The following is a 57,671-nucleotide window of genomic DNA, read 5'->3' on the forward strand; positions in this document are numbered from 1 at the left end:
CTGCACCAATGGAGGCGGCCACCTCAGCAATCGTTACAGGACCCGGGAATTCGCGTTTGGAGCCATCAGGCAACTGAATAGAGATCATTGTTTCAACCTTGGGATCTTGATGCGCCCACCACCAGAAGCGACAGGCAACAAAAAAAGCGCGGGGTTCGCCGCGCTTTCTTGTCAGATGAGAGAAATGCGAAAGCAGCGGCCCGCCGACTAAACCTCGACAAAACTGGAGGTGACTTTCGTCGTTCGCGGTGTCATAACCGTCTGCGCCTTTCTACTTTTCTTACTGGCAAGTAAAGGTACGCACCCGTCTAAGTGCTGGGGCACTATTGTAGCGCTGCCAACATCACACCCGCCAATGACCGCTTCAGGGGTATGCTGACACACAAACCATTCTTCACCCCGTTTTGCCAGGCATGCCCGCATACCACCCCACATCCACGCACCAACTGACTGCCATTTGCGCCGCATTGTTCGTCGCATTCAGCCAGCCCGCGGCAGCGCAAGAGGCGACATATACAAGCGAATCAGGCAGCACTGAAAGCACAACCGACACCGTACTGACCACCACACAGCAACACGTTCGATCATCCGTTGAATGGCTGGCCAGCGGTGTGGACAGTTGGTTCGGCGAAAAACCATTCTCAGAGGGCGGCAAGGTGAGCAACGGGGAATTGGGCTGGACGGTCTACAAGCGTGAAGACCAACCCTCCACAACCGGCATCAGATTCAAAGCTCGGTTCAAGCTACCCAACCTCGAATCACACTCTTACCTTTTCATCGGAAACGATGACCGACGAGAGATCGTGACCGACCAACCTGACACCTTCTCACGTCAGCAACAACTATTGAGAAACGACAACCGAGACAACACCTTCTTTGCCGGAATTGGCACGACCATCAGAGAGTCAGTCGATTTGCGATTGGGTTTCAGAGGCGGACTCAAGCCGTATGGTCAAGCGCGCTATCGACACCCCTGGCAACTATCACCGGACGACCGCGTGGAGTTCAGGGAAACCGTGTTTTACAGCGTAGCTGATCGGATTGGCTCGACCACAGCCATCTCGTACGATCATGCGTTATCCAACACTTTGAACTTCCGGTGGCTGAACGCCATCACTGTCACACAAAGCAGCAAAGACGCGGCCTGGTCGAGCAGCGTAGGCACCTACAAGTCATTTGGCGAGCAACGCGTCCTGTCCCTCGAAGCACTGATGGGCGGCGTGATTGGCAACGATGTCACAGTTGCCGACTACGGACTACAAACCAAATGGTCGCAACCCGTTCACAAAGACTTTGTGATCGGTGAGGTCGTCGTCGGCCACTTCTGGCCACGTTCATCCCCCCTCGAACCCCGCCGACAGGCATGGGCAATTGGCACGGGAGTCAAACTCAAGTTCTGAACTGGAGTCACAGAGTTTCGCCAGACAAAGAAAAAGGCCACCCGAGGGTGGCCTTGCTGAGTGGACGGGAGATCCGCCAGAGCGGACCTCACATCGCAGATCAGTGGAATTGTTCTTCTTCGGTCGAGCCGGTCAGGGCCTTCACGGAAGAGGAACCACCTTGGATCACGGTGGTCACGTCGTCGAAGTAGCCAGCACCCACTTCTTGTTGGTGCGACACGAAGGTGTAACCCTTGTCGCGAGCCGCGAATTCGGGCTCTTGCACCATGTTGACGTAGTGCTTCATGCCTTCGCCGCGAGCGTAAGCGTGGGCGAATTGGAAGGTGTTGTACCAGTTGACGTGGATACCAGCCAGGGTGATGAACTGGTACTTGTAGCCCAGAGCCGACAGCTCTTCCTGGAACGAAGCGATTTGAGCGTCGTTCAGGTTCTTCTTCCAGTTGAAGGAAGGCGAGCAGTTGTACGACAGCAGCTTGCCAGGGCAAGCGGCGTGAACGGCTTGAGCGAATTCACGAGCGAAGCCGATGTCAGGCACGCCAGTTTCACACCACACCAAGTCAGCGTAAGGAGCGTAAGCAACGCCACGGCTGATGGCTTGTTCCAGACCGTTCTTGACGCGGTAGAAACCTTCTTGAGTGCGTTCGCCAGTGACGAAAGGCTTGTCGTTGTCGTCGCAGTCAGAAGTCAGCAGGTTAGCAGCTTCAGCATCGGTACGAGCCAGAACGATGGTGGGCACGCCCATCACGTCAGCAGCGAAACGAGCAGCGATCAGCTTTTCAACGGCTTCACGGGTAGGAACCAGAACCTTGCCGCCCATGTGGCCGCACTTCTTCACGGCAGCCAGCTGGTCTTCGAAGTGAACGCCAGCTGCACCAGCGGCGATCATGTTCTTCATCAGTTCGAAAGCGTTCAGAACGCCACCGAAACCGGCTTCAGCGTCAGCGACGATAGGCAGGAAGTAGTCGATGAAGTTTTCATCGCCAGGGTTCACGCCACGCGACCATTGGATTTCGTCAGCACGCTTGAACGTGTTGTTGATACGACGAACCATCGTGGGGACGGAGTCGTAAGCGTACAGCGACTGGTCGGGGTACATGGTTTCGGAAGTGTTGCCGTCGGCAGCAACTTGCCAGCCAGACAGGTACACAGCTTCCAGACCAGCCTTGGCCTGTTGCATGGCTTGACCAGCAGTGATCGCGCCGAAAGCGTTCACGTAGCCCTTCTTGGCACCGCCGTTGACCTTTTCCCACAGCTTTTCAGCGCCGCGCTGGGCCAGGGTGTACTCGGGCTGCAGGCTGCCGCGCAGGCGCACAACGTCAGCAGCGGAATAGCCGCGCTTGACAAGCTTCCAGCGGGGGTTTTCGGCCCAGTCTTTTTCCAGGGCAGCGATTTGCTGTTCACGGGTGAGGTTCGTCATGACGAGATCTCCGGGTTGGTGGGAAGTACTTGAAAACCCGAAGTCTACCTTGTTTTCACCTCAGACGTAAAGACTTATGTCTTATATAAGACTTGGCAAATCACCCGATGCACGGATAAGCCCCTCTGAGAGTGACGTTAATTGACAACACGAACAAGAAACAGTCGGCACAAAAAAACCGCCTGACCTTTTCAGGTCGGCGGCTTGATCGGCGCTGAACAGCGATCAGTGCTGTTTCTTGAAGGCTTCCAGACCGGTCACCACTTCAGCCTTGGCGGCATCAATGCCTTCCCAGCCCACGACCTTCACCCACTTGCCGGGCTCCAAGTCCTTGTAGTGCTCGAAGAAGTGCTTGATTTGCTGAACCAGCAACTCAGGCAGGTCTTCCAGTTTCTGGATGCCCTTGTACATGGCGCAGATCTTTTCGGTCGGCACGGCCACGAGTTTGGAGTCGCCACCGGCCTCGTCTTCCATCTTCAGGATGCCCAGAGGACGGCAAGGGATCACCACGCCAGGCTGCAGAGGGAACGGGGTCACGACCAACACGTCCACCGGGTCACCGTCGGCCGCGATGGTTTGAGGCACATAACCATAGTTGCAAGGGTAGTGCATGGACGTACCCATGAAACGGTCGACGAACACGGCGCCGGTTTCGTGGTCGATCTCGTACTTGATCGGATCAGCGTTGGCGGGGATCTCGATGATGACGTTGAAGACGTCCGGCGCCTTGGCACCTGCAGGAACGTTGAGCAGACTCATGATGGATTGATCACAAGGTTGGAAAACTGAGGATGCGCAAGTGTAGGCGAAGCGCTTGAACGGCACACATGAATCGCTCACGAAGACCAACAACATCCGTTAACAACTTGGCGCCAACTTTTTTGCTGCAGCGCACAAAAAACACTTGCAATCATTCGGAAGATCCCTATACTTCGAACCATGTTGCAACGCAGCAAAACCCGAAAGGCGCTGCAGGCAATCCACCCAATCAAATGACGGAGAAACGACATGCTGACCGCTGAACAACTGCTGGCCGCTCAAAAAGCCAACCTGACCACCCTGTTCGACCTGGGCCAAAAGGCTTTCGAAGGCGTCGAAAAGATGGTTGAACTGAATCTGCAAGTCGCCAAGACTTCGATGGACGAAGTGGCCGAGCACGCCAAGGCTGTCATGGCTGTCAAGGATGCTCAAGAGCTGCTGGCACTGCAAACTGCTCTGCTGCAACCCTCCGCCGAGAAGGCCGCCGCTTACGGCCGTCATCTGTACGACATCGCCTCTTCCACCGGCTCCGAAGTGAGCAAGCTGGCTGAAGCACAACTGGCCGAAGCCCAGAAGAAGTTTGTGTCGGTGGTCGATAACGCCGTGAAGAACGCGCCTGCTGGCACCGAAAACGCTGTTGTGCTGGTGAAGTCGGCTGTGGCCGCCGCCAACAACGCTTTTGACACCGTTCAAAAGGCTGCCAAGCAAGCTGCTGACGTCGCTGAAGCCAACTTTCAAGCCATCACCAGCACCGCTGTGAAGGCTACTCAAGCAGCTTCCAAGACACCTCGCAAGGCTGCTTAAGCGGACGGCGCAGTAAGGCAAATGTCCCGCCTTACAAAACTTTGCATGGAGCAAGCGCACAAAATTTGAACTTTGCGCGCTTGTTCGACTCGGAGAATCACCGCCCTGGACAAGCGGTACTCCCTGAAAGGTTGTCTCCTCGGTACCTCGTGAACTGTTTTCCTGGTACCTTTCAAGCCCGGTGGTGTTTGCCATCGGGCTTTTTTTATCATTGGGCCCATGATTCAATGGATTGAACCGGACGCCCCGCTCCCCCCCACCAGTCAAGCGCTGGGCCCCGAGTCCGAGGCGCCTGGCCTGCTGGCGGCTGGCCGCGACCTGAGCCCCGACAGACTCATCGAGGCTTACCGTCAGGGCATCTTTCCCTGGTTCAGCCCCGGCCAGCCCGTGCTGTGGTGGTCGACCGACCCGCGCATGGTGCTGCCTGTCGATGCGTTCAAGCTCTCCCGTTCGTTGCGGAAGACCATTCAGCGGTTCCGAAGGACACCGGGTTGCGAAATCCGAATTGACTCGGCATGCCAGGACGTGATGCGAGCCTGCGCTCAGACCCCCAGAGTGGGCCAGCAAGGCACCTGGATCGTGCCCGAGATGCAAGAGGTCTACGCAATGTGGCACCAACGCGGCTTCGTCCATTCCGTGGAAACCTGGATGGATGGCGAGCTGGTGGGCGGCCTGTACGGTGTCAACATTGGCCGCATGTTCTATGGCGAATCCATGTTTGCGCATCGGACCGATGCATCCAAGATCGCCCTTTCAGCCTTGATCTGCTTTTGCCGAGAGGCCCACATCGAGGTCATCGACTGCCAGCAAGAAACGCGGCACCTTGCTTCGCTGGGTGCGCGGCCCTGGCCTCGTGAACAGTTTGAGCGGCATCTCGACAAGGTACGAGATCTGCTTGCACCGCCACAGTGGTTCTATGATGACAAACTCTGGGAACACCTCGGCCTCGACAAACCTGAAGCAGACATTGGCGTGTGACGCACCTGAAAGAACTCCCTCTCGCAGCGCTGCAGTTTTACGCAACCGCACCCTACCCGTGCAGCTACCTGGATGGCCGCACAGCGAGGTCACAGGTTGCAACGCCAAGTCATTTGATCAACGCTGATGTTTATTCGGATTTGGTCGCCACGGGGTTTCGTCGCAGCGGGCTGTTCACGTACCGGCCTCATTGCGACGGGTGTCGTGATTGCACCCCGATTCGCGTACCGGTCAACATCTTCCAGCCCACACGCAGCCAGCGCCGAGCCTGGTCCCAGCATGAGCATCTGGAGGCCAGGGTCAGCAGCCTGTCATTCAGCGCAGAGCACTACGACCTCTACCTGCGTTACCAGTCGTCACGCCACCACGGCGGCGGCATGGATCAGGACTCCATCGAGCAATATGCGCAGTTTCTACTGCAGAGTCGCGTGAATTCGCGCCTGATCGAGTTCCGCGATCCACCCGCGACAGGGCAACTGATTGGGACACTGCGTATGGTGTCGATTGTCGACATCCTGAACGATGGTTTGTCTGCGGTTTACACGTTCTACGATCCAGACCCCAAGGCCAGTTACGGCACGTTTGGCGTACTGTGGCAGATCAAGCAGACGCAGAAACTGGGGCTGACGCACCTGTACCTCGGTTACTGGATCGAACAATCCCGCAAGATGTCTTACAAGGCCAAGTTCACGCCCAACGAGGTTTACGTGGATGGCACCTGGCGCAGCATGCTGCCCTCGCCGGACGCCCCCCAGATGGGTGTTACGGCGTCAGAATCACCTGACCGCTGACGGTTACCGACAACTGGCCTTTGCCGGGCTCGACAGGCAAGGCTGCGTCGGCAAACTCCATGGTCTTGGCACGCATGGCCATGAGCACAGGGGGGCGCGATTCAAAACCCGGTTCGGTCGATGACACACTGATTTCCCCCAGTGAATAGCCCTTCAGCCCAAACGCCACGGCCATCTGCGAAGCACGTGCACGGAAGCGTGAAATTGCCTGTTCGGTCAATGCGGATTCATGCTGCTCGCGCAAGGCACGCGACAGGCCGTACTGAACATTCACGATGTTCAGTTGCGCAAGTTTCCCTGCCGTTTGGGAGATACGCGTGGTGTCCGTCCCCTCCAAGAGCAACTGCGCACTCCCCTGCCAGCCATTGATTCGCCCACCATTGGTGTAGCGAGGCTGGATGGAGAACTGCCCCGTGCGAACCGACATCCCCCCTTGAGAGGCCGAGGCCGCCGATTTCGCTTCGCTCAACGCAGCGTCCAGCACTTGCTTGACGGCGGACTGCACCTCGGTGGCTTGTGCCCCTTCTTTGGTGATTTGAAGGGTGACCGTCATCAAGTCTTGCGTGACCTCCTGCGTCGCACTGGTGCTGAACTGAACGACATTGCGGGGAGAGGTGTCTGCCATGCTCGGCGCCGCGGCGGCAGCCAGCAGCATCCATGCAGCGGTACGCACCGCCATCCGTCGTGGGTGTTGAAATGCCATGCAACCTTCCTTTTGTTGGGCAAGAGCTTACTTGAACGCAGCAGGCACGCGCCCGGAGGACCGGATCAGGCACTTGACGTGAATTTCATCCAGCCGCAAGATTTGTAACAGGTGGTCAGCGGTTCGGATTTGCAGTCCCGAAACTACGCACAATCTTGTTTGTTACAAATTCCGAGGAATGCAGATGACGCCCACTCAAACCAACCAGCGACCCGACCGTGTGCTCGTGGTGGACGACGATGCTCGCATCCGGGATTTGCTGCGCCGCTACCTGAGCCAAGAAGGCTTCGAGGTGCTGTTGGCCGAAGACTCCAAGGCACTGAACCGTCTGCTGACGCGAGAAACCGTCGATCTGATTGTCCTGGACTTGATGTTGCCTGGCGAGGATGGCCTGTCCATCTGCCGCCGTCTGCGTGCAGCCAATGACCTGACTCCGATCATCATGCTGACTGCCAAGGTGGAAGATGTGGATCGCATCGTTGGTCTGGAGGTGGGCGCAGATGACTACCTGCCCAAGCCGTTCAATCCCCGCGAATTGCTGGCCCGCATCCATGCCGTGCTGCGCCGCCGCCCCGCTCAAGAGGCACCAGGCGCGCCCGCCAAGGACGCCCAGACTGTTCACTTCGGTCCGTTCGAGTTTGATCTGGCGCTTCGCCGCCTGAGCAAGGATGGTGAACCCATCGCACTGACCACAGGCGAGTTCTCGATGCTGAAGGCGCTGGTGCGCCACCCACGCCAACCGTTGTCTCGCGACAAGCTGGCGCAATTGGCGCGCGGCCGGGAGTTCGAGCCGTTTGATCGCAGCTTGGACGTACAAATCTCTCGCTTGCGCAAGATGATTGAACCTGATCCCGCTCAGCCACGCTATATCCAGACGGTATGGGGTGTGGGCTACGTGTTCGTGCCGGACGGCGGGAACTGACCCATGCCCCGCAAATTATTTGGGCTGAGTCTTTTTTGGCGCACGTTCATCCTGCTGGGCCTGCTGTTGATTGCAGGCATCGCGGCATGGGTGCAAACCTTTCGTGCGCTGGAATTCGAGCCCCGCGCCGTGCAAGCCGCACAGCAGATCGCCAGTCTGGTCAATCTGTCTCGTGCAGGCCTGCGGTATGCCGACGCCATCAACCGCGTCACCCTGATCAAGACCCTGTCGGATCAGGAGGCCATCACACTCAAGCCGCGCGAGCCATCTGACAAGTTCGAGCCTTATGAAGTCAGCCGCTTCACCCAGGCCATCGGCAACGAGCTGAAGTCACGTTTGGGCCCTACCACGGTGGTCGCCAGCAGCGTCAATGGCACGCCTGGCTTGTGGGTGGGCTTTCAAATCGAAAAGGACAACTACTGGCTTCAGGCCGACAGCAGTCGCATTGAACCGATGACCGGTCGCACATGGTTCGTGTGGGTTGGGATTGCCTTGATCGCCACGATGCTGGGCTCGGTCATCATCGCCCGACTGATCAACCAGCCGCTGAAAGAGTTGTCGTTTGCCGCCAGCCGGATTCGCGAGGGCGAATACGACTCGGTGCTGGACGAATCGATGATCACGCGCGAAATCCGTGAGGTGAACCAAGGCTTCAATCGCATGGCCCGCGAATTGGCCAAGGTGGAAGAAGACCGTGCAGTGATGCTCGCAGGCATTTCTCATGATCTGCGCACCCCACTGGCGCGTTTGCGCTTGGAAGCGGAAATGAGCGTGGTCGATGAGGAGGCCAAGCGCAACATCGCCTCGGACATTGATCAGCTCGACGCCATCATTGACAAGTTCATGGACTACGCCCGCCCCGGTGAGGTGGAGTTGGTGCCGGTGAACGTTTCGTCTGTGGTGGACAAGGCCATCAGCCAGTTCCGTGACACGAAGCGTATCCGCATCGCTGCCAAGCTCCCGATTGACACTAAGGTGATGGCGGATGAAACCGAACTGAGCCGTGTGCTGACCAACCTTTTTGAGAACGCTCGCCGCTATGGTCGCAACACCTACACCGGCGTGACCAATGTGGAAGTCAGCTACACCCGCTCAGGGTCTTGGGTGATTTTGAGTGTGCGGGACCATGGGCCCGGCGTGGCCCCGGAAAAGCTGCCGCAACTGACCACCCCCTTCTTCCGCGGGGATGCGGCGCGAACCGCCGCGACCGGTGCCGGCTTGGGGCTGGCCATTGTGGACAAGGCCCTGCACCGCATGGGCGGCGAACTGGAACTCGGCAACGCCCAAGGCGGCGGCCTGGTGGCTCACATCAAGCTGAAGCGGGCACCTTGAACAGCAGGCAGACGGCGCGTGTCTCGATGGCTCGCCCCTCGCCAACGGGCCCCATTTTTTCTGCGGTCTTGGCTTTGACGTTGACCACATCGACCGACACATTGAGGGTGTGAGCGATGCGCTCACGCATGGCCCCGATGTGCGGTGCCATCTTGGGGGCCTGGGCCACGATCGTGCTGTCGACATTCACGATGCCCCAGCCCGCCTCACGCACCCGCCGACACGCTTCTTTGAGCAACACCACGGAGTCAGCACCCTTGAACTGCGGATCGGTGTCTGGGAAGTGACGCCCGATGTCGCCCAGTCCGGCCGCACCCAAGAGCGCATCGGTGATGGCATGCAGCAAGGCATCGGCATCTGAGTGACCGAGCAAGCCATGGGTGTGAGGAATGACCACGCCACCCAAAACCAGAGGGCGACAGGTGACCAACGCATGGGTATCCCAACCCTCGCCCACGCGCATCTGTGGCATTTGCATGAGATGAATTTCCGATTCAAGTGACCAGCCGATATTGTCGCTTGACTCGTTGTGCTGGGCAGTGACGCGCCCCGCACCAAGCGCGCACCACGATGGTGCACACAGTCAATGTACCGACCCTATTGCACCAAATCGACGCGGTGACAGGTTTGTTTTTTGCACAAAACAAAAACATTGCGCACCCATAGCGGGCACGAGAATTGCTTACCATTAGTGCACGCGGACCCATAAAGGCGCAAACGACTCAGATCGGTGCGTCTTTGTTCTTTTGGATGACAACAATGGATCAACTCAAACAAGGCGCTGACACGCTTTTCATTCTTCTTGGCGCCGTCATGGTGCTGGCCATGCACGCAGGCTTTGCTTTTCTGGAGCTCGGCACGGTGCGCGGCAAAAACCAGGTGAATGCTCTGGTGAAAATCCTGGTGGACTTTTGTGTGTCCACCATCGTGTACTTCTTTGCGGGCTACACGATTGCCTATGGCGTGGACTTCTACGCAGGCGCCGGCACGTTGGCACAAAACAATGGCTATGCGCTGGTGAAGTTCTTCTTCCTGCTGACCTTTGCGGCGGCCATTCCCGCCATCATCTCGGGCGGCATTGCAGAGCGTGCCAAGTTTGGTCCCCAGTTAGCCGCCACGGCCGTGATCGTGGGTGTGGCGTATCCGCTGTGCGAAGGTGCGATCTGGAACAACAAGTTTGGCTTTGAAGACTGGCTGCAGGCCTTGACCGGTGCGCAGTTGCATGACTTTGCCGGGTCGGTCGTGGTGCATGCCTTCGGTGGCTGGATTGCCTTGCCCGCCGTGCTGATTCTGGGTGCACGTCGTAACCGTTATCGCAAGGATGGCGCAATGTCAGCCCACCCACCGTCCAGCATTCCCTTCTTGGCGCTGGGTTCGTGGATTCTGGCCGTGGGCTGGTTTGGCTTCAACGTGATGAGCGCCCAGACCATCGACAAGATTTCTGGTCTGGTGGCGGTGAATTCGTTGATGGCCTTGGTGGGTGGCACGCTGGTCGCCGTCTTGATGGGCAAGAACGACCCGGGCTTTGCGTACAACGGCCCTCTCGCAGGCTTGGTGGCCGTGTGTGCCGGCTCCGACATCATGCACCCCGCTGGTGCGCTGGTGGTTGGCGCCATCGCAGGCGCCATCTTTGTGGTGATGTTCACCCTGGTTCAAAACAAGTGGAAGATTGATGACGTGTTGGGCGTCTGGCCGCTGCATGGCATGTGTGGCGCCTGGGGCGGCATCGCAGCCGGTATCTTCGGCCAGACGGCGCTGGGTGGTGCGGGTGGCATCAACTTGCTGACCCAAGTCGTGGGTACCCTGTGTGTGGTGGCCTTTGCGCTGGTCACAGGCGGCCTGGTGTACGGCATCCTCAACAAGATCGCGGGCCTGCGCCTGACACACGAGGAAGAGTTTGAAGGTGCCGATTTGTCTCTGCACCGCATCAAGGCCTCGCCCGAGCAGGAAGTGTCCTGGTAAGACGAAAGTCGGCCCCAAACAAAAGCCCGCCAATGGCGGGCTTTTTTCATGCGCAAAAGCAACGCGCGATCAGGGGCGCGTGGTCAGCAAACGCTCGGCCAGCGCAAAGTCGCCGGGCCAGGTGACTTTGAAATTGTCATAGGCGCCGGGCACCAGGCGTGGCTGATGCCCCAGCATCTCGATGGCACTGGCTTCATCGGTGACGGCGGCTGCGGTGTCAGGATCAGACAGCGCGCTAACCAGCGCTGGACGCAACAATCCCAACCGGAACATTTGTGGGGTCTGTGCGGCCCACTTGCCGGCCCGATCCACGGTGGACTCGGCACGCATGGCGCCACTCTCGGTTTTGACGGCCGCCTTGAGGGTGTCCGCCAAAGGCAAGGCGAGCAAGCCGCCGACTTCATCGTCTTCACAGGCGTCGAGCAGGCGCTCCACCCAGTCAGGCTGGATCAGGCATCGGGCCGCGTCGTGCACCAGCACCCAGTCTTGGGGCTTCGCCCCTCGGGCGAGCAATTCGTGAAGGCCATTGGCGACGCTCTCTGCCCGCGTCGCCCCCCCCACGCGGGCCACCCAGGCGCGTGAACATTGGAAGTGCGGGGCGTGTTGCTCGAACTGAGTGTCTTCGGGGGAGAGCACCACCAGCGTAGCGTCGAGTCGAGGTACGGCCAACAGGGCATCCAGCGTGTGCGCGACCACGGCCTTGCCGGCCACGGGGTGGTATTGCTTGGGGCCGCCCACGCCGGCGCGTTCCCCGACGCCCGCGCAGGGCACCAAGGCAAAGGCGCGGGGCTTGTATTCGTGTGAAGCAATCGAGAGAGCCATGGGGAGATTGTCCCCCACCTAAAATGGCTGTTTTCAGGTTTCTCACGCCCGCACAGCGCTTGTCCGGGCGCTTTGTCATTTCTGAACGCCATGCTGCCTGCTCTGCCCTTGCCTTCCATCACCCCCGGCAAACGCTACACCGTCCCACGCCCGACGGGCTCGGGCGATGCGCTGCTGCTGGCTCGTTTTGCCGAGGCCCGCAAAAGCCAGGGGCAGATCACGGCCATCCTGACGGCAGATGCGGCGGATGCGCAGCGCCTGCTGGACGAAATGGCTTTCTTCCAGCCGATGTTGCGCTGCGCGGTGTTCCCGGACTGGGAGACGCTGCCCTACGACACGTTCTCGCCTCACCAGGATCTGATCTCCGAGCGGCTGGCCACGCTGTGGCGGATCCAGCAAGGCGTGGCGGCAGACACTGGAGTGGACGTGGTGCTGTTGCCCGCCACCACGGCCCTGACGCGTCTGGCACCCCCCTCTTTTCTGGCGGCGTACACATTTCACTTCAAGCAGAAGCAGAAGCTCGATGAAGCGGCGCTGAAGTCCCAGCTCACCTTGGCGGGCTACAACCACGTGAGCCAGGTGGTGTCACCGGGTGAATATGCAGTGCGTGGCGGATTGATCGACCTGTACCCCATGGGCTCGCCTGTGCCCTACCGGGTGGACCTGTTCGACAACGAGGTGGACTCCATCCGCACGTTCGACCCGGACACCCAGCGCAGCCTGTACCCCGTTCCTGAAGTGCGTTTGCTGCCGGGGCGCGAGTTTCCGATGGACGAAGCGTCGCGCGCGGAGTTCCGCAACCGCTGGCGTGAGCGCATCGAAGGGGATCCGACCAAATCCCGCATCTACAAGGACATTGGCACCGGCGTGGCTACGGCAGGCATCGAGTACTACCTGCCCTTGTTCTTCGATGAAACGGCCACGTTCTTCCAGCATCTGGGTGAGCAAGCCGCGGTGGTACTGCACGGTGACATCAACGAGTCCATCGAACGCTTCTGGACCGAGACGCGTGAACGCCATCGCTTCTTGCAGCATGACCCTGAGCGGCCCTTGCTGCCGCCGGAAGACATCTTCCTGAAGACGGACGAGTTTTTCACGGCCATGGGCAACCATGCGCAGTTGGCGGTGCGCGGTGCCGAGCCCACGGAATGGGCGCGGCCTCTGCCCAGCCTGGCTGTGGAACGCGGGGGACAAGACCCGCTGCGCAAGCTGGAACAGCACATCGACAAGACAGACCTGTCAGGGCAGCGCGTGCTGGTGGTGGCCGAGAGTGCCGGCCGCCGCGAGAGCTTGATGGAGTTGCTGCGAGACCATCGCATTGACCTGCCCAGCATCGATTCGCTGCAGGCGTTTCTGGAGAGCGACCATCGCCATGCGATCACGGCGGCGCCTCTGGCCGCGGGTTTCATCTGGCATGACGCACAGAACACGGCCACGGGCATCCACTTCGTCACCGAGACGGAGTTGTTTGATGCCACGCCCACCACGCGCCGCCGCAAGAAGGCCGAGCAGGCCACGGATGTGGATTCGCTCATCAAGGATCTGAGCGAACTGAATGTGGGTGACCCGGTGGTGCACAGCAACCATGGCATCGGGCGTTATCAGGGTTTGATCAATCTGGATCTGGGCGATGGTCCGTCCGAATTCCTGCACTTGGAATACGCCGACAAGGCGACCTTGTACGTGCCGGTGTCTCAACTGCATCTGATCAGCCGCTACACCGGCGTCAGCCCAGAAGAGGCGCCACTGCACAAGCTGGGTTCGCCTCAATGGGACAAAGCCAAGCGCAAGGCCGCCGAGCAGGTGCGCGACACCGCTGCCGAACTGCTGAACCTGTATGCCCGCCGTGCGGCGCGGGAAGGCTATGCGTTCCGCTTCCAACCACAGGACTACGAGGCATTTGCGACAAGCTTCGGGTTTGAAGAGACGCCCGATCAGCGCGCGGCCATCCATGCGGTCATTCAGGACATGGTCAGCCCGCAACCGATGGACCGTCTGGTCTGCGGTGACGTGGGCTTTGGCAAGACCGAAGTGGCCTTGCGCGCCATGTTTGTGGCCGTGACCAGCGGCAAGCAGGTGGCGTTGCTGGCGCCCACCACCCTGCTGGCCGAGCAGCATTACCAGAACATTGCCGACCGCTTTGCCCAGTGGCCCGTGAAGGTGGCAGAGATGTCGCGCTTCCGCTCGGCCAAAGAGATCAAGGCGGCAATGCAGGGCATTGAAGACGGCACGATCGACATCGTTGTGGGCACGCACAAACTGCTGAGCGAGTCGGTCAAATACAAGCGCCTGGGCCTGCTCATCATCGATGAAGAACACCGCTTTGGCGTGCGTCACAAAGAGGCCATCAAGGCCATGCGCGCGGACATCGATGTCCTGACCCTCACGGCCACCCCCATCCCCCGGACCCTGGGCATGGCGATGGAAGGCCTTCGCGACCTGAGCGTGATCGCCACCGCGCCACAGCGACGCCTGGCCATCAAGACCTTTGTGCGCAGTGAGGGCAGCAACATCATCCGCGAGGCGGTGTTGCGGGAGCTCAAGCGCGGCGGGCAGGTTTACTTCCTGCACAACGAGGTGGAGACGATCGAGAACCGCCGCGACAAGCTGCAGGAGTTGCTACCCGAGGCCCGCATCGGCATTGCCCATGGCCAGATGCCCGAGCGCGAGCTGGAGCGCGTCATGCGCGACTTCGTGGCCCAGCGCCACAACGTGCTGCTGTGCTCGACCATCATCGAGACCGGCATTGACGTGCCGAGTGCCAACACCATCATCATCTCGCGCGCGGACAAGTTCGGTCTGGCGCAGTTGCACCAGTTGCGCGGTCGTGTGGGACGGTCTCACCATCAGGCCTATGCCTATTTGTTGGTGCCCGATGTCGAGGGGCTGACCAAGCAGGCAGCCCAACGTCTGGATGCCATCCAGAACATGGAGGAGCTGGGCTCCGGCTTCTACCTGGCCATGCACGATCTGGAGATCCGTGGCGCCGGCGAAGTGCTGGGCGACAACCAGAGCGGCAACATGATGGAAGTGGGCTTCCAGCTCTACAACGAGATGCTGGCCGAAGCGGTGCGTTCGCTGAAGGCGGGCAAGGAGCCAGACCTGCTCTCACCACTGGGCATGTTTGGCAGCAACACCGATGTGAACCTGCATGCCCCCGCCCTGCTGCCCGACGCCTACTGTGGTGACGTGCACGTGCGCCTGAGCTTGTACAAGCGGCTGGCCACGGCCGACTCGCTCGACAAGATCGAGAAGATGCTGGAAGAAATCGTGGACCGCTTTGGCAAGCTGCCCCCGCAGGCGCAAGCCTTGTTCGACACGCACAAGCTGCGGGTGCAGTCCAAGCCCTATGGGGTGATCAAGATCGATGCCGCGCCGGGCATCATGAACATCACCTTCCGCCCCAATCCGCCGGTGGAGCCCATGCGCATCATTGAGCTGGTTCAGAAGAACAAGCACATCAAGCTGGCGGGCAACGACAAGCTGCGCATTGAAAAGGCCTTGTCCGACCCGAAAGACCGCGCACAGTACGTGCGCGATCTGCTGCGGCATCTGGGTCAGCCGCTGAAGGGCTGAGGCCTCAGTCCTTGATGCTGGGGGCCTTGACGCCGAGGATGGCGGCGCCCACGGCCTCGGCCACCTCGATGCCGTCCACCCCGGCGGACATGATGCCGCCGGCGTAACCCGCGCCTTCACCGGCTGGGTACAAGCCCTTGGTGTTGAGGCTTTGGTAGTCACGGCCACGGGTGATGCGCAGCGGTGACGAGGTCCGGGTTTCGACACCGGTCAAGACCGCGTCCTTCATGGAGAAGCCCTTGATCTGGCGCTCGAAGGCGGGCAAGGCCTCGCGGATGGCATCCAGACAGTAGTCAGGCAGGCTGCCAAAGCCAGGCTGCTGCAGATCGGTCAGGGTCACGCCAGGCTTGTAAGACGGCTCGACATTGCCCAGCACCTTGCTGCGCTGGCGCTTGATGAAGTCGCCGACCAGGGCGCCGGGCGCTTTGTAGTCGCCTTCACCCAGTTCATAGGCGCGCGACTCCCAGAAACGCTGGAAGGCGATGCCATCGAGCGGACTGACCGGGCCTTCGGTTTTGCCGTCCTGGCGGTAATCCTGCGGCGAGATCCCCACCACGATGCCCGCATTGGCATTGCGCTCGGCACGCGAGTACTGGCTCATGCCATTGGTGACCACGCGGTTGGGTTCGGATGTGGCCGCCACCACCGTGCCCCCGGGGCACATGCAGAAGCTGTAGACCGCACGGCCGTTCTTGGCATGGTGGACCAGCTTGTAGTCGGCCGCCCCCAGCAGTTCGTTGCCGGCATTGGGCCCGAAACGGGCCGCATCGATGATGCTTTGCGGGTGCTCCACACGGTAGCCAATCGAGAACGGCTTGGCTTCCATGAAGACGCCGCGCTCGTAGAGCATCTTGAAGGTGTCGCGCGAACTGTGGCCCAGCGCCAGCACCACGTGATCGGCGCGAATCTGATCGCCGTTTTGCAGCATCACGCCGCGCACATGTCCGTCGTCGATCAAGACATCGGTGACATGCTGCTCAAAGCGCACTTCCCCGCCCAGCGCAATGATGTCGGCACGGATTTTTTCGACCATGCTGACCAGACGGAAGGTGCCGATGTGCGGCTTGCTCACGAACAGAATTTCTTCGGGGGCGCCGGCTTTGACGAACTCGGTCAGCACCTTGCGCGTGAGGTGACGCGGGTCGCTGATCTGGCTGTAGAGCTTGCCGTCCGAGAAGGTACCCGCGCCACCTTCGCCAAACTGCACGTTGGACTCGGGATTGAGCACGCTCTTGCGCCACAGGCCCCAGGTGTCCTTGGTGCGCTCGCGCACTTCCTTGCCGCGCTCCAGCACGATGGGGCGCAGACCCATCTGGGCCAGGATCAGTGCCGCAAAAATGCCGCAGGGACCGAAGCCAACCACCACCGGGCGCAGGTCGTCGGGCTGGCGGAAATCGGCCGGGGCGTGTCCGACAAACTGGTAGGACGTGTCAGGCGTGGGGCGAATGTGCTGGTCTTTGGCCAGTCGCTGCAGCAGGCTGGCTTCCAGCTCGGGCGTGGCCAACTCACAGTCAATCGTGTAGATCAGGACGATGGCCGCCTTCTTGCGCGCGTCGTAACTGCGCTTGAAAACGGTGAAATTCTGGAGTTGGGCATCCTTGATGCCGAGTCTGGCCACCACCGCAGGACGCAGTTCGTCCTCAGCATGGTTCAGGGGCAGACGCAGTTCGGTGATTCGCAGCATAGTGCGGGATTATCTCAAACTGGGATAATCGCGGGTTTCATGATCCCCTCGGCGCTCGCCTCAAGGTCTTTCCATGTCTGCACAAGAATTTGCTCCCGGTCTGGTGATTCAACACTTCGCTCCGCCCCTACGCCTGAGCGACTTCAAGGCCATCGCCTTTGACATGGACTCGACCCTGATCAGCATCGAGTGCATCGATGAGATTGCCGACGCCGTGGGTAAGAAGGCAGAGGTGGCTGCCATCACCGAGGCGGCCATGCGCGGCGAGATCACCGACTTCAAGGACAGCCTGCGTCGCCGCGTGGCCCTGCTGCAAGGCGTGCCGGCCGAAGCCCTGCAAGAGGTGTACGACCAGCGCCTGAAGATCAACCCCGGCGCACCGGAGTTGATCAACGCCGCCAAGGCCGCCGGCTTGCAGACACTGTTGGTCTCAGGCGGGTTCACCTTTTTTGCCGACCGCGTGCGTGACCGTCTGGGCATGCACGAGGCGCACTCGAACACGCTGGAGATTGAAGGCGGGCTGCTGACCGGCCGCGTGTTGGGCGACATCGTCGACGGCGAAGCCAAGAAGCAGCACTTGCTGCGTCTGTGCGAGCGCATTGGCTGCGACCCTCGCCAGTCCATCGCAGTGGGCGATGGGGCCAATGACCTGCTGATGATGGGTGTGGCCGGCCTGAGCGTGGCCTATCACGCCAAACCCAAGGTGCGCGAACAAGCCATGGTCGCCATCAATGAAGGTGGCTTGGACCGCGTGCTGGCCTTGATGACCTGATCGCGTTCACGCTTCGCTGGGCGGCGGGGCGATCGTCATGCTGACGATGCAGCCCTGACCCGATGTGTCACCCGCAGCGCCAGCCGATACCGTGGCCACGCCACCGTGCTTTCTGGCGACCAAGTCCACCAGCGTCAACCCCAGTCCCAATACGCCTTCGCCCTGCCCGGAGGCCAGTGCCTGTTGCACCTGCGCAAGGCGGTCTGCCGACCAGCCCGCGCCGTTGTCTTGCACGTCCATGCGCACGCCCCGCTCATCAGACTGAATCTGAACGCGCACCTCGGTGGCCTGATGCCGTGCGGCGTTGTCCAGCAGGTTGAGCATGGCGGCGGCCAGCAAGTCCGGATCGGCGTGCACCACGGATGGCCCCGACACCCGCACTGACACGCCTTTGACGGGCATGCGCGCGAGCAAGTCAGCCAGTTCCACGGACTGCCAGTGCACTTCGCCGCCTGCGCGGAACAAGCTGATGAGGGCTGAGACCACGCTGCGCAGTTTGGCCGCGGCAGCCCGGATTTGCCTCAAGCGGGGCTGCCGTGCTTCGTCAGCCTCTTTGATGGCCACGGCCAATTGCGCATCCAGACCGGCCAGGGGCGTGCGCAACGCATGTGCAGCATGCGCGGCAAAGGCACGCTCATGGGCCACCCGGGCGTGCAAGCGCTGCCCCAGGTCATCCAGGGCTTCTTGCAGCGGGAGCAACTCGGCCCGGTCAGCGGCAGGCAAACGCGCCTCGGCATGAAGGGGATCAAACCGGGTGACGCTCAGTGAAAGCCGGTTGAGCGGCTGCAGTTCGGCTCGCAGGCGGGCATTGAGCCACCACGCCGACAACAAACCGATGATCAGCGCCACCCCCATGCTGGCACCGAGCACCGAGCGCTGAGCGTGGGTACGTGCCAGATCAGGCTGCGCCACGTGCAAGACACCTTGCTGATCTGGCAGGGGCAGCGTGTAAAGGTGCCAATCACTTGTGTGGCTGAAGCCCGGCTCTCGAATGAGGGTCAGAGGTTGAACGGGTGCGCTGTGCGAACGCAATCCCACGCCACCGCTGGGGCGCACGACTTGCCACACCAGCCCCTCGCGATGAGGGGGCGCCGGCAAGCTGCCATCGTCGGGCAGTGCCTGCCCATGGCTCATGCTCAGCACGCCGTAGACCAGCTCGGCCGATTCTTGCAAGCCCGCATCCAGCAGCCGATCCAGCGAGCGGTGCAACACCGTGCCGACGGTCAGCGCCAGCAACAGCCCCCAGGCCGCGGCAATCAGCAACACGGTTCGGGCCAGCCGGGTGCGAATAGAGGGCAACACAGCGGTCGGTGTGCTCATGCCTGCCCCATCTTGTAGCCCATCCCTCGTACCGTCTCAACCACGTGACGACCCAGCTTGCGCCGGAGGTTAGCCACATGGACTTCCAGGGTATTGCTGGCCACATCGATCGCAGAACCCAGCACCAGCGACTCCAGGTCGCTTTTGGAAACGATGCGACCCGCTCGGGTGACCAGGGCTTCCAGCACCGCCCACTCGCGCGCGGTCAACATCACGCTGTCGAGCAGGCCATCCGCCGTCCGCAGGGATGCGGCCTTGGCGGACACGTCCACCACCAGCTTGCCAAATACCTGTTGAACCGCCATGCCCCCACCCACACGTCGGCGAATGGCGTGCAGACGGGCCACGAGCTCTTCGGGCTCAAACGGCTTGACGAGGTAGTCGTCAGCCCCTGCGTCCAGACCTTGCAGGCGGTCTGCCAGCAGATCGCGGGCGGTCAGCACCACGATCGGGCGCACATCGCCCTGTCGTCGCAAGGCCTTTACCCAGTCCACACCGGAGCCATCCGGCAGTTGCCAGTCCACCAGCAGGGCGTCATAGGCCCCGTCATCGCCAATGCGCGCTTCGTGCAGGGTGCGACGCCAGTCCACATGGTGCCCCTCTGCCTGCAGAAAGTCCCGCAAGCCTTCGCCAAGGGTCGCGTCATCTTCCAGCAGCATCAATCTCATCTTGAACCCGGCGTTGTGTTGGTGCGGCAACCATAGCACCGCCAACACCCTCGTGTCTTAAGGATGGCTTCAGCTTGGCACGTCAGACTCACGGTCAACCTCATGATGGTATGAACCCCATGCACGCCAAACTGCCTTCTAACCGCCTGACCCGCAGCCTGCTTGCCACCCTGTGCGCCTTCGCCGTGACCGTGCCCGTCTGGGCCACCGAGCCGATTTCGCTCAAGGCCAGCCAGGTCAGCAGCCTGGGCATCCAACTGGCGACGATTCAGCCTCAGGACGCCGCCCGTCAGCGTTTTCCGGCTCAAGTGACAATCCCAACGGCCCAACAACGGGTAGTCGCGGCACCGGTGGCCGGCGTCATTGAAGCGCTGGCCGTCAGCACCGGTGATGCGGTCAAGGCCGGACAAGGACTGGTTCGCTTGCGCAGCCCCCAGATTCAAGAATTGCAGCGCGATGTCAGCCAAAGTGGCAGCCAGTTGGATCTGGCCAAGCGCATCGCTGGCCGGGATGAGGCCTTGTATCAGGAGGGGTTGATTTCCCTGTCGCGACTGGAAGCCAGCCGCGCGCAACTCGCGCAACAGCAAGCGCTGGCGCAGGAGCGTCGACAAACCCTGGCCATGAGCGGTGGCGTGGCCCGCCCCAACGCCGACGGCAGCATCAGCCTGACGGCCCCCCTGAGCGGACGCGTGCTGGAGCAACTGGTCGCCGTGGGACAACGGGTGGAAGCCGCCACCCCGCTGTACCGGATCGCCGCCCTGGAAGCGCTGTGGATAGACATTCAGGTGCCCGCCAAGCTCACCAGCCAGGTTCGATTGGGCCATGCCGTCAGTGTAGTGACCCCGGACGGCGGCACGGTAACCGGTGAGGTGATCAGCCTGGGCGCCACGGTGGACGCCACCACGCAGACCAGTCTGGTGCGTGCCCGCGTGCACAGCAAAGGCCAGGCAGGGCGCTTGCGTCCGGGTGAATTGGTGGAAGCCAGCGTCAGCGTTCCCGGCTCAGACGGCGTGAGTTTGAGCACCCTGCCCGCCCAGGCCTTGGTGAGTGCCCCCGGCGGCACGCACCATGTGTTCGTGGCATCAGCCCCAGGCCGCTTTGTGTGGACCCCCGTCAAGGTGCACAGCCAGTCGGGCGCCTCGGCCGTGGTGTCCGGCCTGCCAGCGGGCAGCCAGGTGGTGGTGCGCGGCACCGCTGCGCTCAAGAGCCTGATGGCGGAATGAGGCTGCCATGCTGACCAAACTGATTGAATTCTCGCTGCGCCAGCGCTTGCTGGTGATGTTGCTCATGCTGATGCTGGGGGCCGCGGGCATCCTCGCCTGGCGCGCGGTGCCCATTGATGCCTTTCCGGATGTCTCCAGCACCCAGGTGAAGTTGATCCTCAAGGCACCGGGCATGACGCCCGAAGAGGTCGAGGCACGCATCACCGTGCCCATTGAACAAGAGGTCTTGGGCATTCCCAAGCAGAAGTCGCTGCGCTCGACGTCGAAATACGGCCTGGCCGACATCACGCTGGACTTTGAGGACGGAACCGACGTCTACTGGGCACGCCAGCAGGTCAGCGAACGCCTCGGTGGCGTCATGGGAGACATGCCGGCCTCGGTTTCCGGCGGACTGGCCCCCATCACCACCCCGCTGGGTGAGATGTTCATGTTCACCATCGAGGGCCCGCAATCGCTGGAAGAACGCCGACGCGTGCTCGACTGGGTGATTCGTCCCGCGCTGCGCAGCTTGCCCGGCGTGGCAGACGTGAACAGCCTGGGTGGCTTTGTGCGCACCTTTGAAATCGTGCCCAATCCACAAGCCCTGCTGGCGCAAGGCCTGACCATCAACCAGGTGCAAGAGGCACTCACCACCGCGAACGCGAACGATGGTGCGGGCCGCCTGCAAGCGGGTGAAGAAGCCGTGATCGTTCGGGCCGAAGGCGCCATCCAAACCCTGGACGACGTGCGCAACACCGTGGTGCGGGCTACCGACGGCCGCGTGACCCGCATCAGCGATGTGGCGGATGTCCGCATTGGCGAGCTGACCCGCTATGGCGCGGTGACCCGCAATGGCCAGGGCGAGACAGTGGAAGGACTGGTCCTGGGCTTGCGCGGTGCCAACGCCCGCCAACTGGTGTCCAGCGTACAAGCGCGACTGGACACACTGGCCCCCACCCTGCCCCAAGGCATGCAGATCGTGCCTTTTTATGACCGCGGCAAACTGGTGGATCGCGCCGTGCACACGGTCAGCAAGGCGCTGATGGAAGCCGTGGTGCTGGTCGTGCTGCTGCTGTTGGCCTTCTTGGGCAATCTGCGCGCTGCTGTGGTCGTGGCTGTGATGTTGCCCATGTCCGCCTTGGGCACTTTTGTGCTGATGCGCCAGTTTGGTCTCTCTGCCAACCTGATGAGCCTGGGGGGGCTGGCGATTGCCATTGGCATGCTGGTCGACGGCGCCGTGGTGGTGGTGGAAAACATCGAAAGCCACCTTGCCCACGGCGATGCCGCCAAGATGCCCATGCTGCAAGTCGTGATGCGTGCGGCGCGCGAAGTCGTCACCCCCGTGGCGTCGGGCATCGCCATCATCATCATCGTGTTCCTGCCCCTGCTGAGTCTGGAAGGGCTGGAGGGCAAGCTGTTTGGCCCTGTGGCGCTGACCATCGTCTTCGCGCTCACGGTGTCCCTGCTGCTCTCGCTGACCCTGGTTCCGGTGCTGGCCTCGTGGCTGCTGCGCGTGGGCAACCATCAGGAACCCTGGCTGATGCGCCAGCTCGATGGGGTGTACGACCGTGCCTTGTCCACTGCCTTGCGCCACCCGCGCGCCTTGATAGGCGGGGCACTGGCCGCACTGGCCCTGGCTGGCGTGCTGTTCACGCAAATCGGCAAGACCTTCATGCCCACGCTGGACGAAGGCGACATCATCATGCAGCTGGAAAAGCTGCCGGCCATTGGCCTGAGCGCCACGGCTGAGTTGGATTCGCGCGTGCAGCAAGCCATTCTGAAACGGGTACCCGAGGTGGCGTCCATCGTGGCCCGCAGCGGTTCGGACGAGCTTGGGCTGGACCCCATGGGGCTCAACCAGACCGACACCTTCATGGTGCTCAAATCCATGAGCGAATGGCGCCAGCCCGACAAGGAATGGCTGATTGGTGAGTTGCGCCAGGTGATGGAAGACTTTCCCGGCGTGGACACCGGTTTCACGCAACCGATCGACATGCGCGTGTCCGAAATGTTGACAGGCGTTCGTGGCGATGTGGCCATCAAGATCTACGGCACCAAGCTGGACACGCTCAATGACTTGGCCGCCAAGGCGGAAAAGATCATTGGGGCCATTCCGGGCGCCACCGACACCCTGACCCTGCGCAACGATGGCGTGCAATACCTGCAAGTGTCCATCGACCGTCAGGCCGCCGGTCGACTGGGTTTGAATGCCCAGTCCATTCAGGCCGATCTGCGCCGCTGGGTCGAAGGCCAGCCCATTGGCCTGATCCAGGAGGACGGGCGCCGCACGCCGCTGGTCATCCGGGGCAGCAGTGCGTTGCGCCAAAGCCCGGCGGACTTTGAGGCCCTGCGCCTCGTCACCCCCGAAGGGCATGCCGTGCCACTGAGCGCCGTGGCCCGCCTGGACAACCGTGACGGCCCGGTCAAGATCGACCGCGAACAAGCCCAACGCTACGTGGTCATCCAAACGAATGTGCGGGGACGGGACTTGGTGGGCTTCGTGGATGAGGCCAAAGCCAAACTGACCCAGACCCTGCCCATGCCGCAGGGCTATCAGGTGACCTGGGGCGGTCAGTTCGAGAACCAGCAGCGTGCAGCCCAACGTCTGGGGCTGGTGGTTCCGGTGGCACTGCTGCTGATCTTCTTCCTGCTGTTCTCCACCTTTGGGTCGGTGCGGCAAGCCGCGCTGGTGCTGTCCAACATCCCGTTGGCCCTGATTGGTGGCGTGGTGGCACTGGCCATCACCGGGGAATACCTGTCGGTGCCGGCATCGGTGGGCTTCATCGCCCTGCTGGGGATCGCGGTGCTCAACGGTGTCGTGATGGTGAGCTACTTCAACCAGTTGATTGAGGAGGGCCGCAGCCCCCGGCAAGCGGTGCTGGAAGGCGCCAAGCGACGCCTGCGCCCTGTTCTCATGACGGCCTCGATCAGCGCAGGCGGGCTCATCCCCCTGCTGTTTGCCACCGGACCAGGCAGTGAAATTCAAAAGCCGCTGGCGATCGTGGTGATTGGTGGCCTGGTGAGTTCCACCGCCCTCACGCTGCTGCTGTTGCCCCTGGTGTACGAACGCTTTGGTGTTCGCCCTGTCGATGCCGATGCCACGGCGCTCTGAAAGCACAACATGTCTCAGACTTTCATGCTGAACCGATCTCTGCGGCGCACCGCGCTCGCCCTGGCCATGACTGCGCTGATGGGCTCGATGACCGCCCCCGCGCACGCGCAGATCGCGTCCATCCTGCCGACGGACGCAACCTTCGCCACCTGGGTGCAGCGACACCCGCTGTGGCGGGCCCAGGCTGCACAGTCGCAAGCTGAACAACAGCAAGCCGAGCAACGCCGTGCCGGCCCCCATGAGTGGACCCCTTCGCTGATGGTCGGCCGACGACAAGTCGCCGCAGAAGCCGCCACGCCTTCGACCCGTGAGCGCGAATGGGAAGCCACGCTGGAGCGCGGCATCCGACTGCCTGGCAAACAACTGGCCGCCGAACAAGCCTCGCAACAACAGCAACGTCTGTCAGCCCAACGCATGCAGCAGACTTGGCGACAACTGGCCCTGCAAGCACTGACGCAATACAGCGACTGGTTAAGGGAAGCCAGCCTGACCACGCTGTGGCAAGCCCAGGTGAACTTGCTGACACGGGAGACACAAGCCACCGACAAACGCCAGCGCCTCGGTGATGCCTCGCGGGTCGACAGCGCCCAGATTCAGGCCGCGCTGAGCCAAGCCCAATGGCAGGCGCAGGCGGCGCAGCAACGGAAGGAGGCACGCGGGCGCCAACTGCAAAGCCAATTCCCAGGCTGGCCGTTGACGATGCCCACCGCGCCTCAGCAGCCCCCCACCGATGCGCTGGATGTGCCCGCTGTGACCGATGCTCTGGTGGCCAACGACCCAGAGTGGCGAACAGCCCAGCTGGAGGCGGACCAAGCCCTCACCCTGGCCAGACTGGATCAGCGTGAACAGACCCCGGATCCGACCGTGGGGCTGAAGCTCGCCCAGTCACGCAACAGCGCTGAAAAAATGCTGGGCGTGACGCTGTCCTGGCCCATCGGCGGCGCGGCGCGCAGCCATTCGGCACAAGCCAGCGCTGCGCAAGCCGAGGCGGCACGCCAACGCGCGGAATGGGCGCACACGCAGGCGCAACAGGGCTACACCCAAGCCAGACAGAATGTCACCGACAGCCTGCAGCGTTGGCAACTGGCTCACGCCGCCTGGCAACAACTGCAGAACGTGGCCATGTCCCTTGAAAAGGGATTCTGGCTGGGAGAAGGCAGTCTGAACGAGCTGCTGCAAGCCCGGCGCCTGGCCAACGACCAAGCACAGGTCGCGGCGCAAGCCGAGGTCGATCACCTGCTTGCCCGCTGGACCTGGCAAGTGATGACGGGCACCCTGTGGGCCCCGTCATCGGCCCTCTGACAACGAGAGCAACGGGTCAAGCCAGCTGCTTGTCCATCACCACGATGCCGTCTTCGTCGGCGTAAACCCAGTCACCGGGGCGCACCCACACGCCCTGGATCTGCACAGCCACGTCCTTCTGGCCTTCGTTGCGCTTTTCGGTCGGCAAGGGCATCAGGCCCAGGGCGCGGATGCCCACATTGCATTCAGCCAATTCAGCAGAGTCACGCACGCAACCGTCCACGATCACGCCCGCCCAGCCGTTCTTGGCCGCCGCCTTGCCGAGGTTGCCGCCCACCAAGGCGCGGCGCAGCGAGGCACCGCCATCGACCACCAGCACGCGACCATGGCCTTCGGAGTCGACCGCGGCCTTCACCAGTGTGTTGTCTTCAAAACACTTGACGGTGCTGACCTGACCGAAAAACTTGATGCGCTTGCCGTAGTCCTTGAACACAGGGGGCAACACGCGGAAGCTGCCGTCGCTGTCGTTCTTATGTTCATCACAGATATCGCAGGTTGCGAAATGGGTTGTCATCTCAATGGCTCCTGACTGTCATGGAAAGCATGCAAACACGGAATTGTCACCCCTGTCCGCAGCGGCTTTGAGCAAGATGCAGGACAATATCGGGTTGACCTGAACCCTGTCCGCCCGACTTGTCGTGACGCAGCCACTCGAAACCACTCCGCGCCCCACCTTGGCCGCCCGCATGAAGATGCTGGTGGCGTGGGCGCTCGGCCTGGGTTTGCTGGCCTGGCTACTGCATCGTACGCCACTGTCCGAGGTGGCGCAGGCCCTGCAACAACCGAGTCTGGGCACCTGGGCCCTGACGCTGGCGGGCTTGCTGTTCAGTTACGGCCTGCGTGCGGCCCGCCTGCAGGTGGTGCTGGATCTGGATGCACACCATCGTCCGCCCCATCGCTGGCTGGGGCTGCGCACCGACTCCCTGCGCGTCATCCTGATGCACAACGCCGCCGTCAACCTCTTGCCCATGCGCGCGGGCGAGCTGAGTTTTCCCTGGCTGGCATCGCGTGAGTTGGGCATGTCGCTGCCGCGCGCAGTGGCGTGCCTGATGTGGATGCGCGTGCAAGACCTGCTCATCTTGCTGATGCTGGGCATCTGCCTGTGGCCGGGCGTGCCACTGGCCTGGCGTGGTGCCGCGCTGCTTGCCATGTGGGCGGGCTGGTTCGTCGCCAACGCGGTGATGCGCCGATGGTTTGAGCAGCATGCAGAAGCCCCGTCCGATGCCCAGGCCGGCGGCATGCGCCGCGTTTTGCACAAACTGCGCCATGCCTTGTTCGAGCCGGCACACCATCGCCCCGCGGCCTGGCTGCTGACCCTGGCCAACTGGAGCGTGAAACTCGCTGCCGGTGCCTGCCTGCTGGCCTCCATCACAGGTAGCCCGTGGTCCACCGCCTGGGCCGGCGCCCTCGGGGGTGAACTGGCTGCGGTGGTGCCCCTGCAAGGCCCAGCCGGCTTTGGCACCTACGAAGCTGGCGTCTGGGCAGGCATGGCCGCCCATCTCCCCTCACAATCGCCCGCACTGGCTCTGGCAGTCAGCGCGGCGCTCGCCCTACACGTCTGTTTTTTGCTGTGCGCGGTCTTGGCCGGCGCGGTGGCCTTGCTGCTGAGCAAGCTCAACGCCCGCTCTGACGACTGATCGCACCCGTATCCAAGAAAGTGAAGTCATGACTGCTCCCTCCACGGCCACCGCAGCCTTCCTCGCCGATGTCCCGACCCACCGCCTGTCGATCGTGGTGCCGATGTACAACGAGGTCGAGAACGTCGAGCCTTTCGTGACCGCAGTGCATGACGCTCTGAAGGACTACCCCTTCGAGTGGGAACTGCTGATCGCCAACGACGGCAGCCGCGACGGCACCCGTGAGGCCCTGGACGAGCAAGCCCGCCTGCGTGGCCCCCATGTGCGCCCCATCCACCTGTGGCGCAACTTCCGCCAGACGGCGGCCATGCAAGCCGGCATCGATGCCGCACGCGGTGACGTGATCGTCACCCTCGATGGTGACCTGCAAAACGACCCCAAGGACATTCCCAAGCTGGTGGCACGCCTGCTCAAGGAAGACCTGGATCTGGTCGCCGGCTGGCGTCAGAACCGCCAGGATGGCCTGTGGCTGCGCAAGGTGCCCTCCAAGATTGCCAACCGCATCATTCGCAAGATCACCCAACTGGAATTCAAGGACCTGGGCTGCAGCTTGAAGGCCTACCGTGCCAGCGTGCTCAAACGCGTGAGCCTGTACGGTGAGATGCACCGTTTCATCCCTGCGTGGATGGCCACTGTGACCTCCCCGGCCCGCATGGCCGAAGAGCCCGTGAGCCACCATGCCCGCACCCGGGGTGAATCCAAGTACGGCATCTCGCGCACCTTGCGCGTGATCCTTGACCTGTTGGCCGTCAACTTCTTCCTGCGGTTCTCGGGTCGTCCGGGCCACTTCTTTGGCGGTGTGGGCCTGGGCGTGAGCCTCATTGGCGGCCTGATCCTGACGTACCTGGCCGCCCTGAAACTGGCGGGGCAGAACATCGGTGGACGCCCTCTGCTGTGGCTGGGCTTCTTCTGCGTGCTGGGCGGTCTGCAATTCCTGACCACTGGCGTGATCGCTGAACTGCTGATCCGCATTTATTACAACCGCGGCGACATCGCGCCGTACCACACAGACAAGCCGGCCGATCTGGCCTCTGACGCGGCCTGGCACCGCCAGGCCTGAGCCTGTCTGACGACTTGCCCATGACGACTCCAACCACCACCTCCAAAACCACCACCGCGCCCCATTGGCCCGGTGTGGGAGGCGCATCCATGTGGATGCTGCTGGCTTTTGTCGGCGCGCTGTTTGCTTACCGCCTGTGGCTGGTGCCGCACAGCGGCATCTCGCTCTTCTTTGACGAAGCCCAGTACTGGGACTGGTCCGAGCATCTGGCCTGGGGCTACTTCTCCAAGCCGCCGCTGATTGCCGGCCTCATCTGGCTGAGCACCCACTTGTTTGGCGACAGCGTGCTGGGCGTCAAAGCCGTGGTGATGGCGCTCTACCCCATCACCGCCCTGAGCATGGTGGGGCTGGCCCGCGCCCTGTGGCCCACCGAAGGCGGCGTGCGCACAGGCATGGTGGCCGCAGCCCTGTTTGCCACGATCCCCACCGTGGCCCTGATGGGCCTGTTTGCCAGCACCGACGCGCCGCTCATCCTGTGCTGGACGCTGGCGTCGTGGGCCCTGTGGCGCGCACAAGCCACCGACCAGTTGCGCTACTGGGTGGCCTTGGGCGTGGTGTGTGGCATCGGCTTGTTGGGCAAGTACACCATGGCGGCCTTTGCCTTGACCGCCCTGTGGACCCTTTGGGGTGTACCCGGCCCACGTCGCGGCATCTTGCGCGCCGGTCCTTGGGTGGCCATCGTGATGGCCGCGCTGATGCTGTCGCCCAACCTCATCTGGAATGCCCACAACGGCTTCCCCACCCTGCATCACACGGCCGAGTTGACCACGTCGTCCAATCGTGGTGGCGGCGTTGTGCCCACCCTGGTGTTTCTGGCCGGGCAAGCCTTGATGTTGGGCCCGGTGGCCGTGCTGGCAGGGCTGTGGTTGCTGCGCCGCTCAGCGAATGACAACGTTGCAGGTACCGCGCCTGCCAAAGCCGGCTACCACTTCCTGTGGGCCATGAGTTTGCCGCTGCAAGCCATTGCCGTGGTGCAAGCGTTTCACGCCGATGCGCACGTCAACTGGGCCGCGCCATCCATGGTCGGCTTCTGCCTGCTGATTGCCTCCCGTCTGAGCCGCCCTGAGCTGCCGTTGTCAGCCAGCCGCTCCCGTGGCTGGCTGATCGCCGCACTGGCCAGCAACATTGTTCTGACCTCGGCGGTGCTGCAAGCTCGCGACATCGCCGGCCCTAGCCTGCCGTCTCGCCTGGATGCCATGGTGCGCATGCGCGGCTGGCATGAGGTGTTCACCCAACTGGCCCCGGCCATTGAACAGGCCGACACCCAAGGGCTACCGGTGCTCACCGAATCTCGTTTGTTGATCACCCATGCCGCCTACAACTGGCGTCAGCATGGTGTTCAAACTGTGATCTGGAACCCCCAACGCACGGTCAACAACCACTACGAGCTGACACGCAGCCTGCCCAACCAAGCCGGCGCGGATGTTGTGCTGGTGACCGAATCGAGCAACCCAGCGGGCATTGCGCAGCGCTTTGTCTCCAGCACCCTGTTGCGCTCGGCCAAGGTGGCGGTGGGTCCTGACCGGTTCATTGAACTGCATGCTTTTGTGCTGCGGGGCTTCAAGGGCTATGACACGACCGCCAACGGGGCGCAGCCCGGCCACCACGGCAACGAGGACTGAACGCCATGCCCATGCACGCGCCGCATGATCACGACGAGTTGGCCAGGCACGAAGAACACCACGAGCGACTGACCATGTTGCTGTGGGCCTTGTTCTTCTTCTCGCTGGCCATTTATGCCAAGTTCCCGGGGCTCGACTTGCTGGTCTCCGCGCACTACTACAGCCCCGAACTGGGCTTCTTCAACAAGAGCCATCCGGTGGTGATGGCCTTGTACGACTGGACGCCCTGGCTCGGTCGTGGTCTGGTGGTCGCCCTCGCCTTGCTCGCGCTGCAGGCACCGCGCATCAGCCGCTTGTTGGCTGCGCGGGGCCGCCAGGATCTGGCTGACAAGGTCCGAGGCCCCTGGCGCCATCTGGCCACGGTTTCGGTGTGCTGCGCCTTGCTCGGTCCCGGTCTGATCATTGAAGGCGTGTTCAAAAACACAGTGGGCCGTCCTCGGCCGGTGCAGGTCGAGCAATTCGGCGGCACCGACCACTATCAAGGTCCTTTCGCGATTGGCGCCACGCCAGACCGCAATCGATCGTTTGTCAGCAGTCACGCTGCGGCAGGCTTTGCCTTGATGAGTCTGGGCCTGACCTGTGGCCCCCTTTGGCGCCGCCGCTGGCTGCTGATCGGGATCGTCACCGGGGGCGTGGTCGGCCTGGGCCGCATCATGCAAGGCGGCCACTTCCTGAGTGACATCATCTTCGCGTTTTACGCAGTCTGGCTGTCCTGTGAGTTTGTGAGCTGGGTCGACAAAAAGCGTCTCCAGCGACTCGCCGCAGCACCGACTGCCCCCTCCTCTGCAGGAGACCACACACCATGAGTTCCACCCAAACCGTTTCCTACGATTACGACCTCCAGGATGCCAGTGGCGCCACCTGCACCGCCCATGCCTGGGCCAAGGTGCCGGCACCGCTGGCCGCTGACGAAAAGACACGCGTCAAGGACCGCATCAAGGCGCTGCTGAAAGCGCGCAACGCGGTGCTCGTGGCTCACTACTACGTGGACGGCGACCTGCAGGACCTGGCCATGGAAACCGGCGGCTGCGTGTCGGATTCGCTGGAGATGGCCCGCTTTGGCCGCGACCACAGCGCCCAGACCCTGATCGTGGCGGGCGTGAAGTTCATGGGCGAATCGGCCAAGATCCTCAGCCCCGAAAAGCGCGTGCTGATGCCCGATCTGGATGCCACCTGTTCGCTGGACCTGGGCTGCCCGGCCGACGACTTCATCCAGTTCTGTGACGCGCACCCTGACCGCAAGGTCGTGGTCTACGCCAACACCAGCGCTGCCGTGAAGGCCCGTGCCGACTGGATGGTGACCAGTTCGTGCGCGCTGTCCATCGTCAACCACCTCAAAGCGCAAGGCGAAAAGATCTTGTGGGCGCCCGATCGCCACCTGGGCCGCTACATCCAGCGCGAAACCGGTGCTGACATGCTCATGTGGAACGGTGCCTGCATCGTGCACGATGAGTTCAAGGGCCTGGAGTTGGACCTGCTCAAGAAGGATCACCCCAAGGCATTGGTGCTGGTGCACCCCGAGTCACCAGAAAGCGTCGTGGCCCAAGCCGATGTGGTAGGGTCCACCTCGCAACTGCTCAAGGCCGTAGTCGAGTCCGATGCGCCCGAGTTCATCGTGGCCACCGACAACGGCATCCTGCACCGCATGCGCCAGATGGCACCCAACAAAGTGTTGATCGAGGCCCCCACGGCCGGCAACAGCGCCACCTGCAAGAGCTGCGCGCACTGCCCCTGGATGGCCATGAACGGCCTGCAAGGCGTGCTCGACTGCCTGGAACAAGGCGTGGGCGAGATCACTGTGGACGAAGCCACCCGCGTGAAGGCACACGGCTGCATCGACCGCATGCTGAACTTCGTAGCCCAAAATCCGGCCGCCATCACCAAGCCGGCACAAGGCTTTGTTCCCAACATTGGCGCGGCTTGAGCGCGGTCCGTTTCACTGCATTGTCGAAAGTCTTGTCATGTTTGATCACAACGAAACCCTGCAAGAAGCCCGCGACCGTAACGTGCGGGACGCCCTGTTTGAAGACGTTGGCGTGTGCGACTGGACCGCGCAACTGGTTCCGGCCAACCAGCGCGTCAAAGCCCGCCTGATCGTGCGCGAAGAAGCGGTGCTGTGTGGCCGCGACTGGTTTGAAGCCTGCCTGCGCCAGCTCGATTCACAGGCACGCATCACCTGGGCTTACGAAGAAGGCGCCCTGATGGCTCCCAACACCGAGGTGTGCGCCATCGAGGCCGATGGCCGTGCCATGCTGACGGCAGAGCGCCCCGGCATCAACTTCCTGCAAACCCTGTCTGCGGTCTCCACCCTGACACACCGCCACATGCAGGCGATCGAAGGCGCCTCGCCCAACCCACGCGGTTGTGTGGTGCTGGACACCCGCAAGACCCTGCCCGGTCTGCGTCTGGCCCAGAAGTACGCCGTGCGCGTCGGTGGCGGCGCCAACCAGCGCCTGGCCCTGTACGACGGCATCCTGATCAAGGAAAACCACATTGCTGCGGCCGGCAGCGTGACGGCCGCGGTCAAGAATGCCCAGGCCCTGGTGGCCGCACAGCCTTCGCCCCAACGCGAGCAGATCACCATTCAGGTCGAAGTAGAAAACCTGGACGAACTGCGCGAGGCCCTGGCTGCCGGCGCCCTGAGTGTCCTGCTGGACAACTTCGACTACGACATGATGCGTGCGGCCGTGGCCATCAACAAAGAGATGGCGCAAGGCGAAGCGCTGCTGGAAGTTTCCGGCGGCGTGACCCTCGACCAATTGCGCGACATCGCTGCCACCGGCGTGGACCGCATCTCGATCGGCAAACTGACCAAAGACGTCAAGGCCGTCGACTTCTCGCTGCGCGTGCTGGAGCGCATCGGCGGCTGAAGCCGTCTTTCTTCGCACACATCAAGCCTGACCGGGTAGTTTCCATAGGTTGCGGGATGCAGCCAGGGTGTTCAAGGGCAGCGCGCCCTTGATCTGCCGCACACCCTGTGTGCGGCACCCGCTACTCAAGCTCAGGCGAAACGCATAGAGTGAAGGCATGCCAAGTGCCTTCAACTTCAATGCCTCCCCCTTTGATTGTTTGAACGTCTCCGAGCGTCAGCTGGTGCGTGACAGCGTCGACGTGGCCTACTTTCCGCAGGGCGCCGCGATTCTGGACACGGACACACAGCCGACCCACCTGTTCATCGTCATCAAGGGTTACGTCCAGCAGATCGAAGACGATGAAGTCGTGGCCACTTTCGGCCCCGATGACAGCTTTGATGGCCGCGGGCTGGTCACCGGCAAGGTGGCCGACCGCTTTGTGGCGGCGGAAGAAGTGGTGGCCTATCAGCTGGCCAAGGACACCGTCACCAACCTGATCCACACCAACGCCACCTTTGGCGCCCTGCTCTTCTCGGACCTGTCCAACAAGCTCAATGCACTGTCCAAGCGACACAACGAGCACGAACTCCAGTCCCTGACCATGGCCGAAGTGCATCAGGCCTTCATGCGACCGGTTCATGTGGTGGATGCCGGGTCGGATGTGGTGACCGTGGTGCGGCAAATGGCCAAGCAAAACCTGGATGCCGTGCTGGTGGAAGACCATGCCAGCACCCCGTTGCGGATGGGCTTGTTCAGCAACAGCGGGCTGCAAGGCGCCATCTTGAGTGGAACACCGCTCGACCAGCTACCCATCCGCGAACTGGCCAGCTTCCCGCTGATCACGGTGTCGCCCAAGGCCCATGTGTTCGACGCCCTGACCGCCATGATCCGCCACAAGGTGCGGCGACTGGTGGTGGTCGATGGCGAATCCACCGAGCCCCGCATCCTTGGGCTGCTGGAGCAGCTCGATCTGCTGAGCTTTCTGTCCAACCACTCGCACCTGATCTCGCTGCAAATTGCCGAGGCCCAGGACCTGACAGCGCTCAAAAAGGCCGCCGAGCAAATCACGCGCCTGATCACCCTGCTGCACCGCGGTGGCACGCGCGTGGCGCAGATCGCCCGGCTGGTGCAAGAACTGAACGCACGCTTGTTTGAGCGCACCTGGCAATTGATTGCGCCGGCCGAGCTGCAAGCCAACAGCTGCCTGTTCGTGATGGGCAGCGAAGGCCGGGGCGAACAGCTGCTCAAAACCGATCAGGACAATGGTTTGGTCTGGCGCAACGGCTACCAGCCTCCGGATGACCTGGCCGACATCTGCGCGCGCTTCTCGAACGCCTTGATGGACTTTGGGTACCCGGAATGCCCTGGCCAGATCATGATCAACAACCCGCTGTGGCGGCACGATGAAGACGGTTTCGTCCACATGATCAAGGCGTGGCTCATGATGCCCGATGCAGACACCTTGATCTCGCTGGCGGTGTTCATGGACTCCCACCCTGTGGCCGGGGATACGTCCTTGCTGGACAACATCCGCGAGGCCATCCAGAATGCAATCGCCAATCAGGTGGCCGGCAACGATGCGGTCCTGGCCCGTTTTGCCTCGGCCATGGACGCGTTCAACACCTCACGCGGTTGGTGGAATCGGCTGCTGCACCTCAACAATCAAGATCCCAAACGCCTCAACCTCAAGAAAGCGGGCTTGTTCCCGCTGGTTCACGGCGTGCGCAGCATGGCGCTGGCTTCACAGATTCAAGCGGTGGGTACGGTCGATCGCATTGATGCCCTCATTGCCGCCGGCAAGCTCTCTGCAGAAATGGGCAATGAACTGAAAGACTGCCTGCACCTGTTCATGAGCTTGAAGTTGTCAGCCGGGCTGCACGAACTGGAGGCAGGCCGAGAAGCGTCCTCGCACATTTTTCCCGATCGGCTGAGCCCCCTGGATCGCGATCTGCTCAAAGATGCACTGGGCGTCATCAAGCAGTTCAAGAGCGTCCTGCGCCACCAGTTCCACCTGGAAGCCATGTGAGGGGCGTCTCCGCATGAAAGACCCTTTGCAGCCACTCCCACCTGTTCAGATCTGGCACGGCTTGAAGCGTGCCTGGATGCTCTCGCGCCTGAAGGACAAGCGCTATCGCTACATGTGGGCCTCGCCCCCTGACGACGAGTGGGTCTCGCTCGACTGCGAAACCACCGGGCTGGATGTGAATCTGGACGAGATCATCACCATCGGGGCCGTCCGGATTCGCGGCAACACCGTCATGACCAGCGAACGGCTGGAATTGACCGTCAAACCTGAGCGACGCAAGCTCACGGCAGAGAGCGTCAAGGTTCATCGGCTACGCCAGCAAGACGTCGCGCAAGGCATGCCGATTGAAGAGGCATTGAAGCAGCTGATGTCTTTCATCGGCAGCCGTCCGCTGGTCGGCTACTACCTGGAGTTCGATCTGGCCATGATCAATCGGGCACTGGTGCCCTTGATTGGTGTGAAACTACCTCAGCCCAAGATTGAGGTATCCGGGCTGTACTACGACTACAAGTTCCAGCAGCTGCCTCACCACCAGCAAGGTCTCACGCACATCGACCTGCGTTTTGCATCGCTGATGAAAGACTTGGATTTACCTCAACGCGAGGCGCACGACGCCGTGAACGATGCCGTGATGGCGGCTTTGGCTTTCATCAAACTGCGTCAATTGACACATCGTTAAGCGAGCTGACTGCGCGGATCGCGTGGTTTTAAGGGCAATCGCGCACACAATGTCCGCTGACAGCCCAACAACTCGACTTCGCAGTGAGGACTCGCCATGTCGATCGATTTCACCAACATCCAGAACTACTACGAGCCCTTGGTCGTTCATGCCGTTATTGAAGCCCAGGGGAAATATCCCTCGCTCAACCCCGAGCATTTGCCGGATGTGGTCTGCGTGGCGCTGAATCGACTGCCACCCCGCTACATCCGTCACCAGGTTGACTTGGCCTTCCACATGACCGATCAGGAGCATCAAGACAACGAGCGACTGATCCGCGAATCCATCGCCTACGCCTTCGAGTTCGTTCAAAGCCGGCATGCCATGCGCACACGGCGCTGAAACCACCCGCGGGGTTTAACTCAAGGCAACCAGGCGTCTTTCTTCTTCGCCTTCTTGCACAGGATCGTCGGGAAGCTGACAGGCAAGGTCCGTGGGTAATCGCGACTGAAATGCAGGCCACGGCTTTCCTGGCGTGACAGGGCCGAACGCACGATCAACTCTGCGCAATCGACCAGATTGCGCAATTCCAGCAGGTCACGCGTCACCCGGAAGGCCGCGTAGTAGTCGTCGATTTCACTGCGCAGCAACTTGATGCGGTGCAGCGCCCGCTCCAGCCGGCGTGTGGTGCGCACAATGCCCACGTAGTTCCACATCAGCAGGCGCAATTCGTCCCAGTTGTGAGCGATGACCACTTCTTCATCGGCATCCGAGACCTGGCTTTCATCCCAAGCGGGCACCTTGGGCAGCGCGGCCGGAATCTGCGCCGTGATGTCATCGGCACAGGTGCGCCCCAGCACCACACACTCCAGCAGAGAGTTACTGGCCAGACGGTTGGCGCCGTGCAAGCCGGTGTACGTGGTTTCGCCCACGGCATACAGGCCGGGCAAGTCGGTGCGGCCATGCAGGTCGGTCACCACGCCACCACATGTGTAGTGGGCTGCGGGCACCACGGGGATGGGCTGACGGGCGATGTCGATACCCAGAGACAGGCAACGCGCATGGATGGTGGGGAAGTGTTCCTTCAGGAAGTCTTCGCCCAGATGGGTCGCATCCAGCCACACATGGTCCAGACCGTGCTTCTTCATCTCGAAGTCAATGGCGCGGGCCACGATGTCACGCGGCGCCAGTTCGCAGCGCTCGTCATGGTCTTTCATGAAGCGGGTGCCATCCGGCAACTTCAGGTGTGCACCCTCGCCACGCAGCGCTTCGGTGATCAGGAAGCTGCGTTCTTGCGGGTGGTACAAGCAGGTGGGGTGGAACTGGATGAACTCCATGTTCGCCACACGGCAGCCTGCCCGCCAGGCCATGGCGATACCGTCCCCCGTCGAGGTGTCCGGGTTGCTGGTATAGCGGTACACCTTGCCCACGCCGCCAGACGCCAGCACCACCGCCGAAGCCGCCAGGGTTTCCACACGCTGAGACTCGATGTCCAGGGCATAGACGCCATGGCAACGCGGCAGCTCGTTCAATTCCGGCGCGCCCTTCTTGAGGTGCCGATGGGTGATCAGGTCCACCGCCATCCACTTTTCGCGCAACACGATGTTGGGGTGGCGCTTGACCTCATCGAGCAAAACGTCGTGAATGGCCTTACCCGTGGCATCGGCCGCGTGCGCAATGCGGCGCACGGCATGACCGCCTTCACGCGTCAGGTGCAGCCCCAGGGGGCCTTCCGGATCAGGTGAAAACGGCACGCCGCGTGCCACCAGCCATTCGACGGCCTCGGCGCTGTGACGTGCGATGAACTCGGCCGTCCGTTCGTCGACCAGACCGGCGCCGGCTTCCTGCGTGTCGCGAACATGGGACTCGATGCTGTCATCACTGCCCAACACCCCGACGATGCCGCCTTGGGCCCAAGCTGTAGCGGCTTCTTCCAGATGCCGCTTGGCCAGGACGATGACTGGTTGCGTTTCTGCCAGATGCAAAGCCACGGTGAGGCCTGCCAGGCCTGCCCCAATGATCACAACAGGCAGCGTAGATTCCGATACACCAGACATAACAGTCGCAAATGGCCTCAGCTAGGGTCGAGGGCGCGATTTTACCGCTCCCCCCCAATGACGGGGTTCACTCAAGGGGTACAGCGCGCAGCACCGCAATACGCTTGGCAGAACGAGCAATGCCAAACCGGCAGCCACGATGGGAAAGCGTAGTACCGACGATTCACCTCGGCCATGACCTGTTCACGGTAGGCCTGGTAGTGAAAGTTCACCCCTTCCACCACGTAGAAGTTCACCCCGCTTTGCTGGAAGGTCAGCAAGCGGGTGCTATCAAAGTAGCCTTGGTACGACTCGGCAGAGATCGGGCGGGTGGCCATGACACGGATCGTGCGGCCTTCCAGCGCGCTGTAGTCCACGATCAGATCATCCTGCCGCGCATGGAAACTGCCCGGCCCCAGCACCGGCACGTGCTTGCCGGCCGCATAGCCAAAAATAGATGCCGACGAGTAGCCATTGGACGCCAGCACCACACCGGGGGCTTCGACCTGGCGCACCATGTCTTGCGCGCGTGCCGCTTCGACCAGTCGGTGGTAGTACTTGAGACCGTGCCACTGCTCCAGACTGGAAAACGCCATGCCAGCCGAGGCCAGCAGGTGCAAGGCCAGCCACACGGTCAGCCCCCGCTGCGCTGAACGCAATCCCGCAGCCGGTACGGCCAAAGCCAACAGCACGAACACAAACGGGTAAAAGCCCATGACCCAGTGCAGGCCGATTTCTTTCTTCAGCGACATCACGCCGAAGAGCAACAGGGGCACCACGGCCATGCATGCCAGCAGAACATGCCCTCGGACGGTTTGGCGCAAAGCCTGGCGATGACGCCAGCCCAACCACAGCAACACTGGGCTGATCAGGTACGCCATCATGACCAGATAGGTCACCACGGTGTCCCACGATGCCTGCGCCCCTTCATTGCGGTTGAACACATTGAACATGATGTTGGTCCAGCAGTGGTTGAGGTTCCACACCACATTGACGGCGACCGCCGGCAGCGACCACAGCACCATCCACACCAAGCCCAACCACCGCTGACGGGCCTTCAGCGCAAAGTAAACAACGTAAGCCACGCCCAGCAGCACGGCAAAGTACTTCGACAAAAAGGCCAGCCCCATGAACACGCCACTCAGCGCGTACAGCCGCCAGGCACGTTGACCAGCCAAGGCAGCCTGCTCGGCACGCACCATGGCCGCGGCCGACCAGGCGGCCCACAGAATCAAGGGGGAGTCGGTGGCGATGAGCGAATTCAGCCAGTTGACGGGTGCCAGCCAATACAAAAGCACGGCCCAAGCCGCACGGGTGCGGTCCACTGGCGACCAGGCCCACCAGATGGCCCCACCAACGCCCAGGGGCAACAGCACCGCCGGCATCCGCACAGCCCAGACGGCATCACCCAGCACGGCACGCGTGGCCGCCATCCACCAGGCCACCATGGGAGGATGGTCGTAGTAGCCGTAGTCCAGAAATCGGGACCACCAGTAAAACAGGGCCTCGTCACCGGTCAAGGGGATGGCAGCGGCCATCCACAGACGCCACCCCAGTGACGCCAATGCAACGACCCACAACCAGCGTGTGGGATCGGGCAGACGGTCGGCTGCAGAGGGTACCGACGAGGAAGCAGACAGGTTGACCATGTTGTCGTGAGAAGCTGAAACAGGACTTGCCCGCAACGCACAACAGGCAAACCGGAGATTTTAGGCGCGCGCTGCTAACATGCCCCGCAACGGGGCGACCTGTCACCCCCATCCTCTGAGGAAGGACGCGCGATGCGCTGGCAAGGCAACCGAGAAAGCGACAACGTTGAAGACATCCGCGACGGCAACGGTGGCAGTGGCGGCGGCTTGCCCATTGGCGGAGGGGGCCTGAGCATTGGTGGCGTGGCGGTCGCACTGGTGGCCAGCTACTTCCTGGGTGTGAACCCCCTCACCGTGCTCAACATGCTCGGTGGCGGGCAGTCTGCGCCCCATGCCACACAGTCCGCGCCGTCCGCACACCAGCCACCGGCCAATGACGAGCAAACCCGGTTCGTGCGCACCGTGCTGGCCGACACCGAAGATGTCTGGGGGCAGTTGTTTCAAAACGCGGGTTCGCAGTACCACAACCCGAAGCTGGTCTTGTTCCGGGGTGCGGTGGCCACCGCCTGTGGTCAGGGCCAGTCGGCCACCGGTCCGTTTTATTGCCCGGGAGACCAGAAGGTCTACATCGACCTAGACTTCTATGATGTGCTGAGAGACCGTCTGGGCGCCCCGGGTGACTTCGCACAAGCCTACGTGATCGCCCACGAGATCGGTCACCATGTGCAGAACCTCATGGGCACATCCGAAAAGATGGAAGCCATGCGGGGCCGCGTCAGCCAGGCGCAATACAACGCACTGAGCGTTCGGCTGGAACTCCAGGCCGACTGCTACGCCGGCGTATGGGCCTATCACGCCAATCAAAGCCGCCAGATCATTGAGGCTGGCGACGTGGATGAAGCCTTGAATGCGGCCGCGCAAATTGGCGACGACACGCTGCAGCGCAACGCTGGCAGGCACGTCTCGCCTGAAAGTTTCACGCACGGCAGCAGCCAGCAGCGTGTGACCTGGTTCAAGCGCGGCATGGACAGCGGGGACATCCGCCAATGCAATACTTTTGACAAAAACGCCCTGTGAGGCGTCCCCAACGAAGAACGGAGACATCACCCCATGCAAGCCTGGATTTGCAACGCCTTTGAGGGCCCTGACGCCCTGACCTGGGAAACCTCTGACTCGCCCGAGCCCGGCAAAGGCCAGGTTCGTGTGGCCATCAAGGCAGCCAGCCTCAACTTCCCGGATCTGCTGATCGTGCAAGGCAAGTACCAGGTCAAGCCACCCCTGCCTTTTGTGCCAGGCGCCGAGTTTGCCGGCGTGGTCGAGGCCGTGGGCGAAGGCGTCAAGCACCTGAGCGTGGGCAGCCATGTGGCTGGCTTTGCAGGCACGGGCGGCTTCGGCACCCACACCCTGTCCCCTGCTGCCTTGCTGATGCCCCTGCCACCGGCTTTCTCGTTTGAAGATGCATCGGCCTTCCTGTGCACCTACGGCACCACCTATCACGCCCTGATGGACCGCGCGGCCCTCAAGGCGGGTGAAACCGTGCTGGTGCTGGGCGCATCGGGTGGCGTGGGCACCGCAGCCATCCAGATCGCCAAAGCAGCCGGCGCACGCGTGATCGCCGCAGCCTCGTCAGATGAAAAATGTGCGCTGTGTCTGGAACTGGGCGCAGACGCCACCATCAACTACAGCACCCAGAACCTGCGCGACGAGCTGAAAACACTCACTGAAGGCAAGGGGCCGGACGTCATCTATGACCCCGTTGGGGGCGACATGACCGAGGCGGCATTCCGCTCGATCGCCTGGCGGGGTCGCTTGCTGGTGGTGGGCTTTGCCAATGGCCAGATCCCGGCCATCCCGCTGAACCTCGCCCTGCTCAAAGGGGCGTCCATCCTGGGGGTGTTCTGGGGTGAATTCGCCAAGCGCGAGCCGCAAAACAATGCAGCCTGCCTGATGCAACTGGCCGCTTGGTACATGGAAGGCAAGATCAAACCCGTCATCGAGCACAAGCTGCCCATGTCGCACCTGAAGGAAGCCTTCGCGCTGATGGGCACCCGTCAGGTTCGCGGCAAAGTGGTGCTGGTCAACGACTGATCTGCGCCAACGCCCATTGAACGTGTTCGGCCACCAGGGCGTGGTCGTCCCCGTTGAGCGGTGGCAGCGCCAGCCACTGCTGCAAGGCCTCCCGCATGGCCGCGTGTTCGCCCGCTCGCAATGCATTGCCCATGGCCACCGCCAGGTTGCGCTGCCAGCGTGCAAAGCCAATGCGACGAATGGGGCTGCCTTCGGTCAAACGCAAGAAGGTGGCTTCATCCCATCGCCACAGCCCCAGCAAGGTGGGCTGGTCCAGCGCGGGCCGCACATCAAAATCAGGCAGGCTGGCCCGCTGCGCAAACTTGTTCCACGGGCAAACCAGCTGGCAATCGTCACAGCCGTACACGTGATTGCCCATCAGCGGACGCAAGGCCAGGGGAATGGGCCCGGCGTGCTCAATCGTCAGGTACGAGATGCAACGCCGCGCGTCCACCTGCCGTTCACCAACGATGGCTTGCGTCGGGCACACCTCCATGCAGGCACGGCATGAGCCGCAGTGCACCGACTCGGGTTCTGTCACCGGCAACGGCACGTCGACGTAAATCTCACCCAGAAAGAAGGTGGACCCGGCTTCGCGGGACAGCAGCAAGGTGTGTTTGCCACGCCACCCCAAGCCACTGCGACTGGCCAACTCCACTTCCAGCACAGGGGCCGAGTCGGTGAAGACACGATGCCCGAACGGACCGATGGCGCCCGCCAGTTGGTCTGCCAGCTTTTGCAGGCGTGCGCGCAGCACCTTGTGATAGTCCCGCCCGCGGGCATACAAAGACACGGCGGCCACGTCAGGCTGCTTCAAACGATCAAACTCCATGGCTTGCCAGCCCGGTGGCACGCTGGCTGGCAGGTAATCCATGCGCGCCGTGATGACGCGCACGGTACCCGGCACCAGTTCGGCCGGTCGCGCGCGCTTCAGGCCGTGGCTGGCCATGTAATGCATCTCACCGTGGAAACCACGCGCCAACCAGGCGAGCAAACCGGGCTCAGCACTTGACAAGTCCACATGGGCTACGCCAATCTGAGAAAATCCCAATGTTGATGCCCATTGGCGCAATGCCCCCATGACCTGATCCGGGTCCAACGCGTGCCCGCCGGGGCTCGCCGGGGTCGACAATTCTTGATGACGCATGTGACGATCGTAGCAAGCCCGAACCCTTTGATCGAACGCCAGTTCAACTGGGCTGATGAAACAGCCTGCGCGGCCACGGCACAGTCCCTGGCTGCGGTTTTGCGTCCGCGCCTGCAAAGCGGTCAGACCGTCTTCATCGAATTGAACGGCACCTTGGGCGCGGGCAAGACCACTTTCACCCGTCATTTGCTGCGGGCTTTGGGCGTGCAAGGGCGCATCAAGAGTCCCAGTTATGCCGTGGTCGAGCCGCACGAACTGCCCGACCTCGCGGTTCATCATTTTGACTTCTACCGTTTCAATGACCCGCAGGAATGGGAAGACGCTGGCTTTCGCGATCTGTTCGCGGCCCCCGGCCTGAAGCTGGTGGAATGGCCAGACAAAGCGGCCGGGCTCTTGCCCCGCCCCGACCTTCGCCTGCACATTGAGCCTGCGTCCGAAACCGAGCGCCGTGTTAAGTTGCAGGCCGGTACACCGCTGGGTCAGACCCTGATGATGGAGGAGGCCGCACCATGAGCACACCTCAGAATCCGCATCAACGTCAGCGCCGCCAGCTGCTCAAGCACACCTTGGGCGGCACGCTGATTCTGGCACTCGGCCCTAAGGAGCTGGCCTGGGGGGCGCAGCTGCTGGCCGTGCGCGTCTGGCCCGCCAATGACTACACCCGCGTCACACTGGAATCGGACACGGCCCTCAATGCCACCTTCTTTGCGGTCGACAAGCCCAATCGACTGGTCATTGACATCGAAGGGCTGGAGTTGAGCCCCGCCTTGCGCGAGCTGGTTCGCAAGATCCGCTCGGATGACCCCTACATTGCTGGGGTGCGCGTGGGCCAGAACCGCCCAAGCGTGGCGCGACTGGTGCTTGACCTCAAGCAAGCCACCAAGCCCCAGGTCTTCGGCTTGCCGCCAGTTGCGGCCTACCAGCACCGGCTGGTGTTTGACCTGTACCCGTCGCTGGTGAGTGATCCCAAACTGGCCCTGCAATCGTCGGCGGCCTTGACCGAGCCCAGCACGTCCGCGTCGCAAGCGGCGGCTGTGGCAAGTCATGCGGGCAGCGGCAGCCCGGGTGCCTTCATGTCTGCCACACCGGTTCCAGTGAACAAGGCGGTGGCGGCCATCAAGCCCGCCCTGCCCTCCAGCAGTTCGTCCGAGCAGGCTGCCGAGGCCATGAACGACGCTTTGGGCGACTTCATTGGCGCCCTCAAGCGCCCGGCGCCGGGCAACGACAAGGCTGTCGCCAAGGCAACACCTCGTCCCAGTGACAAGGGTGGCGACAAAGGCGCCGACAAGCCGACGACCGATCGCGATGAGGACCGCACCACTGTTGCCGAAGGCAATCCGCGCGCCAGTGCGCAGCGGCTGGTCATCGTGGCGCTGGATGCGGGCCATGGCGGCGAGGACCCTGGCGCCATCGGCCCCAGCGGACTGTATGAAAAAGACGTGGTGCTGGCAGTGGCCCACAAGCTCAAAGCGCGCATCAATGCCATGCCGGGCATGCGTGCCATGTTGACGCGCGAATCCGATTACTTCGTCCCGCTGCATGAGCGGGTGAACAAGGCACGCCGGGTGGAGGCCGACCTCTTCGTCTCCATCCACGCCGATGCCTTCATGAACCCCGAGGCCCGGGGCGCATCGGTCTTTGCCCTGTCAGAGACGGGCGCAACCAGTGCCGCCGCACGCTGGATGGCCAAGAAGGAAAACGCTTCTGACCTGATCGGGGGCGTGAACGTGAAAGTCAAAGACGCTTCGGTGATGCGCGCCATGCTGGACATGTCGACCACCGCTCAGATCAAGGACAGCCTGAAGCTGGGCAGCGCGGTGCTAGGCCACCTCGGCAAGATTGGTCGGCTGCACAAGGGCCGCGTCGAACAGGCCGGCTTTGCGGTGCTCAAGGCGCCGGACATCCCGTCCATCCTGGTGGAAACCGGTTTCATCTCCAACCCGGAAGAAGAATCCAAGCTCAAGGACGACGGCTACCAAGGCCAATTGGCCGATGCATTGCTGTCAGGCATCCAGCGGTATTTCGAGAAGAACCCGCCGCTGGCGCGCAACCGCGCGCTGTGATGCAAAAAGGGCCTGCAGGCCCCTTTTTCAAACGCCACGCAACACCGCGTTCACTCGGCGGCGTTGTTCTGGCGGCCCGCCTTCCATGCGCCAAACAAGGCGATCAGGCCCGGCACCAGGATCAGCGCCCAGATGATCTTGCTCAGGTGCTGCTGCACCAGCGGAATGTTGCCAAACAGGTAGCCCACGGTGGTCAAGCCCAGCACCCAGATCAGGGCCCCGATGACGTTGAAGGCAGTGAACGTGGCACGGTTCATTTCGGCCACGCCCGCCACGAATGGCGCGAAGGTGCGGATGAACGGCATGAAACGCGCCAGGATGATGGTGATGCCACCATGCTTTTCGTAGAACGCATGCGCCGAATCAAAAGCCTTGCGATTGAACCAGCGGGAGTTTTCCCACTGGAACACCTTGGGCCCGATGAAGCGGCCGATCGTGTAGTTCAACTGGTCACCCAACACGGCCGCCAGCAACAGCACCACCATGCTCACCGGCAGGCTCATGGCTCCGGTACCTGCCAAGGCGCCCACCATGAACAACAGTGAATCGCCCGGCAGAAATGGCATGACCACCAGCCCGGTCTCCACGAACACGATCAGGAACAACAAGGCATAGACCCAGGTTCCGTAGGCCTGCACGAATTCGGCCAAATGCTTGTCGACGTGCAGGATGAAATCAATCAGAAAGCTTGCGAGTTCCATGGGGCGCGATTATCCCGTGGAATCCTTGACTGCCTCGCCATGGACTTGCACCAACACCCAGGTACGGCCCCCCCTGCCCTTCTACAATACGCCGATGACGCAAGCCTCCATGGACGATTACGCCCCCGCTGGCCATGGCCAGCCCGTGGCGCGCCGCCACATCCAAGAACTCCCTGATGAACTGATCAGCCAGATTGCGGCTGGCGAGGTGGTGGAACGTCCGGCCTCGGTGGTGCGCGAACTGGTGGACAACGCCCTGGATGCGGGCGCCAGCCAGATCACCGTGAAGCTGCTGGCCGGTGGCGTGCGTCAGATCCTGGTTGAAGACGATGGCTGCGGCATTCCGCTGGATGAACTGCCCCTGGCCTTGCGCCGTCATGCCACCTCCAAGATCCGCTCGCTGGACGATCTGGAGCACGTCAACACCATGGGTTTTCGGGGTGAAGCCCTGGCCGCCATTGCCTCGGTGTCCGACGCGTCGATTGCCAGCCGCACACCCGATGCCCCGCACGCACACCGCCTGGACGCCCGCTCGGGTGAAGTCAGCCCGGCCGCCCGTGCGGTGGGCACCAGTGTCGAGGTGCGCGAACTGTTTTTCAGCACGCCCGCGCGCCGCAAGTTTCTGAAGAGCGACGCCACCGAGTTGGCCCATTGTTTGGAGTCCGTGCGCCGCCATGCGCTGGCCCGCCCGGATGTGGGTTTTGCCGTGTGGCACGAAGGCAAGCTGGTGGAACAGTTGCGAGCCGGCACACCCGCACAGCGCCTGCAAGACGTGCTGGGCGATGAATTCGTCCGCACCAGCCGCGAGGTGGATCTGCAGATAGGCCCCATGCGCATTCACGGTCGCGCCGGCTTGCCGGATGCCGCACGCTCGCGTGCCGACTGGCAATACTGCTACGTCAATGGCCGCTACGTGCGCGACAAGCTCATCGCCCATGGCGTGCGCTCGGCCTATGAAGACGTGCTGCATGGGTCGCGCCAGCCCACCTACGTGCTGTTCATCGACATTGCGCCCGAGTTGGTGGATGTAAACGTGCACCCCACCAAGATCGAGGTGCGCTTCCGTGACTCGCGTGAAGTCCACCAAGCTGTACGCAAAGCCGTGGATGCCGCACTGGCCATCTCGCGTGCCGGCGAAGCGGGTCGGCCCGCAACCGATGCGGGCCAGGCCGTCGCCGCCACGCCTTCCGCGTCATCGACGACCGAGTCTGCCAATACCACGCTCTCTGCCGCCACGGCGCCCAGCTGGCCCACTCCTACCTCGCAGCAATCTCCCCTGCCCTGGACCGTGCGCGACAGTGCACCAGAACGCCGTTGGGCGGGCTGGCCTGAACCCGGCGCCACGGCACCCGCCAGCGTGGATGCATTTGCCGGCCTCAACCTGCCACGCGTGGTGGCGGCATCGGGCACCGATGATGACGACAGTGCACACGATGCGTTGGCCCCCCTGCAAGTTCAGCATCCCACCACCAGTCAGTCAGAGGGTGACTGGACCCGCCACGTGCCGGCCGCCGAGATGGACGACGGACACGAGTGGCCGCTGGGACGTGCCATCGCGCAGATTGGTGGCATCTACGTGCTGGCCGAAAATGCCAAAGGCCTGATCATCGTGGACATGCACGCCGCGCACGAGCGCGTGGTTTACGAACGCCTGAAAGCACAAATGGCGCACGAACGTCTGGAGAGTCAGCCCCTGCTGATCCCCCTGACCTTTGCCGCCACCCCACAAGAAATTGCCACAACCGAAACCCAGCACGAGACCCTGATGACGCTGGGGCTGGACGTGGGCCCGATTGGCCCCGGCAAGCTGGCGGTGCGCTCCCTGCCCCTGGCCTTGAAACAGGCCGACGGGGTGGAGCTGGCCCGCTCCGTGCTGGCCGAGCTGGCACAACTGGATGCGAGCAACGTCATCCAGCGCGCGCAGCATGAACTGCTGGCCACAATGGCCTGCCATGGCGCCGTTCGCGCCAACCGCCGACTGACCCTGACCGAAATGAATGCCCTGCTGCGCGACATGGAAGCCACCGAGCGCGCAGACCAGTGCAACCACGGCCGCCCCACCTGGCGCCAACTGACCCTGAAAGACCTGGACGCGCTGTTCCTGCGCGGCCGCTAAGCACGGGCGAGACACACACATGACCGAACGCAAGAAACTCAGCCTGAACAAGGCCGCTCAGCCCGAATCCCAAGACAAGCCTTTCCGCAAACCGCCGGTGCGCGGTGTGGCGCCCCGCACGCGCATGAGCGCCACCGAGGCCGCCAAGGCACGCGAAGAGGCCGCGCAGCGCCCTCCCGCCGAATCGCGCTACCGCGATGAACGGCCCAGCCGCCCCTACGAGGCACGTGACGAGCGGCCGACCCAACGCCCGCGTTCGCAACGCAGCGATCCGGATGCCTGGGGTGACCGCCCCGCAGCACGCCAGCGCACTGATGCTGCTGGACGGAGTCCGCGTCAGGACGCCCCTCGCCGTGGCGATGACCGCTTTGACCGACGTGATGAACGTCGTGACGACCGCCAAGGCCAACGCCCTGCTCGTCCCCCCGCACGCCCGGCGCGTGATGACCGGTCCTACGCTGCCCCACGCTCGCCGCGCCCTGCACCCGTGGTCAGTGAGCAGGATCACGATGGCCGCGTGCGCCTGTCCAAGCTGATGAGCGAACGTGGCTTGGCCTCGCGCCGTGAGGCCGACGAGTGGATCGAGCACGGCTGGGTGCGTGTCGATGGCGAGGTGGTCAGCGAACTGGGCACCCGAGTGCGCCCCGATCAAGAGATCACCATTGACCCGGAAGCCCGCACGCAGCAGGCGCAGCGGGTCACCATCCTGCTGCACAAGCCCATGGGCTTCGTGAGCGGTCAGGCCGAAGACGGGTACGAGCCCGCCGTCACCCTGATCACCCCGGAGAACCGCTGGCGCGACGACCGCCTGCCCATCAAGCTGACACGCGGTCACCTGCGCAACCTGGCGCCTTGCGGGCGCCTGGACATCGACTCCACCGGCTTGCTGGTGTTGTCGCAAGACGGGCGCATCGCCAAGCAGCTCATTGGTGAAGACTCCGGCATCGAAAAGGAATACTTGGTCCGCGTGCAATGGATGCCGCAGCCCGACGCCGAAAACGTGTCGGCCGTGGTGCCACCCGAGGCCTTGGACCAACTGCGTCACGGGCTGGAACTCGATGGACGCCAACTGAAGCCCGCCCAGGTGTCCTGGCAAAACGAGCACCAGTTGCGCTTTGTGCTGCGCGAAGGTCGCAAGCGCCAGATTCGCCGCATGTGTGAACTGGTGGGACTGAAAGTGGTGGGCCTCAAGCGCGTGCGCATGGGTCGCATCACGCTGGGTAAATTGCCTGCGGGCCAATGGCGCTTCCTGCGACCCGATGAACGCTTCTGATCGCTCCGCCGCCGTCCCTGCGTGGGTGGCGGTGGTGGCCGTGGGCCTGCTCACTGGGCTGCAGCCCATCACCACCGATCTGTACTTGCCAGCTCTGCCTCAAATGAAGCAGGACTTGCACCTGAGCGCGTCTCAGGCCCAGTGGACGCTGTCGGTCCTCATCCTCGCCTTCGGCTTGGGGCAGCTGATCTGGGGCCCGGTGGCCGACCGGGTGGGTCGCCGCCCCGTCTTGCGATGGGGTCTGGGCCTGTACGTCCTGGCCAGCATCATGGCCACTCTGGCCCAAGACCTGTCGATGATGCTGGTGGCCCGCATTGCCCAAGGCGCATGCCTGTCCGCCGCCGTGGTGTGCGGCCGCGCCATGATCCGTGACCTGTACGACCCGGAAGATGGCGCGCGCGTCATGACCAAGGGGTTGGGCATCCTGGGCGTGCTGGCCCTGGTCGGTCCGGCACTGGGGGGCTTGACCGCCACCTATGGCGGCTGGCGCGTGACGATGTCCATGTTGCTGCTGTCGTCGCTGTTGATCCTGGGTTTTGTGTGGTTCAAGCTACCGGAAACCTTGCCGGCCCACAGGCGACAGGCACCGCAGCCCTTGCAGACCATGCTGCTGAACTGGTGGGACATTTCCCGGCACCCCACCTTCCGGGCGCACACCATGCTGACCTCGTCCACCTATGGTGGGCTCTATGTCTATCTGGCCCTGTCGTCCTTCGTCTTCATTGATGTGCTGGGCGGCACACGCACCGGTTGCGGTCTGATCATGGCCACGGTCTCGCTGGCCTATCTGCTGGGCACCCTGGTGTGCCGGCGCGCGCTGCACACCCGAGGTTTGATCCGCACGGTTCGTCTGGCTGGATGGCTGTCGCTGACAGGCGGCCTCAGTTTGGCCGTGCTGTCGCTGTTGCAATGGACATTGGGATGGTCCATCCCGGTTTGGGCCATGTTTCCGGGCCTGTGGCTGTATGGCATGGGCCACGGTATCCACCAGCCCTGTGGCCAAACAGGCGTGGTTGCGGCCTTCCCGACGCGCGCCGGTGCGGCATCTGCCTTGTCCGGATTCATCCTGGCCTGCACGGCCTTTGTCGTCGGTGCTGCGCTGGCCTGGTGGACGGCCCAGCCCGGCTGGTCTGGCACCATTCACCCCATGACACTGGGCATGGGCATCGGGGGCCTGATCACCGCCCGGGTCGCCCTGCATCGTGTACAGCGCGATGGCCTGCCCGAGGAACCCGCATGACGCAAACCACTCCCACTGCGCCCACCTGGATCCTCGCCGGGCCCACGGCCTGCGGCAAGACCGCCGCGGCCCTGGCGCTGGCACAGAAGGTCGACATCGAAATCATCAGCGTGGACTCGGCGCTGATCTACCGGGGCATGGACATTGGCACCGCCAAGCCCACGTCAGCCGAGATGGCACAGGTCCCCCACCACCTGATCGACATCCTCGACCCAACCGAAAGCTACAGCGCCGCCCGCTTTGTGCAAGACACCGAACGCCTGATCGGCGAGATCCGCGCCCGCGGACGCACCCCCCTGCTCGTCGGTGGCACGATGCTCTACATCAAGGCCCTGCTCGAAGGGCTGGACGACATGCCGCCCGCCGACCCGGCCATCCGCGCCATGCTCGATGCCCGCATGGCCGAGCTGGGCAGCCCTGCCCTACACGCAGAGTTGGCACAGGTAGACCCGGTCACCGCAGCCCGACTGGCGCCCGGCGACACTCAGCGCATCCAGCGTGCGCTGGAGGTTTGGCACAGCACGGGCAAGCCCCTGTCGAGCTTCCACAGTCGTCAAACCGGAGAGCGCCCTCTTGCACACGAGGCCGTGCTGGTGTCGCTGGAGCCCAGTGATCGCGCCTGGCTGCACCACCGCATCGCCTTGCGCTTTGAGCAAATGATGGCCGCCGGCTTCATCAACGAAGTCATGCGCTTGCGCGAACGACCCGATCTGCACGTGGGCCTGCCGTCCATTCGCTGTGTCGGTTACCGCCAGGTGTGGGAAGCCCTCGATGCCGGACTCGACCTCAGCCAGCCCGCCGTGTTGCGCGAGGTGATGGAAAAAGGCATTGCCGCCACGCGGCAGTTGGCCAAACGGCAGATCACCTGGCTGCGCAGCATGCCCCAACGCCATATCGTGACTTGTGACCGCTCTGATGCGTTGGATCAGGTGCTGGCAATCTTCAAGAACGATTCTCGTTCATAAAATCGGTCCCCGCCGCCAAGCTGGCTGGTTCAGCCCCCTTTGATTCGCTGATCGCACTCCGGTGAAACGGGCATGATGCGCGTCGATTTAGCGAAGAGGGGCGCTTTCCCCGACTGATTCCGACATGTCTGCCATCAATAACTTGCCCCTCAGACTCCGTCTGATTGGCCTGTGCCTGTTCCTGAGCCTGATCTCGCTCATTCCCCTCTACGCACTGTTTGAAGACCTCCGCGTCAGCTGGTTCTTCAACGACCACGAGCAGCGAGGCATCACACCCGCCAACACCCTTGTTCAGACGATTGCGCAAGTGCAACGTCACCGAGGTCTCTCTGGCCCCTGGCTGCAGAACAACGAAGGCACCAATGCGGCGCGCCTGCAGGCAGCTGATGGGCTGGATCAGCAGTGGAAGACCTTTGAAACGCAATGGCAAGACACGGGCCTGGATGAGCACGTGCTGACACTGGCCAAAGATCTGCACCGGCAAAGCGTCGAGTTGGTGGTTCAGGTCACCCAACGTCAGATCGCTGTAGAAGAAAGCTTCCGGCGCCACACCGAGTTGATCGACAAAATGCTGGACCTGATGTTTGAAGTGGCCGCATCCAGCAACCTGTTGTACGACCCGGAGGAAGTGCCTTATCTGATGATCATCAGCGGCTTCCAGGAAGGGCCGCGGGTCACCGAACTGGCAGCGCGCGTGCGTGGCCTGGGTACCAGCTTCCTGGCATCCCCCACCGGCATGTCACAGAACCTGCAGTTGGCACAAGACACGCACGGCCGGTTGCTGGAGCGCCTCGGCAGTCTGGAAACACACCTGAAGGCCTCCGCGCGCCGTCAGGCCGACTTGCAGGACGCCCTGGTTGGCCCGGCATTGAAAAAGCTGGAAGACCTGCGCCGCCTGTCCAACGAAACACGAGCCTTGCTGGAAGGTGACACAGAATCCCAGTTGAGCAGCATGACGCCGCAGGCCTATTTCGAGCACGCAAGCCGTTTCATTGATGCACAAACGCAAGTCACCACTCAGGTCACCGAGCGCGTGGTCGAGGCCCTGGCCGCCCGCCAGCACGGCATCCGCGTCAAGGTGGTGATCTTGGGCATCGTCATCGTGGCGCTCATCGGCTTCGGCTTGTGGCTGATGACGACGTTGATACGAGGCATTCTCAAACCGGTGCATCGCATGAAGGCCTTGGCAGAATCACTGGCTGAGGGTGACCTCACACGCAGTTGCGCCACCCATCAACGTGACGAAATCGGTGACTGCATGAACGCGCTCGAAACCGCGCGCCAAAGCTGGGTCCAGATCCTGCACAACGTCCGCAAGTCCGTCGACATGGTGTCCAGCGCATCCATCCAGATTGCGGTGGGCAGTGAAGACTTGCATGGACGCACGGTGTCTGCTGCGGCCAGCCTGGAAGAAACCAGCACCGCCATCTATCAGCTGACGAGCACCGTGGAGCAAACGGCCGACTCTGCTCAGCAAGCCAATGATCTGGCACACAGCGCCAGTGAAACCGCACGTCAGGGTCAGGACGTCATGACGCAGGCTGTCCACAACATGGACACCATCACCACAGCCAGCCAGCGCATTGCCGACATCATCGGGGTGATCGACAGCATCGCCTTCCAGACCAACATCCTGGCGCTCAACGCCGCCGTGGAAGCGGCGCGCGCCGGCGAGTCTGGACGTGGCTTTGCCGTGGTTGCCAGCGAGGTGCGCAGTCTGGCGCAACGCAGCGCGCAATCGGCCCGCGAAATCAAGTCACTGATCAACGACAGCCTGGCCAAGATCGACAACGGCACGCAACTGGTCCACAAAGCCGGGGCCAACATGCAGGCCATCCTGGACAGCAATGCGCAAGTCAGCCGCATCATCGGTGCCATCTCGCATGCCACAAAAGAGCAGTCCGTCGGCTTCTCTCAAGTCAACCAGGCGACACAGCAACTCGATGGCATGACCAGCAGCAATGCCGCCCTCGTGGAGCAATCGACTGAGGCCGCCCACCGTTTGCGCGTCGAGGCCGAACGCCTGATGCACATGATTTCGGTCTTCAAGTTCGAGCAATCCACACCAGGCCAATGGGAGGTTGCAGAGACCCCGCGTGCGCTGGGCGCTGCCCGCACCCCGCAACTGTCGGCCTGATGCCGAAAAATGCCGGCCTTATACCTCGTGGAAGAAAGACAGAGTTGATCTAAGTTAAGCCCACAGCTACAGTAAAACCCTATCCTTCCCCCCTTTTGCAGTAGCTGTAACCAGGTCCCCAATGTCCTACGAACTGTATCGCCACGGCGGCCATGTCTGCCTGATGTTTTCTGACATGAGCTCGGAGGGGGGTGAGGCAGTTCAGGCCAACCAGTTCCTCGTCGTCAATGACGACACCGGTGCCATCATTGATCCAGGTGGCAACCTCGCTTACAGCGAGTTGTATCTGGGCATGACCCATTACTTCCCCCCCTCACGCCTGTCGGCCATCCTGGCCTCGCACGCCGACCCGGACATCATTGCGTCGCTCGACCGCTGGATGACCGCCACGCCTGACGCCAAGCTCTACGTGTCCAAGCTGTGGGAACGCTTTGTGCCCCACTTCTGCAAGCCCGGCAAGACCACAGGCCGTGTGGTGGGCATCCCGGACAAGGGCATGCGCATCCAGATCGGTAACAGCGAACTGGTTGCCCTGCCGGCGCACTTCATGCACGCCGAAGGCAACTTCCAGTTCTACGATCCGCTCAGCCGCATCCTGTTCTCGGGCGACTTGGGCGTGTCGCTCATTGCTGGCAAAGATGCCACCAAGCCCTTCAGCTCGCTGGACCCGCTGCCTCCCGGCATGGACGCGTTCCACCGTCGCTACATGGTGTCGGGCAAGATCCTGCGCTTCTGGGCACGCATGGTGCGCCAGTTGAAGATCGACATGATCGTGCCGCAACACGGAGCCCCCCTGGAAGGTGCGGCCGTGAAGCAGTTCATCGAATGGGTCAGCGATTTGTCGTGCGGCATCGATCTGATGAGCGACGCCGACTACGCCATTCCCGAGTAAATCGATAGATCAGTGTGCGCCGCCTGCATCCACGGCGGCGCCACCTCGACGTGGTCGTGCCAGCCAGATGATCGGGATCAGGCACAAGAACAACCAGGCTGAGGCCAGAAACACGTCGTCTGCTGCGCGCGTGAACGCCTGCTGATCAATCAGACGCGAAATCTGAGCCGCAGCTTGCTCGTAGCTCAACCCACCGCTTTGCAACGACGCCAGTGCGCCCACTGCAGCCGGATCGGTCAGGGTGATGTGCTCCACCATGTGTGCGTGGTGCAAGGTCGCTCGGTTGTCCCAGATGGTGGTGACCGCCGAAGTGCCCATGGCGCCTGCCGTGATCCGCACAAAATTGCTCAAGCCCGAAGCAGACGGAATGCGGTCTGGTGTGAGGCCATTCAACGTGATGGCACTCAGCGGGATGAAGAAGAACGCCAGTGCGGCACCCTGCAGAATCGTCGGGACCATGATGGTGGCAAAGTCCGCTTGCACGTTGAAGTGCGAGCGCATCCACAACACCATCGCAAAGCCCAGGAAGGACACCGTGGCCAGCGCCCGCGTGTCCACACGGGTCACGTTACGCCCCACCACCGGCGACAACAAAATGGCCAGCAAGCCCACAGGCGCCACGGCCATCCCGGCAGCCGATGCCGTGTAGCCCATGAACTGCTGCAACCACAGCGGCAGCAGCACCACGTTGCCAAAGAAAAGGCAGTACGCCACCGACAGCGCCACCACGCCCACAGCAAAGTTACGGCCAGCAAACAGACGCAAATCGACAATGGGGTGCTCGGCGGTCAGCTCCCAGATGAGAAAGACCACAAACCCGATCAAGGCCACGAGCCCCAGGATCACGATCTGCGAGCTCTCGAACCACTCCAGCTCTTTGCCCTTGTCGAGCATGATCTGCAAAGCGCCCACCCACACCACCAGCAGCCCCAGGCCCACCGAGTCAATCGGCAACTTGCGGGTCGGCGTTTCCCGTTTGGCATAAATCCGCCAGGTGACGAACGCGGCCCCCAAGCCCACGGGGACGTTGATGTAGAAGATCCACGGCCACGACACGTTATCGGTGATCCAGCCCCCTAACAACGGTCCGGTGACAGGCGCCACCAAGGTCGTCATGGCCCATAAGGCCAGCGCCGTCCCCGCTTTGGCCGGCGGGTAACTGGACAACAAGAGCGTTTGCGACAGCGGGATCATGGGACCCGCCACCAACCCCTGCAGCACGCGAAAGGCAATCAGCAACTCCAGCGACGGCGCAAAGCCGCACAGCCACGAGGCCAACACAAACAGCAGCACACTGGCTGTGAACAAGCGGACCGCGCCAAAGCGCTGCGTCAGCCAGCCGGTCAAGGGCACCGAGATGGCATTCGCCACACCAAAGCTGGTGATCACCCAGGTACCTTGTGTGGTGCTCACACCCAAATCACCCGAGATGGCTGGCAGAGACACATTGGCGATGGACGAATCCAGCACGTTCATGAACGTGGCCAACGACAAGGCCACCGTGCCCCACTTGAGCGGCGCCCCGGTCAACGGCGGGTGCGGCAGGTGCCCCGCCCCACCGGCTGCAGGTTGACTCATGCTCAAGCCCCCTTGGCCGACCGGGCTGCGGCACCCAGGTTGCTCTGAATGATGCGGTGCACCAGTGTCTCGGCATCACGCTGCTGGTTGTCGTACACGGTGGTCTGCGCCACCACGCCTTGGCGCGGCGAAGCCGCCAGCATGGGGCCATCCTGCTTGCTGACATCCAGCTCCACTTCCATCGACAAGCCCACGCGCAGTGGGTGCGCCTTCACCTCGGCCGCATCCAGGGCAATGCGCACGGGCACGCGCTGCACGATCTTGATCCAGTTGCCTGTGGCGTTCTGCGCAGGCAGCAGTGAAAACGCTGCACCGGTGCCGGCACCCAGGCCCGACACCGTACCGTGGTAAACCACCTTCTGGCCATACACGTCGGCCGTCAAGGTGGCCTCCTGGCCAATGCGCACGTTCTTCAACTGACTTTCCTTGAAGTTCGCATCCACCCAGGGCTGATCCAGCGTGACCAATGCCATCAAGGGTGCGCCCGCTTGCACGCGCTGCCCCAACTGCACACTGCGCTTGGCGATGTAGCCATCCACCGGTGCCACCAGGTCCACGCGGTGCAAGGCCAAATAGGCTTCGCGCACCCGTGCCGCAGCACGGGCCACATTGGGATGCTGCGCCACCGACGTCCCCTCGGTCAGCGACTGGTTTGATGCCAGTTGCTCACGTGCGGCCGCCAAGGCCGACTCGGCAGCCGCCAAAGCGCTGCGCCCGGCATTCAGCTGCGCGGTCGCATGGTGGTACTCTTCCTTGCCCACGGCACCTGTGGCCAACAGGGGGGTGCGGCGGGTCACGTCTTCCTGCAAGCGCGCCACCTCGGTGCGCGCCTTCTCCACATCGGCCTGACGCAGGCTGATCTGCGCCGACAAGGTGGCATTGTTGGCGAACAAGGTGCGCACCTCGCGCACGGTTTGTGCCAGTTGCGCCTGAGCCTGATCCAGCGCCACCTGGGCATCGGCGGCATCCAGCTTCACCAGCACCTGCCCCGCCTTGACGCGGTCGTTATCATCGGCCCCGATGGTCAGCACCGTGCCGCCCACCAATGGCGTGATCTGCACGATGTTGGCCTGCACATAAGCGTTGTCGGTATGCTCGTAATGGCTGCTCACGAAGTGGTAGTAAGCCGCGTAGCCGGCTGCAGCCAGCGCGACAACCAAAGCCACGGCCTTGAGGCCCTTTTTGCGACGAGCCTGGGCATCCATCTTGAGGGCGGCGTTGTCTACGGTGTTGGCGTTACTGCTCATGTGCGGTCTCCGCGGGTCTGGATGGTGGGTTGGCTCGAAGAAGATGTGGGGAGACGTGCTGCGGCCATGGTTTGCAAGCTGCCACCCAAGGCGCGATACAAGGCAAACTGGCTGTCCAGCACGCGGGCCTGGAGATCAATGGCCAGGCGGCGCTGATTGAGCACACTGGACTCGGCATTCAGCACGATCAGGTAGGTGCCCATGCCGGCGCGATAACGTTGCATGGCCAGGTCATACGCGGTCTCGATGCTGGCGCGCGCAGCCTGCTGCTCGCGCTGCTGACGCGTCAAGGATTGACCGCTGGCGAGCAAATCCGTCACGTCCTGCGCGGCCTGCAACACGGCCTGGTTATAAGTGGCGATGGCTGCGTCTTGTTCAGCCACCTTACCCATGAGGTTGGCGCGCCGCTGTTGCCCGTCAAACAGGGGCAAATGCACAGCGGGCATCAACCCCCATTGCCAACTGGCCGGCTTGAACAGGTTTTCCAGGCCGATGGCGTTGTAGCCAGCGTAGCTGGTGAGGTTCACGTTGGGATAGAACAAGGCCCGCGCCGCGTCCACCTCAAAGCCGGACGATTCCACTCGCCACCGCGCTGCCATCACGTCCGCACGACGGGCCAGCAGGTCCGCCGGCACGTTGTCAGGTGCCTGCTGAACCGGCAAGGCATCCAGCGTCACGGTCAGGCCATCCAGTGCCTGTGGCGCTTGTCCCGTCAGCACCGCCAGCGCATGGCGGGTGAGCGCGATTTGTTCGTCCAGCGCCTCCAGTTGCACACGCGTTTCAGGCAAAGCGCCGTCAGCCTGCTTCAACTCCACCTTGGTGTCCAAACCGGCCTGCACACGCTGCTTCACCAGCGCCAGCATTTCCTCGCGCTGCGACAGGGTGCGCTGCGCCACGGTGCGCTGACTCTGCAAGCGGCCCAGTTGCACATAGGTGCGCGCCACTTGGGTCGACAGCAGCAAGCGCGCGGCGTGCAAATCGGCACTGGCAGCCTTGGTTTGACCAATGCTGCCGTCCATCTCGGCACGCTGACGTCCAAAAAGGTCCAACTCCCAACTGCCTGCGAGCTGAGCCGTCCCGGACGTCAACGAAGCGCCAGCCACCGGGTAGGGATACAAACCATGCGCTGTGAAGTGCTGCCGGTCAATCTCCCCACTGGCTTGCAGCTTGGCTTCGTGCTCGCCCTGCACTGCCACGGCCTGCGCCTGCACACGCTGCCAGCGTGTCTGGGCCACCTGA

48 protein-coding genes and 1 pseudogene (2 of these 49 cut by a window edge) are annotated in these 57,671 nt (G+C 62.5%); 31 read left to right on the forward strand and 18 right to left on the reverse strand.

The window, feature by feature from the left end; genetic code table 11:
* A protein-coding gene (gene thrS / locus ACOYNB_RS06995) for a threonine--tRNA ligase (RefSeq protein ID WP_422838395.1) crosses the window boundary here: on the reverse strand, positions 1–88 show its 5' end (the start). It extends 1,832 nt beyond the left edge of the window; 88 of the gene's 1,920 nt are visible here — the first part of the coding sequence; the start codon lies at positions 86–88; the stop codon falls past the left edge of the window.
* 379 nt (positions 89–467) lie between these two features.
* Here thrS and ACOYNB_RS07000 point away from each other — a divergent pair, with 379 nt between their 5' ends.
* Entirely contained in the window at positions 468–1,400 is a 933-nt protein-coding gene (locus tag ACOYNB_RS07000) for a hypothetical protein (protein WP_422838396.1), read from the forward strand.
* Between the two features lie 100 nt (positions 1,401–1,500).
* On the opposite strand, the gene aceA is transcribed toward ACOYNB_RS07000, so the two are convergent.
* Entirely contained in the window at positions 1,501–2,817 is a 1,317-nt protein-coding gene (gene aceA, locus ACOYNB_RS07005) for an isocitrate lyase (protein WP_374256467.1), read from the reverse strand.
* Between the two features lie 225 nt (positions 2,818–3,042).
* Positions 3,043–3,576, reverse strand: coding sequence for an inorganic diphosphatase (gene ppa, locus ACOYNB_RS07010; protein ID WP_422838397.1), 534 nt, complete (start codon positions 3,574–3,576; stop codon positions 3,043–3,045).
* Positions 3,577–3,825: 249 nt separating this feature from the next.
* On the opposite strand from ppa, the gene phaP reads away from it, so the two are divergent.
* From phaP to ACOYNB_RS07025, 3 genes are all read left to right on the forward strand, one after another.
* On the forward strand, positions 3,826–4,380 hold the full coding sequence (phaP, locus tag ACOYNB_RS07015; RefSeq protein ID WP_374256471.1) for a TIGR01841 family phasin: 555 nt from the start codon (positions 3,826–3,828) through the stop codon (positions 4,378–4,380).
* Positions 4,381–4,599: 219 nt separating this feature from the next.
* Positions 4,600–5,358, forward strand: a complete 759-nt coding sequence (aat, locus tag ACOYNB_RS07020) for a leucyl/phenylalanyl-tRNA--protein transferase (RefSeq protein ID WP_422838398.1) — start codon at positions 4,600–4,602, stop codon at positions 5,356–5,358.
* A complete protein-coding gene (locus ACOYNB_RS07025; protein WP_422838399.1) occupies positions 5,355–6,149 on the forward strand; it encodes an arginyltransferase in 795 nt (264 codons plus the stop codon). Before aat ends, ACOYNB_RS07025 begins: the two co-directional genes overlap by 4 nt.
* Here ACOYNB_RS07025 and ACOYNB_RS07030 read toward each other — a convergent pair.
* A complete protein-coding gene (locus ACOYNB_RS07030; protein WP_422838400.1) occupies positions 6,121–6,852 on the reverse strand; it encodes an SIMPL domain-containing protein in 732 nt (243 codons plus the stop codon). The two genes, ACOYNB_RS07025 and ACOYNB_RS07030, sit on opposite strands and share 29 nt — an antisense overlap.
* A gap of 184 nt (positions 6,853–7,036) precedes the next feature.
* Here ACOYNB_RS07030 and ompR point away from each other — a divergent pair, with 184 nt between their 5' ends.
* Positions 7,037–7,774: a two-component system response regulator OmpR gene (gene ompR / locus ACOYNB_RS07035; protein ID WP_422838401.1), complete on the forward strand. Its 738-nt coding sequence runs from the start codon at positions 7,037–7,039 to the stop codon at positions 7,772–7,774.
* A gap of 3 nt (positions 7,775–7,777) precedes the next feature.
* Positions 7,778–9,106 carry an ATP-binding protein gene (locus ACOYNB_RS07040; protein ID WP_422838402.1) on the forward strand — a complete coding sequence of 443 codons (1,329 nt, stop codon included), beginning with the start codon at positions 7,778–7,780 and terminating at the stop codon, positions 9,104–9,106.
* On the opposite strand, the gene ispF is transcribed toward ACOYNB_RS07040, so the two are convergent.
* The gene (gene ispF, locus ACOYNB_RS07045; protein ID WP_422838403.1) at positions 9,084–9,584 is read right to left on the reverse strand and encodes a 2-C-methyl-D-erythritol 2,4-cyclodiphosphate synthase; all 501 of its coding nucleotides are present in this window, start codon (positions 9,582–9,584) and stop codon (positions 9,084–9,086) included. The two genes, ACOYNB_RS07040 and ispF, sit on opposite strands and share 23 nt — an antisense overlap.
* Positions 9,585–9,865: 281 nt before the next feature.
* On the opposite strand from ispF, the gene ACOYNB_RS07050 reads away from it, so the two are divergent.
* Positions 9,866–11,068 carry an ammonium transporter gene (locus ACOYNB_RS07050; RefSeq protein WP_422838404.1) on the forward strand — a complete coding sequence of 401 codons (1,203 nt, stop codon included), beginning with the start codon at positions 9,866–9,868 and terminating at the stop codon, positions 11,066–11,068.
* Between the two features lie 69 nt (positions 11,069–11,137).
* On the opposite strand, the gene ispD is transcribed toward ACOYNB_RS07050, so the two are convergent.
* Positions 11,138–11,890 (reverse strand): 2-C-methyl-D-erythritol 4-phosphate cytidylyltransferase, encoded by a 753-nt coding sequence (ispD, locus tag ACOYNB_RS07055; RefSeq protein ID WP_422838405.1) that lies wholly within the window; start codon positions 11,888–11,890, stop codon positions 11,138–11,140.
* 90 nt (positions 11,891–11,980) lie between these two features.
* On the opposite strand from ispD, the gene mfd reads away from it, so the two are divergent.
* Positions 11,981–15,466, forward strand: coding sequence for a transcription-repair coupling factor (mfd, locus tag ACOYNB_RS07060; RefSeq protein ID WP_422838406.1), 3,486 nt, complete (start codon positions 11,981–11,983; stop codon positions 15,464–15,466).
* A gap of 4 nt (positions 15,467–15,470) precedes the next feature.
* On the opposite strand, the gene ACOYNB_RS07065 is transcribed toward mfd, so the two are convergent.
* Entirely contained in the window at positions 15,471–17,150 is a 1,680-nt protein-coding gene (locus tag ACOYNB_RS07065; protein ID WP_422838407.1) for an NAD(P)/FAD-dependent oxidoreductase, read from the reverse strand.
* 73 nt (positions 17,151–17,223) lie between these two features.
* Here ACOYNB_RS07065 and serB point away from each other — a divergent pair, with 73 nt between their 5' ends.
* The gene (serB, locus tag ACOYNB_RS07070) at positions 17,224–17,922 is read left to right on the forward strand and encodes a phosphoserine phosphatase SerB (protein ID WP_422838408.1); all 699 of its coding nucleotides are present in this window, start codon (positions 17,224–17,226) and stop codon (positions 17,920–17,922) included.
* 6 nt (positions 17,923–17,928) lie between these two features.
* Here serB and ACOYNB_RS07075 read toward each other — a convergent pair whose 3' ends face one another.
* A complete protein-coding gene (locus tag ACOYNB_RS07075; RefSeq protein WP_422838409.1) occupies positions 17,929–19,242 on the reverse strand; it encodes a sensor histidine kinase in 1,314 nt (437 codons plus the stop codon).
* Positions 19,239–19,910: a response regulator transcription factor gene (locus tag ACOYNB_RS07080; RefSeq protein ID WP_422838410.1), complete on the reverse strand. Its 672-nt coding sequence runs from the start codon at positions 19,908–19,910 to the stop codon at positions 19,239–19,241. Before ACOYNB_RS07080 ends, ACOYNB_RS07075 begins: the two co-directional genes overlap by 4 nt.
* Positions 19,911–19,984: 74 nt before the next feature.
* Here ACOYNB_RS07080 and ACOYNB_RS07085 point away from each other — a divergent pair, with 74 nt between their 5' ends.
* Genes ACOYNB_RS07085 through ACOYNB_RS07095 form a run of 3 tightly spaced genes read left to right on the forward strand, consistent with a single transcriptional unit; the run spans position 19,985 to position 25,526 of the window.
* Entirely contained in the window at positions 19,985–21,133 is a 1,149-nt protein-coding gene (locus ACOYNB_RS07085) for an efflux RND transporter periplasmic adaptor subunit (protein WP_422838411.1), read from the forward strand.
* 7 nt (positions 21,134–21,140) lie between these two features.
* On the forward strand, positions 21,141–24,224 hold the full coding sequence (locus tag ACOYNB_RS07090) for an efflux RND transporter permease subunit (RefSeq protein ID WP_422838412.1): 3,084 nt from the start codon (positions 21,141–21,143) through the stop codon (positions 24,222–24,224).
* 9 nt (positions 24,225–24,233) lie between these two features.
* Entirely contained in the window at positions 24,234–25,526 is a 1,293-nt protein-coding gene (locus ACOYNB_RS07095) for a TolC family protein (protein WP_422838413.1), read from the forward strand.
* Between the two features lie 16 nt (positions 25,527–25,542).
* Here ACOYNB_RS07095 and rraA read toward each other — a convergent pair whose 3' ends face one another.
* Positions 25,543–26,040: a ribonuclease E activity regulator RraA gene (rraA, locus tag ACOYNB_RS07100; protein WP_422838414.1), complete on the reverse strand. Its 498-nt coding sequence runs from the start codon at positions 26,038–26,040 to the stop codon at positions 25,543–25,545.
* A gap of 124 nt (positions 26,041–26,164) precedes the next feature.
* On the opposite strand from rraA, the gene ACOYNB_RS07105 reads away from it, so the two are divergent.
* Genes ACOYNB_RS07105 through nadC form a run of 6 tightly spaced genes read left to right on the forward strand, consistent with a single transcriptional unit; the run spans position 26,165 to position 32,715 of the window.
* Positions 26,165–27,163 carry a lysylphosphatidylglycerol synthase domain-containing protein gene (locus ACOYNB_RS07105; protein ID WP_422838415.1) on the forward strand — a complete coding sequence of 333 codons (999 nt, stop codon included), beginning with the start codon at positions 26,165–26,167 and terminating at the stop codon, positions 27,161–27,163.
* A gap of 28 nt (positions 27,164–27,191) precedes the next feature.
* Positions 27,192–28,223 (forward strand): glycosyltransferase family 2 protein, encoded by a 1,032-nt coding sequence (locus tag ACOYNB_RS07110; RefSeq protein ID WP_422838416.1) that lies wholly within the window; start codon positions 27,192–27,194, stop codon positions 28,221–28,223.
* Positions 28,224–28,243: 20 nt separating this feature from the next.
* Positions 28,244–29,845 carry an ArnT family glycosyltransferase gene (locus ACOYNB_RS07115; protein ID WP_422838417.1) on the forward strand — a complete coding sequence of 534 codons (1,602 nt, stop codon included), beginning with the start codon at positions 28,244–28,246 and terminating at the stop codon, positions 29,843–29,845.
* A gap of 5 nt (positions 29,846–29,850) precedes the next feature.
* Positions 29,851–30,651 carry a phosphatase PAP2 family protein gene (locus ACOYNB_RS07120; RefSeq protein WP_422838418.1) on the forward strand — a complete coding sequence of 267 codons (801 nt, stop codon included), beginning with the start codon at positions 29,851–29,853 and terminating at the stop codon, positions 30,649–30,651.
* Positions 30,648–31,769, forward strand: coding sequence for a quinolinate synthase NadA (nadA, locus tag ACOYNB_RS07125; protein ID WP_422838419.1), 1,122 nt, complete (start codon positions 30,648–30,650; stop codon positions 31,767–31,769). The genes ACOYNB_RS07120 and nadA overlap by 4 nt, the downstream gene beginning before the upstream one ends.
* Before the next feature lie 37 nt (positions 31,770–31,806).
* Positions 31,807–32,715: a carboxylating nicotinate-nucleotide diphosphorylase gene (gene nadC / locus ACOYNB_RS07130; RefSeq protein WP_422838420.1), complete on the forward strand. Its 909-nt coding sequence runs from the start codon at positions 31,807–31,809 to the stop codon at positions 32,713–32,715.
* A 21-nt stretch (positions 32,716–32,736) separates the two neighbouring features.
* Here nadC and ACOYNB_RS07135 read toward each other — a convergent pair whose 3' ends face one another.
* On the reverse strand, positions 32,737–32,874 hold the full coding sequence (locus tag ACOYNB_RS07135) for a hypothetical protein (RefSeq protein ID WP_422838421.1): 138 nt from the start codon (positions 32,872–32,874) through the stop codon (positions 32,737–32,739).
* On the opposite strand from ACOYNB_RS07135, the gene ACOYNB_RS07140 reads away from it, so the two are divergent.
* From ACOYNB_RS07140 to ACOYNB_RS07150, 3 genes are all read left to right on the forward strand, one after another.
* Complete coding sequence (locus ACOYNB_RS07140; RefSeq protein WP_422838422.1) at positions 32,873–34,723, forward strand: putative nucleotidyltransferase substrate binding domain-containing protein; 1,851 nt, start codon at positions 32,873–32,875, stop codon at positions 34,721–34,723. The two genes, ACOYNB_RS07135 and ACOYNB_RS07140, sit on opposite strands and share 2 nt — an antisense overlap.
* Positions 34,724–34,736: 13 nt before the next feature.
* On the forward strand, positions 34,737–35,402 hold the full coding sequence (locus tag ACOYNB_RS07145; RefSeq protein WP_422838423.1) for a 3'-5' exonuclease: 666 nt from the start codon (positions 34,737–34,739) through the stop codon (positions 35,400–35,402).
* Between the two features lie 96 nt (positions 35,403–35,498).
* Positions 35,499–35,783, forward strand: coding sequence for a late competence development ComFB family protein (locus ACOYNB_RS07150; RefSeq protein ID WP_374257731.1), 285 nt, complete (start codon positions 35,499–35,501; stop codon positions 35,781–35,783).
* Positions 35,784–35,803: 20 nt separating this feature from the next.
* Here the strand turns inward: ACOYNB_RS07150 and nadB are convergent, their stop codons facing one another.
* Positions 35,804–37,438, reverse strand: coding sequence for an L-aspartate oxidase (gene nadB / locus ACOYNB_RS07155; protein WP_422838424.1), 1,635 nt, complete (start codon positions 37,436–37,438; stop codon positions 35,804–35,806).
* Positions 37,439–37,509: 71 nt separating this feature from the next.
* On the reverse strand, positions 37,510–39,066 hold the full coding sequence (locus ACOYNB_RS07160; RefSeq protein WP_422838425.1) for an ArnT family glycosyltransferase: 1,557 nt from the start codon (positions 39,064–39,066) through the stop codon (positions 37,510–37,512).
* Positions 39,067–39,198: 132 nt separating this feature from the next.
* Between ACOYNB_RS07160 and ypfJ the strand changes: the two genes are divergently transcribed.
* Entirely contained in the window at positions 39,199–40,083 is an 885-nt protein-coding gene (gene ypfJ, locus ACOYNB_RS07165; RefSeq protein ID WP_422838426.1) for a KPN_02809 family neutral zinc metallopeptidase, read from the forward strand.
* A gap of 33 nt (positions 40,084–40,116) precedes the next feature.
* Complete coding sequence (locus ACOYNB_RS07170) at positions 40,117–41,094, forward strand: NADPH:quinone oxidoreductase family protein (RefSeq protein WP_422838427.1); 978 nt, start codon at positions 40,117–40,119, stop codon at positions 41,092–41,094.
* Here the strand turns inward: ACOYNB_RS07170 and queG are convergent.
* Positions 41,084–42,154, reverse strand: coding sequence for a tRNA epoxyqueuosine(34) reductase QueG (gene queG / locus ACOYNB_RS07175; protein ID WP_422838454.1), 1,071 nt, complete (start codon positions 42,152–42,154; stop codon positions 41,084–41,086). The two genes, ACOYNB_RS07170 and queG, sit on opposite strands and share 11 nt — an antisense overlap.
* 57 nt (positions 42,155–42,211) lie before the next feature.
* Between queG and tsaE the strand changes: the two genes are divergently transcribed.
* Positions 42,212–42,733 (forward strand): tRNA (adenosine(37)-N6)-threonylcarbamoyltransferase complex ATPase subunit type 1 TsaE, encoded by a 522-nt coding sequence (tsaE, locus tag ACOYNB_RS07180; protein ID WP_422838428.1) that lies wholly within the window; start codon positions 42,212–42,214, stop codon positions 42,731–42,733.
* Positions 42,730–44,283, forward strand: a complete 1,554-nt coding sequence (locus ACOYNB_RS07185; protein WP_422838429.1) for an N-acetylmuramoyl-L-alanine amidase — start codon at positions 42,730–42,732, stop codon at positions 44,281–44,283. Before tsaE ends, ACOYNB_RS07185 begins: the two co-directional genes overlap by 4 nt.
* A 50-nt stretch (positions 44,284–44,333) precedes the next feature.
* Here ACOYNB_RS07185 and ACOYNB_RS07190 read toward each other — a convergent pair whose 3' ends face one another.
* Positions 44,334–44,984: a DedA family protein gene (locus ACOYNB_RS07190; protein WP_422838430.1), complete on the reverse strand. Its 651-nt coding sequence runs from the start codon at positions 44,982–44,984 to the stop codon at positions 44,334–44,336.
* A 109-nt stretch (positions 44,985–45,093) separates the two neighbouring features.
* Here ACOYNB_RS07190 and mutL point away from each other — a divergent pair, with 109 nt between their 5' ends.
* From mutL to ACOYNB_RS07220, 6 genes and pseudogenes are all read left to right on the forward strand, one after another.
* Positions 45,094–47,100, forward strand: a complete 2,007-nt coding sequence (gene mutL / locus ACOYNB_RS07195) for a DNA mismatch repair endonuclease MutL (RefSeq protein ID WP_422838455.1) — start codon at positions 45,094–45,096, stop codon at positions 47,098–47,100.
* A 298-nt stretch (positions 47,101–47,398) separates the two neighbouring features.
* A pseudogene (locus ACOYNB_RS07200) lies at positions 47,399–48,373 on the forward strand (pseudouridine synthase); the annotation flags it as partial.
* A complete protein-coding gene (locus ACOYNB_RS07205; protein WP_422838431.1) occupies positions 48,360–49,613 on the forward strand; it encodes a multidrug effflux MFS transporter in 1,254 nt (417 codons plus the stop codon). The pseudogene ACOYNB_RS07200 and the gene ACOYNB_RS07205, both read left to right, overlap by 14 nt.
* Positions 49,610–50,578 carry a tRNA (adenosine(37)-N6)-dimethylallyltransferase MiaA gene (miaA, locus tag ACOYNB_RS07210; protein WP_422838432.1) on the forward strand — a complete coding sequence of 323 codons (969 nt, stop codon included), beginning with the start codon at positions 49,610–49,612 and terminating at the stop codon, positions 50,576–50,578. The genes ACOYNB_RS07205 and miaA overlap by 4 nt, the downstream gene beginning before the upstream one ends.
* 124 nt (positions 50,579–50,702) lie before the next feature.
* The gene (locus tag ACOYNB_RS07215; RefSeq protein WP_422838433.1) at positions 50,703–52,715 is read left to right on the forward strand and encodes a methyl-accepting chemotaxis protein; all 2,013 of its coding nucleotides are present in this window, start codon (positions 50,703–50,705) and stop codon (positions 52,713–52,715) included.
* 121 nt (positions 52,716–52,836) lie between these two features.
* Positions 52,837–53,607, forward strand: coding sequence for an MBL fold metallo-hydrolase (locus ACOYNB_RS07220; RefSeq protein WP_374257711.1), 771 nt, complete (start codon positions 52,837–52,839; stop codon positions 53,605–53,607).
* 9 nt (positions 53,608–53,616) lie between these two features.
* On the opposite strand, the gene ACOYNB_RS07225 is transcribed toward ACOYNB_RS07220, so the two are convergent.
* The 3 genes in view from ACOYNB_RS07225 to ACOYNB_RS07235 are tightly spaced (at most 2 nt apart) and all read right to left on the reverse strand, a layout consistent with a single transcriptional unit that may run on beyond the window.
* Positions 53,617–55,185 (reverse strand): DHA2 family efflux MFS transporter permease subunit, encoded by a 1,569-nt coding sequence (locus tag ACOYNB_RS07225; protein WP_422838434.1) that lies wholly within the window; start codon positions 55,183–55,185, stop codon positions 53,617–53,619.
* 2 nt (positions 55,186–55,187) lie between these two features.
* Positions 55,188–56,432 carry an efflux RND transporter periplasmic adaptor subunit gene (locus tag ACOYNB_RS07230; protein WP_422838435.1) on the reverse strand — a complete coding sequence of 415 codons (1,245 nt, stop codon included), beginning with the start codon at positions 56,430–56,432 and terminating at the stop codon, positions 55,188–55,190.
* Positions 56,429–57,671 carry the 3' portion of an efflux transporter outer membrane subunit gene (locus tag ACOYNB_RS07235; protein ID WP_422838436.1) on the reverse strand. It continues 266 nt past the right edge of the window, so the window shows 1,243 of its 1,509 coding nt (coding positions 267–1,509); its start codon lies beyond the right edge, outside the window; it ends in the stop codon at positions 56,429–56,431. Before ACOYNB_RS07235 ends, ACOYNB_RS07230 begins: the two co-directional genes overlap by 4 nt.

This window comes from Aquabacterium sp. (assembly GCF_049317225.1).
In the GTDB taxonomy this organism is placed as follows: domain Bacteria; phylum Pseudomonadota; class Gammaproteobacteria; order Burkholderiales; family Burkholderiaceae_C; genus Aquabacterium.

Coding starts and splice junctions, on each gene's coding strand:
- aceA (WP_374256467.1), bottom strand. CDS start 2,817: ATGACGAACCTCACCCGTGAACAGCAAATCGCTGCCCTGGAAAAAGAC.
- ppa (WP_422838397.1), bottom strand. CDS start 3,576: ATGAGTCTGCTCAACGTTCCTGCAGGTGCCAAGGCGCCGGACGTCTTC.
- phaP (WP_374256471.1), top strand. CDS start 3,826: ATGCTGACCGCTGAACAACTGCTGGCCGCTCAAAAAGCCAACCTGACC.
- aat (WP_422838398.1), top strand. CDS start 4,600: ATGATTCAATGGATTGAACCGGACGCCCCGCTCCCCCCCACCAGTCAA.
- ACOYNB_RS07030 (WP_422838400.1), bottom strand. CDS start 6,852: ATGGCATTTCAACACCCACGACGGATGGCGGTGCGTACCGCTGCATGG.
- ompR (WP_422838401.1), top strand. CDS start 7,037: ATGACGCCCACTCAAACCAACCAGCGACCCGACCGTGTGCTCGTGGTG.
- ACOYNB_RS07040 (WP_422838402.1), top strand. CDS start 7,778: ATGCCCCGCAAATTATTTGGGCTGAGTCTTTTTTGGCGCACGTTCATC.
- ispF (WP_422838403.1), bottom strand. CDS start 9,584: ATGCAAATGCCACAGATGCGCGTGGGCGAGGGTTGGGATACCCATGCG.
- ACOYNB_RS07050 (WP_422838404.1), top strand. CDS start 9,866: ATGGATCAACTCAAACAAGGCGCTGACACGCTTTTCATTCTTCTTGGC.
- ispD (WP_422838405.1), bottom strand. CDS start 11,890: ATGGCTCTCTCGATTGCTTCACACGAATACAAGCCCCGCGCCTTTGCC.
- mfd (WP_422838406.1), top strand. CDS start 11,981: ATGCTGCCTGCTCTGCCCTTGCCTTCCATCACCCCCGGCAAACGCTAC.
- ACOYNB_RS07065 (WP_422838407.1), bottom strand. CDS start 17,150: ATGCTGCGAATCACCGAACTGCGTCTGCCCCTGAACCATGCTGAGGAC.
- serB (WP_422838408.1), top strand. CDS start 17,224: ATGTCTGCACAAGAATTTGCTCCCGGTCTGGTGATTCAACACTTCGCT.
- ACOYNB_RS07075 (WP_422838409.1), bottom strand. CDS start 19,242: ATGAGCACACCGACCGCTGTGTTGCCCTCTATTCGCACCCGGCTGGCC.
- ACOYNB_RS07080 (WP_422838410.1), bottom strand. CDS start 19,910: ATGAGATTGATGCTGCTGGAAGATGACGCGACCCTTGGCGAAGGCTTG.
- ACOYNB_RS07090 (WP_422838412.1), top strand. CDS start 21,141: ATGCTGACCAAACTGATTGAATTCTCGCTGCGCCAGCGCTTGCTGGTG.
- ACOYNB_RS07095 (WP_422838413.1), top strand. CDS start 24,234: ATGTCTCAGACTTTCATGCTGAACCGATCTCTGCGGCGCACCGCGCTC.
- rraA (WP_422838414.1), bottom strand. CDS start 26,040: ATGACAACCCATTTCGCAACCTGCGATATCTGTGATGAACATAAGAAC.
- ACOYNB_RS07110 (WP_422838416.1), top strand. CDS start 27,192: ATGACTGCTCCCTCCACGGCCACCGCAGCCTTCCTCGCCGATGTCCCG.
- ACOYNB_RS07115 (WP_422838417.1), top strand. CDS start 28,244: ATGACGACTCCAACCACCACCTCCAAAACCACCACCGCGCCCCATTGG.
- ACOYNB_RS07120 (WP_422838418.1), top strand. CDS start 29,851: ATGCCCATGCACGCGCCGCATGATCACGACGAGTTGGCCAGGCACGAA.
- nadA (WP_422838419.1), top strand. CDS start 30,648: ATGAGTTCCACCCAAACCGTTTCCTACGATTACGACCTCCAGGATGCC.
- nadC (WP_422838420.1), top strand. CDS start 31,807: ATGTTTGATCACAACGAAACCCTGCAAGAAGCCCGCGACCGTAACGTG.
- ACOYNB_RS07140 (WP_422838422.1), top strand. CDS start 32,873: ATGCCAAGTGCCTTCAACTTCAATGCCTCCCCCTTTGATTGTTTGAAC.
- ACOYNB_RS07135 (WP_422838421.1), bottom strand. CDS start 32,874: ATGCCTTCACTCTATGCGTTTCGCCTGAGCTTGAGTAGCGGGTGCCGC.
- ACOYNB_RS07145 (WP_422838423.1), top strand. CDS start 34,737: ATGAAAGACCCTTTGCAGCCACTCCCACCTGTTCAGATCTGGCACGGC.
- ACOYNB_RS07150 (WP_374257731.1), top strand. CDS start 35,499: ATGTCGATCGATTTCACCAACATCCAGAACTACTACGAGCCCTTGGTC.
- nadB (WP_422838424.1), bottom strand. CDS start 37,438: ATGTCTGGTGTATCGGAATCTACGCTGCCTGTTGTGATCATTGGGGCA.
- ACOYNB_RS07160 (WP_422838425.1), bottom strand. CDS start 39,066: ATGGTCAACCTGTCTGCTTCCTCGTCGGTACCCTCTGCAGCCGACCGT.
- ypfJ (WP_422838426.1), top strand. CDS start 39,199: ATGCGCTGGCAAGGCAACCGAGAAAGCGACAACGTTGAAGACATCCGC.
- ACOYNB_RS07170 (WP_422838427.1), top strand. CDS start 40,117: ATGCAAGCCTGGATTTGCAACGCCTTTGAGGGCCCTGACGCCCTGACC.
- queG (WP_422838454.1), bottom strand. CDS start 42,154: ATGGGGGCATTGCGCCAATGGGCATCAACATTGGGATTTTCTCAGATT.
- tsaE (WP_422838428.1), top strand. CDS start 42,212: ATGACGCATGTGACGATCGTAGCAAGCCCGAACCCTTTGATCGAACGC.
- ACOYNB_RS07185 (WP_422838429.1), top strand. CDS start 42,730: ATGAGCACACCTCAGAATCCGCATCAACGTCAGCGCCGCCAGCTGCTC.
- ACOYNB_RS07190 (WP_422838430.1), bottom strand. CDS start 44,984: ATGGAACTCGCAAGCTTTCTGATTGATTTCATCCTGCACGTCGACAAG.
- mutL (WP_422838455.1), top strand. CDS start 45,094: ATGGACGATTACGCCCCCGCTGGCCATGGCCAGCCCGTGGCGCGCCGC.
- ACOYNB_RS07205 (WP_422838431.1), top strand. CDS start 48,360: ATGAACGCTTCTGATCGCTCCGCCGCCGTCCCTGCGTGGGTGGCGGTG.
- miaA (WP_422838432.1), top strand. CDS start 49,610: ATGACGCAAACCACTCCCACTGCGCCCACCTGGATCCTCGCCGGGCCC.
- ACOYNB_RS07215 (WP_422838433.1), top strand. CDS start 50,703: ATGTCTGCCATCAATAACTTGCCCCTCAGACTCCGTCTGATTGGCCTG.
- ACOYNB_RS07220 (WP_374257711.1), top strand. CDS start 52,837: ATGTCCTACGAACTGTATCGCCACGGCGGCCATGTCTGCCTGATGTTT.
- ACOYNB_RS07225 (WP_422838434.1), bottom strand. CDS start 55,185: ATGAGTCAACCTGCAGCCGGTGGGGCGGGGCACCTGCCGCACCCGCCG.
- ACOYNB_RS07230 (WP_422838435.1), bottom strand. CDS start 56,432: ATGAGCAGTAACGCCAACACCGTAGACAACGCCGCCCTCAAGATGGAT.